This window comes from Paenibacillus sp. A14 (assembly GCF_036864815.1).
Classification (GTDB): Bacteria; Bacillota; Bacilli; order Paenibacillales; family Paenibacillaceae; genus Fontibacillus; species Fontibacillus sanfengchensis.
Genome location: NZ_JBAGJD010000009.1, coordinates 173,015 through 220,618, shown reverse-complemented (window position 1 = coordinate 220,618; position 47,604 = coordinate 173,015). Strand labels below are relative to the sequence as shown.

42 protein-coding genes and 2 pseudogenes are annotated in these 47,604 nt (G+C 54.0%); 13 read left to right on the top strand and 31 right to left on the bottom strand.

Features of this window, described 5'->3' with window-relative positions; all coding sequences use genetic code 11:
* Positions 1-128: 128 nt before the first annotated feature.
* Positions 129-1,076 (top strand): annotated as a pseudogene (locus tag V4U88_RS21535) (IS3 family transposase); the annotation flags it as partial.
* A gap of 605 nt (positions 1,077-1,681) precedes the next feature.
* Here the strand turns inward: V4U88_RS21535 and V4U88_RS21530 are convergent.
* From V4U88_RS21530 to V4U88_RS21520, 3 genes are read right to left on the bottom strand one after another with little or no spacing between them, the layout of a single operon-like run.
* On the bottom strand, positions 1,682-2,491 hold the full coding sequence (locus V4U88_RS21530; RefSeq protein ID WP_334075310.1) for an ABC transporter permease: 810 nt from the start codon (positions 2,489-2,491) through the stop codon (positions 1,682-1,684).
* 1 nt (position 2,492) lies between these two features.
* Positions 2,493-3,284: an ABC transporter permease gene (locus tag V4U88_RS21525; protein WP_334075309.1), complete on the bottom strand. Its 792-nt coding sequence runs from the start codon at positions 3,282-3,284 to the stop codon at positions 2,493-2,495.
* Positions 3,285-3,289: 5 nt separating this feature from the next.
* Positions 3,290-4,342 carry an ABC transporter ATP-binding protein gene (locus V4U88_RS21520; RefSeq protein WP_334075308.1) on the bottom strand — a complete coding sequence of 351 codons (1,053 nt, stop codon included), beginning with the start codon at positions 4,340-4,342 and terminating at the stop codon, positions 3,290-3,292.
* A gap of 203 nt (positions 4,343-4,545) precedes the next feature.
* On the opposite strand from V4U88_RS21520, the pseudogene V4U88_RS21515 reads away from it, so the two are divergent.
* The 4 genes and pseudogenes from V4U88_RS21515 to V4U88_RS21500 form a co-directional block, all read left to right on the top strand.
* Positions 4,546-5,313, top strand: a pseudogene (locus tag V4U88_RS21515) (helix-turn-helix domain-containing protein); the annotation flags it as partial.
* Positions 5,314-5,508: 195 nt separating this feature from the next.
* On the top strand, positions 5,509-6,675 hold the full coding sequence (locus V4U88_RS21510) for a Gfo/Idh/MocA family protein (protein ID WP_334075306.1): 1,167 nt from the start codon (positions 5,509-5,511) through the stop codon (positions 6,673-6,675).
* Positions 6,676-6,727: 52 nt separating this feature from the next.
* Positions 6,728-7,459 carry a ThuA domain-containing protein gene (locus V4U88_RS21505; RefSeq protein WP_334075305.1) on the top strand — a complete coding sequence of 244 codons (732 nt, stop codon included), beginning with the start codon at positions 6,728-6,730 and terminating at the stop codon, positions 7,457-7,459.
* Between the two features lie 40 nt (positions 7,460-7,499).
* On the top strand, positions 7,500-8,603 hold the full coding sequence (locus V4U88_RS21500; RefSeq protein WP_334075319.1) for a Gfo/Idh/MocA family protein: 1,104 nt from the start codon (positions 7,500-7,502) through the stop codon (positions 8,601-8,603).
* Between the two features lie 453 nt (positions 8,604-9,056).
* Here V4U88_RS21500 and V4U88_RS21495 read toward each other — a convergent pair whose 3' ends face one another.
* Positions 9,057-9,722 carry a bifunctional 2-keto-4-hydroxyglutarate aldolase/2-keto-3-deoxy-6-phosphogluconate aldolase gene (locus V4U88_RS21495; RefSeq protein WP_334075304.1) on the bottom strand — a complete coding sequence of 222 codons (666 nt, stop codon included), beginning with the start codon at positions 9,720-9,722 and terminating at the stop codon, positions 9,057-9,059.
* A gap of 473 nt (positions 9,723-10,195) precedes the next feature.
* On the opposite strand from V4U88_RS21495, the gene kduI reads away from it, so the two are divergent.
* From kduI to kduD, 3 genes are all read left to right on the top strand, one after another.
* Entirely contained in the window at positions 10,196-11,029 is an 834-nt protein-coding gene (gene kduI / locus V4U88_RS21490) for a 5-dehydro-4-deoxy-D-glucuronate isomerase (protein WP_334075303.1), read from the top strand.
* A gap of 62 nt (positions 11,030-11,091) precedes the next feature.
* Complete coding sequence (locus V4U88_RS21485) at positions 11,092-11,841, top strand: DeoR/GlpR family DNA-binding transcription regulator (protein ID WP_334075302.1); 750 nt, start codon at positions 11,092-11,094, stop codon at positions 11,839-11,841.
* Positions 11,842-11,880: 39 nt separating this feature from the next.
* Entirely contained in the window at positions 11,881-12,636 is a 756-nt protein-coding gene (gene kduD / locus V4U88_RS21480) for a 2-dehydro-3-deoxy-D-gluconate 5-dehydrogenase KduD (RefSeq protein WP_334075301.1), read from the top strand.
* Positions 12,637-12,732: 96 nt separating this feature from the next.
* Here kduD and V4U88_RS21475 read toward each other — a convergent pair whose 3' ends face one another.
* Positions 12,733-13,707: a sugar kinase gene (locus tag V4U88_RS21475; RefSeq protein ID WP_334075300.1), complete on the bottom strand. Its 975-nt coding sequence runs from the start codon at positions 13,705-13,707 to the stop codon at positions 12,733-12,735.
* A 297-nt stretch (positions 13,708-14,004) separates the two neighbouring features.
* Here V4U88_RS21475 and V4U88_RS21470 point away from each other — a divergent pair, with 297 nt between their 5' ends.
* Genes V4U88_RS21470 through V4U88_RS21460 form a run of 3 tightly spaced genes read left to right on the top strand, consistent with a single transcriptional unit; the run spans position 14,005 to position 16,650 of the window.
* Complete coding sequence (locus V4U88_RS21470; protein WP_334075299.1) at positions 14,005-14,556, top strand: sigma-70 family RNA polymerase sigma factor; 552 nt, start codon at positions 14,005-14,007, stop codon at positions 14,554-14,556.
* The gene (locus V4U88_RS21465; RefSeq protein WP_334075298.1) at positions 14,540-15,679 is read left to right on the top strand and encodes a DUF4179 domain-containing protein; all 1,140 of its coding nucleotides are present in this window, start codon (positions 14,540-14,542) and stop codon (positions 15,677-15,679) included. Before V4U88_RS21470 ends, V4U88_RS21465 begins: the two co-directional genes overlap by 17 nt.
* Before the next feature lie 20 nt (positions 15,680-15,699).
* Complete coding sequence (locus V4U88_RS21460; protein WP_334075297.1) at positions 15,700-16,650, top strand: DUF4179 domain-containing protein; 951 nt, start codon at positions 15,700-15,702, stop codon at positions 16,648-16,650.
* Between the two features lie 57 nt (positions 16,651-16,707).
* Here the strand turns inward: V4U88_RS21460 and rnjA are convergent, their stop codons facing one another.
* From rnjA to V4U88_RS21365, 19 genes are all read right to left on the bottom strand, one after another.
* A complete protein-coding gene (gene rnjA, locus V4U88_RS21455) occupies positions 16,708-18,483 on the bottom strand; it encodes a ribonuclease J1 (protein ID WP_334075296.1) in 1,776 nt (591 codons plus the stop codon).
* A gap of 213 nt (positions 18,484-18,696) precedes the next feature.
* Positions 18,697-19,380, bottom strand: coding sequence for an SGNH/GDSL hydrolase family protein (locus tag V4U88_RS21450; protein WP_334075295.1), 684 nt, complete (start codon positions 19,378-19,380; stop codon positions 18,697-18,699).
* A gap of 115 nt (positions 19,381-19,495) precedes the next feature.
* Positions 19,496-20,269, bottom strand: a complete 774-nt coding sequence (locus V4U88_RS21445; RefSeq protein WP_334075294.1) for a class I SAM-dependent DNA methyltransferase — start codon at positions 20,267-20,269, stop codon at positions 19,496-19,498.
* Positions 20,270-20,333: 64 nt separating this feature from the next.
* Entirely contained in the window at positions 20,334-21,239 is a 906-nt protein-coding gene (locus V4U88_RS21440; RefSeq protein ID WP_334075293.1) for a CvfB family protein, read from the bottom strand.
* Positions 21,236-21,583 carry a ribosome silencing factor gene (rsfS, locus tag V4U88_RS21435; protein ID WP_334075292.1) on the bottom strand — a complete coding sequence of 116 codons (348 nt, stop codon included), beginning with the start codon at positions 21,581-21,583 and terminating at the stop codon, positions 21,236-21,238. The genes V4U88_RS21440 and rsfS overlap by 4 nt, the downstream gene beginning before the upstream one ends.
* Before the next feature lie 36 nt (positions 21,584-21,619).
* Entirely contained in the window at positions 21,620-22,207 is a 588-nt protein-coding gene (gene yqeK / locus V4U88_RS21430) for a bis(5'-nucleosyl)-tetraphosphatase (symmetrical) YqeK (RefSeq protein ID WP_334075291.1), read from the bottom strand.
* On the bottom strand, positions 22,191-22,784 hold the full coding sequence (nadD, locus tag V4U88_RS21425) for a nicotinate-nucleotide adenylyltransferase (protein WP_334075290.1): 594 nt from the start codon (positions 22,782-22,784) through the stop codon (positions 22,191-22,193). Before nadD ends, yqeK begins: the two co-directional genes overlap by 17 nt.
* Before the next feature lie 21 nt (positions 22,785-22,805).
* Positions 22,806-23,096: a ribosome assembly RNA-binding protein YhbY gene (gene yhbY / locus V4U88_RS21420; RefSeq protein WP_334075289.1), complete on the bottom strand. Its 291-nt coding sequence runs from the start codon at positions 23,094-23,096 to the stop codon at positions 22,806-22,808.
* A 93-nt stretch (positions 23,097-23,189) separates the two neighbouring features.
* Complete coding sequence (locus V4U88_RS21415; RefSeq protein ID WP_334075288.1) at positions 23,190-23,564, bottom strand: hypothetical protein; 375 nt, start codon at positions 23,562-23,564, stop codon at positions 23,190-23,192.
* Between the two features lie 65 nt (positions 23,565-23,629).
* Positions 23,630-24,493, bottom strand: a complete 864-nt coding sequence (locus tag V4U88_RS21410; protein WP_334075287.1) for a shikimate dehydrogenase — start codon at positions 24,491-24,493, stop codon at positions 23,630-23,632.
* A gap of 39 nt (positions 24,494-24,532) precedes the next feature.
* Positions 24,533-25,660 (bottom strand): ribosome biogenesis GTPase YqeH, encoded by a 1,128-nt coding sequence (yqeH, locus tag V4U88_RS21405; protein ID WP_334075286.1) that lies wholly within the window; start codon positions 25,658-25,660, stop codon positions 24,533-24,535.
* Positions 25,657-26,184 (bottom strand): YqeG family HAD IIIA-type phosphatase, encoded by a 528-nt coding sequence (locus tag V4U88_RS21400; RefSeq protein WP_334075285.1) that lies wholly within the window; start codon positions 26,182-26,184, stop codon positions 25,657-25,659. The genes yqeH and V4U88_RS21400 overlap by 4 nt, the downstream gene beginning before the upstream one ends.
* Before the next feature lie 135 nt (positions 26,185-26,319).
* Complete coding sequence (locus V4U88_RS21395; RefSeq protein ID WP_334075284.1) at positions 26,320-28,587, bottom strand: DUF4129 domain-containing transglutaminase family protein; 2,268 nt, start codon at positions 28,585-28,587, stop codon at positions 26,320-26,322.
* Complete coding sequence (locus V4U88_RS21390) at positions 28,584-29,834, bottom strand: DUF58 domain-containing protein (protein WP_334075283.1); 1,251 nt, start codon at positions 29,832-29,834, stop codon at positions 28,584-28,586. The genes V4U88_RS21395 and V4U88_RS21390 overlap by 4 nt, the downstream gene beginning before the upstream one ends.
* Before the next feature lie 3 nt (positions 29,835-29,837).
* The gene (locus tag V4U88_RS21385) at positions 29,838-30,812 is read right to left on the bottom strand and encodes an AAA family ATPase (protein ID WP_442951906.1); all 975 of its coding nucleotides are present in this window, start codon (positions 30,810-30,812) and stop codon (positions 29,838-29,840) included.
* A gap of 175 nt (positions 30,813-30,987) precedes the next feature.
* A complete protein-coding gene (spoVAE, locus tag V4U88_RS21380) occupies positions 30,988-31,338 on the bottom strand; it encodes a stage V sporulation protein AE (protein ID WP_334075281.1) in 351 nt (116 codons plus the stop codon).
* Positions 31,335-32,360, bottom strand: a complete 1,026-nt coding sequence (gene spoVAD, locus V4U88_RS21375; protein ID WP_334075280.1) for a stage V sporulation protein AD — start codon at positions 32,358-32,360, stop codon at positions 31,335-31,337. The genes spoVAE and spoVAD overlap by 4 nt, the downstream gene beginning before the upstream one ends.
* Entirely contained in the window at positions 32,360-32,866 is a 507-nt protein-coding gene (gene spoVAC, locus V4U88_RS21370) for a stage V sporulation protein AC (protein ID WP_334075279.1), read from the bottom strand. The genes spoVAD and spoVAC overlap by 1 nt, the downstream gene beginning before the upstream one ends.
* A 336-nt stretch (positions 32,867-33,202) precedes the next feature.
* Complete coding sequence (locus V4U88_RS21365) at positions 33,203-33,403, bottom strand: hypothetical protein (RefSeq protein ID WP_334075278.1); 201 nt, start codon at positions 33,401-33,403, stop codon at positions 33,203-33,205.
* Positions 33,404-34,061: 658 nt separating this feature from the next.
* On the opposite strand from V4U88_RS21365, the gene V4U88_RS21360 reads away from it, so the two are divergent.
* On the top strand, positions 34,062-35,135 hold the full coding sequence (locus V4U88_RS21360; protein WP_334075277.1) for a M42 family metallopeptidase: 1,074 nt from the start codon (positions 34,062-34,064) through the stop codon (positions 35,133-35,135).
* Positions 35,136-35,211: 76 nt separating this feature from the next.
* Here V4U88_RS21360 and V4U88_RS21355 read toward each other — a convergent pair whose 3' ends face one another.
* Positions 35,212-36,168 (bottom strand): phosphotransferase family protein, encoded by a 957-nt coding sequence (locus V4U88_RS21355; RefSeq protein WP_334075276.1) that lies wholly within the window; start codon positions 36,166-36,168, stop codon positions 35,212-35,214.
* Positions 36,169-36,287: 119 nt separating this feature from the next.
* Complete coding sequence (locus tag V4U88_RS21350) at positions 36,288-38,324, bottom strand: beta-galactosidase (protein WP_334075275.1); 2,037 nt, start codon at positions 38,322-38,324, stop codon at positions 36,288-36,290.
* A 123-nt stretch (positions 38,325-38,447) separates the two neighbouring features.
* Here V4U88_RS21350 and V4U88_RS21345 point away from each other — a divergent pair, with 123 nt between their 5' ends.
* A complete protein-coding gene (locus V4U88_RS21345; protein ID WP_334075274.1) occupies positions 38,448-39,281 on the top strand; it encodes an AraC family transcriptional regulator in 834 nt (277 codons plus the stop codon).
* A gap of 103 nt (positions 39,282-39,384) precedes the next feature.
* Here the strand turns inward: V4U88_RS21345 and V4U88_RS21340 are convergent, their stop codons facing one another.
* The 5 genes from V4U88_RS21340 to V4U88_RS21320 all read right to left on the bottom strand — a co-directional run bounded on the left by V4U88_RS21340 (position 39,385) and on the right by V4U88_RS21320 (position 47,537).
* Positions 39,385-41,775 carry a glycoside hydrolase family 95 protein gene (locus V4U88_RS21340; protein WP_334075273.1) on the bottom strand — a complete coding sequence of 797 codons (2,391 nt, stop codon included), beginning with the start codon at positions 41,773-41,775 and terminating at the stop codon, positions 39,385-39,387.
* A gap of 97 nt (positions 41,776-41,872) precedes the next feature.
* Positions 41,873-43,576 (bottom strand): ABC transporter substrate-binding protein, encoded by a 1,704-nt coding sequence (locus V4U88_RS21335; RefSeq protein WP_334075272.1) that lies wholly within the window; start codon positions 43,574-43,576, stop codon positions 41,873-41,875.
* A gap of 189 nt (positions 43,577-43,765) precedes the next feature.
* Complete coding sequence (locus V4U88_RS21330) at positions 43,766-44,668, bottom strand: carbohydrate ABC transporter permease (protein WP_334075271.1); 903 nt, start codon at positions 44,666-44,668, stop codon at positions 43,766-43,768.
* Positions 44,669-44,684: 16 nt separating this feature from the next.
* Positions 44,685-45,665 carry an ABC transporter permease gene (locus tag V4U88_RS21325; RefSeq protein ID WP_334075270.1) on the bottom strand — a complete coding sequence of 327 codons (981 nt, stop codon included), beginning with the start codon at positions 45,663-45,665 and terminating at the stop codon, positions 44,685-44,687.
* 93 nt (positions 45,666-45,758) lie between these two features.
* On the bottom strand, positions 45,759-47,537 hold the full coding sequence (locus V4U88_RS21320; protein ID WP_334075269.1) for a cache domain-containing sensor histidine kinase: 1,779 nt from the start codon (positions 47,535-47,537) through the stop codon (positions 45,759-45,761).
* Positions 47,538-47,604: the final 67 nt, after the last annotated feature.

Here is a 47,604-nt window from a genome sequence, read left to right as displayed (position 1 = left end):
TTGCAACGCCTGCAGGAGGTAGAGCAACGCTACCAAAAGGCCGTTAAGGTCCTTGGTGAAAAAGAACTCGAAATCGAAATTTTGCGAGAGTTGCTAAAAAAGAAAAACCCCGCTTATCTGAAAAATTTGAAATAGCCGACCCATTCATTAAGCGGGGGGAACCGGCAGCTGTTGTGCTGCGCATTCTTGGGTTGTCAGAATCAACGTATTACGACCGTAAAAAGCGACTGGCCCAGTCAGCAGAAAAAGGCGAAGAACGTCCAACCGAAAGCCGTGCAGGTCGTCCCGTGCCTGGATACTCTTACACGGCTACAGGTGAGAAAGTTAGCGACGCACAAATCAAAGAATGGCTGCTCGAACTCCTTGAAGGAGAAGAGTTTGTCTATGGTTATAAGTTTTTGGCCCAATCCCTTCGAGATAAGTATGATCTCATCTTCAACAAAAAGAAGTCTTATCGACTTTGCCAAGAGTTAGACATATTGCAGAAACCTAGAAAGCGCGTACGTTCCCACCCTCGCCGATTACCGAGAAATCGAGTTATAACGGGGTCAAACCAACTTTGGCAAATGGACATTAAATATGGATACGCGATCGGGCAGGAACGGTTCTTTTTTGTACTCAGCATTATAGATGTGTTTGACCGAATGGTAGTAGGGCAGTATAGAGGCCCAGTATGCGAAGCTAAACAAGTCGTCCAAACCTTATGGTATGCCTTGCAAGACCGTATAGAGCCCGGCGAGCCTATGCCGGTGGTTCGTACAGACAATGGTCCGCAGTTCGTCAGCAAGCTATTTGGAGATACCTGTGAAAGCTTGGATCTTATTCATGAGCGTATACCACCTCGGTCCCCCAATATGAACGCCTACATTGAGTCATTTCACAGCGTCCTGGAGCGCCATCTGTTTAGCCAAAGGGACTTTATGACCCTCGATGAAGCTTATGAGGCGCTGGACCAATACATGGACTTTTACAACAACCGAAAAATTCACGGTAACTTAAGAAAAATGTCTCCAGCGAAGTTCTCGATATGGGTGAGGACACTGGAAGACACCTCTGCCTTTCATAGAGCGGTGTAATACGGCAGAATAAGGAGCAATCCTGTGAATTCATAAACATTGTAGGGTAGGACTCCGGATTAAGGGGGCCTAGCCGTATCTGCATGCTTTTTTCCTGTTTGGACTCAAAATTTCTAAATACCTGCAAATCTGCAGGAATTTTCGACGAAACCGGCTCGTTTCTCTAAAATCGCTGGAAATGCCTGCAGATTTGCATCTTTTTTCGCATTCCCTCGGGAATCGGCTTAAATACCTGCAGATTTGCATCTTTTTGGAGTTGGAAGCTTGGAAGCACACTAGGCGCCTCTTTGGATGTGACATATCACTTCCATTAGCCATTAAGCCACCCTTTTCCTTTCGTTATACATCGTAGCTTGAACACTCCTATGATAACGACCCCATCAGGTGGTTTTTGGCTATAAGCATCACTACACCACCCGCATAGCAGGTGGTTTTTTGTTTCGCACGCTTCGCCAGCTCAACTGGCTAGAGCCCCAAATAAAAAGCGGCCGCCATCCTTAGTTAAACTTCTCGACGGACAAATCCGCGATCGGCTGCCCAAGACAAAAATCCCGATGGCCGATTTCCCAACTTACAGAAATTGAACCTAGAAACCAAACCCAGCCTCAATTTCCGGCGCTCTCATACCGCCGCAGGCCGATGCGCAAGATCAGCAAAGCCAGGCCGACGAAATAAGCGGCCACGAGCGGACTCAGCCACCCCCACCAGCTCCAGGGCTCTCTGCCGAACAGCGCGGCGGCCGGAAAGAAGCTGACGAACGCAAACGGAACGACGATGGAAATGAACAACTGCAGCCCCATGGAAAAAATCGTAATCGGGTATTTGGCGAATTCGCCCAAATTATGAATCATGACCGGGAAGGCGTTGCCGCTGCTCCGTATCCAAAAAGCCGAGCAATTCGCGGCCAGGTTGATCGCGACCCGGATCGTCATTGCCGAGGCGAACAGCAGAAGCGCCATAAAGATGGTCTGAAGATTCCACACGATATCGATATGGGACAGCGACATCGCGATGATCGCCCCGCCGATCACGATATTTCCGAGCCCGTTCATCCCGATCCCCGTGCAGAAAATCTGCAGAACGATCGGCACCGGCCGAACCAGGTAACGGTCCAGCTCCCCCAAGTTAACCAGACGAAGCATCCGCCAGGTGCCTTCAAAAAACAGTGAGCCGAAGCCCTCCGAAACATAAATCGCCGCGTACATAAAAGCGATCTCCCAAAGCCCCCAGCCCTGAATGTCGGGAATCCGGGAAAAAACCACCCACAAAAACAGGAAGCCGGTGATTTGAGTCAAGGCGGCGGCTCCGATCATAATGTAGAAATCGGCGGAATACTCCATCATCGCCTTCAACTGCTGGCTATAAAGACGCCAGTATAAATAAAGAATCCGCCGCGGTGAATTTTTGATCGACATTTTATCCTCCATGAATCGTGATTTGCCGGACGGCCCCGGACCACATCCACTTACCGAGCAGCCACAGCAGAACGATCCAGATCCACTGGATCCCGATCAGTCGCAGCGCCTCGCTTCCCTCCGTCATTCCGAGACCGATCGTCACCGGCGTATTGACAATCCCCTGGAACGGAAGCAGCATCGCCGCCGATTGCAGCCAGGAAGGGAAGAACGCCAGCGGCGCAAGCGCCCCGGACAACAGATTGGTGATCGCCGTTCTCGCCCAGTAGATGCCGAAGCCGCTGGTGGTCCAGAAGCAGAGCAAGGCCGACAAATAGACGATGCCGAACTTGACCAGAATCGATGAAGCCATGCTAAGCAGGAACAACAGCAGTGTCACCGCATCGCTCGGGAGCGAAACCCCCAGGGTGAACACCGCCCCCAAACCGATGAGCAGGCAGCTCAGCAGCCCTTCCAGGACACAGGAGCCAAGGGATTCCGCCAGCCTGGCTTTTTGAAACTGAATCGGGCGAAGCAGGTCCATCATGACGCTGCCGTCGATAATTTTGTTGGTGATGCTCGATTCCGAATAATAGGACAGCATGGAGTTCACGAAAAAGGTAATCAGCAGGTACGATTGCATCTGTTCCCACGTAAAGCCGGAAAGCTCCGCCCTTCCGGTATAGATGGCCTGCCAGAGGCAGTACATCGCGATCAGCCCGATAAAATTGGCCAAAAAGTTCAATATAAAAGATAGCCGGTAAGCGAGCGTATTCTGCATGGAACAGAGTGCCAGGGAAAGGTATTTTTTCATGACCGTCAGGCGCTCCCCCTTCCTGCCAGCGATAAGGACTCCGAATCCAGTTGGCCCTCGTAAACTTGGCGGATGATCTCCTCGATGCTGGGCTCGTCGATGCGAAAATCTACGACTTCGCCCCGGCTCATTAGCCGCTTGACGATATCGCTGGCCGTACAGCGGAAGCGGTCGAACCGAATGGATAAGGATAGCGTACCCTGACTCTGCTCCTCTGCGGGCCGGACGAGCCGGACATCGGGAAGATCCCGAAACAGGCTCTCCGCTTCCGGAATCGGTGAACTCAGCTGCATATGTATCGTTCGCTCACGCGCAAACGCGTCCTTAACTTCCCGCAGTTTGCCGTCGTATATGATCCGGCCTTGGTCGATAATGATAAGCCGCTCGCATAAATCCTCAATATCCCCCAGATCATGCGTGGTCAATAGCATCGTTGTGCCTTTATTGCGGTTCATTTCCTTAATAAAGTCCCGAATCCGGTGCTTGACCGCCACATCAAGGCCGATCGTCGGCTCATCCAGATAGACGATTTTGGGATCATGCAGCAGAGCTGCGGCCAGATCGGCCCTCATCCGCTGACCGAGCGACAGCTTGCGGGCGGATAAATGAAGAAAATCCTCCATCCCGAGCAGTTCTGCAAACGCATCCATGTTTCTTTTGAACGTTTCCGGCGGCACCTGATAGATATCCCGGAGCAGCCCGAGCGATTCGCGAACCGGGATGTCCCACCACAGCTGGGTCCGTTGGCCAAAAACCGCCCCGATCCGCTGAGCGTTCTCCATCCGCTGCTTGTGGGGGACAAGCCCGTCCACCCGAATTTCACCACCGGACGGTACCAGCACGCCGCTAAGCATTTTGATCGTCGTCGACTTGCCCGCGCCGTTGGGCCCGACATAGGCGACGGTCTCCCCTTCCTCGATGGTCAGATCGATCCCCTCCACCGCGTATTTGTCGCGATAGCGCTGGGTAAACAAATGCTTAACCGCCCCGGCCAACCCGGGTTCTTTCACCGCCTGCCGGAATACCTTCCGCAGGCCTTTCGTTTCAATCAGACTCAAGTGGCAATCCCTTCCTTTTGGCTTCCAATTCCTTACTATTATAAAAGAAAAGCCGGCCGCCTTCCTACCCTAAAAATTAGGGAACTTATCCCCTTCTTTTTTAAACTCAATGCAGCACCGAGGCACAATTAGACAATTCTATCGCCACCCGCTATGATGTGGACAAATGAACCGTTGCATCCGGCTGCGGGAAAGGAGGAACCATGAATTCTTTTTATCAAAACTGGAAGTTGGATCAAGGGCTGCCGATGGTCATTCACCGGTCCGCGGACCTCGATTTTTATCCCCACTTCCATGCCGAGGTGGAATTCGTTTATGTCGAGTCGGGCGAGATCCGGATCGGAGTCAATAAGGAAAGCCGGCTTCTCGGTCAAGGCGATATGGCCGTCATCGGCAGCAACGATATTCACTTCTACGACAGCAGGGGCCTTAACTCTGTGATTATCATCGCTATTTTTCATCCGGAGATGGTCGGCAAAGCATTGGGCTGGCCTGCCGGCGTCCGCTTTGCCTCCCCGTTTATTTGCGGCCGGCAGCATGATCTCGCCCCGCTGATTCATCCACTGCTGGAGAGGACCCTACGCGAAAAAAGAGACGCCCTGCGCGGCCATGAATTGTTCATTCAGGCCAGCTTGGCCGAACTGTGCGGAACGCTGCTGCGCCAGCTTGACATCATCTCCGTTCCGCCGGCTCAGGATGAGGCCGATCCCGGGCGGGATCGCATTCAACAGATCCTCTCCTATATCGAGAACCATTACCGGGAGGACTTGTCCGTCGAGACGATTTCGGCTCACTTTCAAATGGGTCCCTCTTATTTTTGTCGTATGTTTAAAAAGAACGTCGGCATGAATTTCAAAACGTTTCTCCATACGATTCGGGTGCACAGCGCCAAAAGAATGTTGGAAAACAGCGCCGCCAGCATCACCGAAATCGCGCTGGAATGCGGATTCGGCAGCATCCGCACTTTTAACAGGGTGTACCGGGAATTTCAGGGGCATTCCCCGTCCGCATACCGCAAGGAGACGAAATGAACAGTGCCTGAGTGCAATTTTTGACCAGTTTGGGAGCATAAAGTGGCGAGAGATTCGCCGCTCAGTTTTTTTATAATAGGGGTAGCCTGAAGATTGATTTTGAAATAGCCAAATCATCCGTGATGGAGGAATTCTATGAATCAGTTGCGCGTAGGTATGATCGGTTACAAGTTTATGGGAAAAGCCCACAGCAATGCCTATCGTTCCCTCCCGATGTTTTTCCCCCAAGCGGTAAAACCCGAAATGGCCGTCCTGTGCGGAAGAGACGGCAAGGCCGTGGCCGAAGCGGCGGATCAAATGGGCTGGCGGGCTTATGTCACCGACTGGAAGGAGCTGGTCGTTCGGGACGATATCGATTTGATCGACATCAACGCCCCCAGCAACGCGCATAAGGAAATCGCGCTGGCTGCCGCCCGGGCCGGGAAGCATATTTTTTGCGAAAAACCGTTAGCGCTTACACTGGGGGACGCCCGCGAGATACTGGAGGCCGCCGAGGAATCCGGGGTTCTCCACATGGTCGGCTTCAACTACCGGTTCTCTCCCGCGGTCCAGCTGGCCAAGAAGCTACTCGAAAGCGGCCGGCTCGGGAAAATTTATCATTTCCGGGCCTGGTTTCTTCAGGACTGGATTCTCGATCCGGACTTCCCGCTCGTATGGCGGCTGCAGAAGGAGATCGCGGGCTCCGGCTCCCACGGCGACCTCGGGGCGCACCTGATCGACCTCGCCCACTACCTGGTCGGCGATATTCGCGAAGTGATCGGGATGAGTGAAACCTTCATCAAGGAGCGGCCGCTGGCCGAAGAAATGACCGGGCTCAGCGCCAAAGGCGCCAAAGGGAAAGATGCGCCGAAAGGCCCGGTCACCGTGGACGACGCCACGCTGTTTCTGGCCCGTTTCGAGAACGGGGCGCTGGGAAGCTTCGAGGCGACGCGGTTTGCGGCCGGACACCGCAGCACGAACGCGTTTGAAATTAACGGAAGCCTGGGCAGCGTGAGGTTTGATTTTGAACGGATGAACGAGCTGGAGGTTTATTTTACCTCCGACGAGGAGGACGTGCAGGGCTTCCGGCGCGTGCTGGCTACCGATCCAGCGCATCCATACGCCGAGGCCTGGTGGCCCCCGGGCCATACGATCGGCTTTGAACACACCTTCATCCATGAAGTGCTGGAGCTCACCCAGGCGATTTCCGAAGGGCGCAACCCGGTACCGAACTTCCGGGACGGTGTGCGGTGCCAGGCGGTGCTGGAAGCGGTGGAGCGTTCGGTTCTCGAACGCCGCTGGGTCGGCCTTGCGGAAATGTAGAAACCAATCAGAGGACCGGTTGGATCCGGTTTTAAGGAGACGAGGGATAAACATGAAAAAAGCGCTGATTGTATGGGGCGGCTGGGACGGTCATGAGCCGGAGCAAGTGGCGGCGATTTTTGCCGGCATCCTGCGGGAACACCGGTTCGAGGTGGAGGTCTCGGACACGCTGGAGGCTTATGCCGATGCCGAGAAACTGCTAGGGCTGGATTTAATCGTCCCGGTATGGACGATGGGAGACATCGCCCAGCAACTGGTGAACAACGTGTCCGCCGCCGTCCAGGCCGGGACCGGGCTCGCCGGCTGCCATGGCGGGATGTGCGATTCCTTCCGCAGCAACGTGGACTGGCAGTTTATGACCGGCGGCCAATGGGTGGCGCATCCCGGAAACGACGGGGTCGAGTACAAAGTGGAGATCAAGCAGAGCTCCAGCCCGCTGGTGGACGGCATGGACGACTTCCTCGTCCGGACGGAACAATACTATCTTCACGTAGACCCCGCCGTCGAGGTGCTGGCGACAACCCGGTTTCCCGTGGCGGACGGCCCGCACCGTTTCAACAAAGCGGTCGACATGCCCGTCGTATGGACCAAGCGTTGGGGGCACGGGCGCGTCTATTACAACTCGCTGGGCCACCATGCCGACATCGTCGAACTTCCCCCCGTAAAAGAACTGATGACCCGGGGACTGCTGTGGGCGGCCGAGGGCAAGAACCTGGCCCTTTCCCAAAGCCGAGGCACCGGCTCAAGCTACACCGGGATGGGCGACAGCCAGTATCGGGCATAGGGAGGAGAAATTGAGGATGAACATGGAGACGAACCGCAACATGGACAAGATCAAAATCGGAATTATCGGCTGCGGCAAAATCAGCGGCATTTATATGGAAAACTGCCAAAAATTCAGCGTTCTCGATCTGGTCGCCTGCGCGGATTTAAATCCGGAACGCGCCCGGGAGCAAGCCGCCGCTTACGGCATTCCCCGGGCGTGCACGCCCGAGGAACTGCTGGCCGATCCGGACATCCGGCTCGTGCTGAACCTGACGATCCCGGCCGTGCACGCCGAAGTCAGCCTGAGGGCGCTGGAAGCGGGCAAGCATGTCTATGTCGAGAAGCCGCTCGCCATTTCGCTGGAAGACGGGCGGCGGGTGCTCGAGGCCGCCAAGGCGCGGGGCCTGATGGTGGGATGCGCGCCGGAGACGTTTTTCGGCGCCGGCATTCAGACCGCGCTGGCCCTGATTGAAGAGGGCGCGATCGGGCGCACGGTATCGGCCACAGCGTTTATGATGAGCCGCGGCCATGAGCACTGGCATCCCGACCCGGAATTTTACTACGCCCCGGGCGGCGGGCCCATGTTCGACATGGGGCCCTACTACCTGACCGCGCTCGTCCAGTTGCTCGGGCCGATCCGCCGCGTCGCCGGCATTACCGGCAAGGCGCTGCCCGAGCGGATCATCACGAGCGAGAAGAAGCGCGGGGCCCGGGTCGCCGTCGAGGTGCCGACGCATGTGGCCGGCACGCTGGAATTTCATAGCGGGGCGATCGCGAGCCTGATCACGAGCTTTGATATTTTCAGCGGCAGCACGCTTCCGCCGATCGAGATTCACGGGACCGAAGGCACCCTACTGGTGCCGGACCCGAACACCTTCGGCGGGCCGGTGAAATACCGGCGCACCGGCGAGGAAGCGTGGACGGAGCAGCCGCTGCTGCCCGGCTACGAGGCCAACAGCCGCGGCATCGGCCCGGCCGATATGGCCGGCGCCCTGCTGCGGGGGCGGCCGCACCGGGCCAGCGGGGAGCTGGCCTACCATGTGCTGGAGGCGATGTGGGCGTTCCACGCCTCGTCCGACACGGGCAGCTACTACGCGATGCAGAGCCGATGCGAGCGGCCCGCGGCACTGCCGGCCGGACTCGCGCCGTATACGCTGGACTAGCGGGGAGCGCGCAACACATAAGAGAAACCCGTAGCCGCTGAACAGATCAGCGGCTTTTCCGCTTCTATGCCTTTGGCTGCATAACTAACGGGATTTTCTCCCGTTATTTTGAAGCTCTCCTCGCTATTCGCCCCATTACCTGGAATTGTTCCAGCTAATCCCCGGCCCATCGGCGCAAATCGGCCTCCTACGCTCAAAATAACTGGAGATTTTCCAGTTATTCACGTACCGCATTAGCCCCGCGACAGATTAACGGGAACTTTTCCAGCTAATCCGAATTTCCGACTCATCAACTCGCCGACTTTATCAACTCACCCGACTCCCCGACTCATCCGACTTACCGAATCCAGGCTCGTCAACACGGCCGCCTAATTTCGCATCTTCCCGTCATATTCGGCTAGAGGGAATCCATCAAAAAAAAGGCGGAGTCCCCGGACCCCGCCATCCTCCCTCTTACCGGGCCTTGGCCCGGAGAAACGCTTCCTTGTAGGCAGCCGCCTTATTGGCGATCAGCGAGAAGTCCTGCTGCTTCAAGGCCTCGCTCGTCAAATCCGAGCCGATGCCGACCGCCACGGCGCCCGCCTGAATCCATTGCCCCAGATTGTCCAGGGACACGCCGCCGGTCGGCATGATGTTCGCCTGCGGAAGCGGGCCCTTGATCGCCTTGATCATCGACGGTTCGTACAGGTTGCCAGGGAACAGCTTGACGATGTCCACGCCCAGCTCCAGCGCCTCCTGGATCTCCTTGATCGTCATCGCCCCGGGCATCACCGGAATCCGGTACCGGTTGCAGAGCATAACGGTCTCCCGGTTCAGACTCGGCCCGACTACAAACTCGGCCCCGCTCAGGATGGCGGCGCGCGCGGTTTCCGGATCCAGCACCGTGCCGACACCGATAATCGCAAACGCCGAAGGATCCTTTGCGTTCCAGGCATATTTACGGGCCAACGTTTCGATCGCCCGCAGCGCAAACGGAACGGTCATCGTCACCTCAATGACCTTAATCCCGCCGGCAATCGCCTGCTCGGCCATCTCCACCACTTGCTCCGGCGTCTCGCCGCGCAGTACGGCCACGACACCCTCCTCGGCGATTTTTTGGGTAAGCTGCAGCTTTTTCATATTCGTTTTCCCTCTTCCCTTCAGATTAGTTAAAGAGTCTACCCGTCCCAAAATGGCATGAAAGCCTTTTCTTACTCATTATCCTATCATGGTTATGCTGTCGGCTAAAGCTTGTTTTCTACTGTTCGTTGAAAATTTGTCCATGTCTGTTCAGTTCAAATTCCTTCTATATAAGTTGAAACTATTGATTTGCGTGTAAGGCAGCCGTGGTGTGAAATGTTCTTCCGAATCCGGTCAAAGAGGCTCGCTCAGCCTATGCTTCCGAAACAGCTTTCTTACAGAAAGCTACTCCCCAATCATTTCACACTCTTGCCTATTGCAAATTTATTGGTTCAACTTATGTAGTTCTCTCTTTTGAACGAGCATCACCTCATTCTATTTTGGGTTAACCGCTTGCAAAATGAACCCAAAAGATTTAATGTAAACCTATATGAACATTATAAACCTAAATAAACGAAAAGAGGAGTGTTTTTATGGAAAGACGTTACGCCTCCCACCCCAATGAAGTCAAACAGTTCGACACAGCGCGGCTGCGCCAGGAGTTTCATATCCCGACCTTGTTTACGCCGGACCGTCTGGAACTCGTGCTGACGCATGAGGATCGCCTGATTATTGGCGGAGCGGCCCCTGTGCAAAAGGATGTGAAGCTTGAAGTAGATCTCAAAGAGCTGGGGGTGGCCTATTTCCTGGAGCGCCGGGAACTCGGGGCCATTAATGTCGGCGGACCCGGCGTGATTGTCGTGGACGGCACCTCCTATGAACTGGAGCACAAGGACTGTCTCTATATCGGGATGGGGACCAAGGAGGTCATCTTTAAAAGCAAAGACGCCGCAAATTCGGCCAAGTTTTACTTGAATTCGGCACCGGCTCACAGGCCGTTTCCGGCGGCTAAAACCACCCTGGCCGAAGCGGAATCCGGAGCGCTGGGCTCCATTGAAAATTCCAACGAGCGGACGATCCACCGCTTCATCCATGAGAACGGCATTCAAAGCTCACAGCTGGTCATGGGCATGACCCAGCTCAAAACCGGCAACATGTGGAATACGATGCCTGCGCACGTTCATCCCCGCCGGATGGAAGCTTACATGTACTTCGATCTCCCCGAAGATGCGGTTGTCTTCCATCTGATGGGTGAGCCGAACGAAACGCGCCATATTGTCATGCGGAACGAGCAGGCCGTCATTTCTCCGAGCTGGTCGATTCATAGCGGTGTGGGAACGAGCAATTATACGTTTATTTGGGGCATGGCCGGAGACAACAAAGCGTACGCGGATATGGACGCCGTTCCGATGAAGGATTTACAATAAGAGGGTTAAGCCGATTCGGACTTTTTAACAAATCAATTTCTAACGGAAGAGTTGACGCCCCAATGAGCTCGATACGACGATACGAAAAAATTATGGAGGTTCTGCTGACGAACAAAGAGGTGACCGTGGCGGAGCTGAGCGACAAGCTGGGAGTAACGGGCAAAACGATCCGCGAGGATCTGACCCGTCTTGAGGAGCAGGGACTTATCGTGCGGGTCCATGGAGGAGCCGTCCTGGCCCAGGGAGACCAGTTCGGCATTCTTCCCGCCAAGGAGCCCGTGGTGAAGCATGCCGAGGAGAAAGGCGAGATCGCCCGCAAAGCCCTGCTTCACATTCAAGCAAACGACATCATCGCCCTGGACGGCGGCAGCACGACGCTGGAAATCGCCCGCCGCCTGGACAATCAGCCGCTCACCGTGGTTACCAACGATGTGTACATCATCAGCGAGCTGGCTGTAAAGGATCAGATCCGTCTCGTCGTACCGGGCGGTTACCGGGTCCGCAATATGCTTGCCGGTCCCGAGGCCACAGCCTATATCCAAAAGCTGAATATCCGCAAGGCGTTCATTTCCACGACCGGCATTCATCCCGAGCATGGATTGTCCATCTACACCGGGGACTTTATCGAGTTCAAAAGGGCCTTGATCGATACGGCCCATGAAGTGATCGCCGTCGTCAACCATCATAAATTCGGACAGACCGCGCTTCGGACGTTTGCGTCCCTGCAGGAACTTACCCGGATCATTACGGACAACGATCTGGATAAGGAGATGGCGAGGGCTTTTGCGGAGGCCGGAATTCCTATCGAGTGATTTTTATATCATCCAATTTAGTTAAGGAGTGTTCGTCCTATGCATAGTTTATTCGATCTTACAGGAAAAACCGCCCTGGTAACCGGGGCATCAGGCGGCCTTGGACAAGGCATCGCCCTAGGCTTGGCGGAAGCGGGAGCCGACATCGTCTGCGTCTCCTACGCCTCGAGTGAGGAAACCGCGGAGCGCGTTAAAGCTTTGGGCCGGAAAGCCTCCGCCATTGAAGCGGACCTTAGTCAGCATAACAGGCTTCAAGCGATTTTCGACGAATCGCTCAAGCTGACCGGTCAGATCGATATCCTTGTCAACAACGCGGGCATTATCCGCCGCACGCCGGCCAAGGACCACAGTCAGAAAGACTGGTTCGATGTCATCGACATCAACCTGAATACGGTGTTCCTGCTATCGCAAATCGTCGCCAGACCGATGCTTGAGAGAGGCAGCGGCAAAATCATCAACATTTGCTCGATGCTTTCCTTCCAGGGCGGGATCAATGTCCCCGGCTACACCGCCTCCAAGCACGGGGTCGCCGGCCTGACCAAGGCCTTCGCGAACGAGTGGGCGCAAAGCGGCGTCCAGATCAACGCCATCGCCCCGGGCTACATGGCGACGGACAATACGGCGCCGATCCGGGCCGATGAGCAGAGAACCGCCTCCATTACGGAGCGGATTCCGGCCGGACGCTGGGGGACCGCGGAGGACCTGAAGGGCCCCGCCGTCTTCCTCGCCTCCTCCGCCTCCGACTATTTAAACGGCCACATCCTCTGCGTCGACGGCGGATGGATGGCCAGATAAGCCTGCCGCCGCGATCCGGCAAACGAAGAAACCCGCCACGGAGCATATCTCCTGGCGGGTTTCTTCTCGTCTGAACTACTATCTTAGCGGAGCGGGTTACCGCTCCACATGCCCTGCTCCGCTCAACAGCCGCTCGATTTCCGCGGCGCTCGGCAGCCCTTCCCAATCACCGACGGCCTGAATCACCTGGGAGCCGATCAGGTTGCCGAGCCGGACCGCTTCTTCCAAGGTATACCCCCGCAGCAGACCGGAAAGAAAGCCTGCGCAGAAGCCGTCCCCGGCACCCACCGTATCGATCACATGATCGACTTTATAATAAGGAACCGGGGTCAGTTTGCCGTGCTCGTACAGATAGGTTTCATCCATGCCGCCCTTAATAACGCTTACACCGGGAAGCTCGCGAAGCCGGGAAAGAATGTCTTCCAGGGATTCGGTCTCGTACATTAGCTTCAATTCATCCAGCCCCGGCAAAAAATAATCCGCTTTCATAGCAAGCGGCAAAAGCACCTTTCGCGCCGCTTCAAGGTCCCATAGCTTCAGCCGCAAATTCGGATCGAAGCTGACTTTCACGCCGTGGCGCTTGGCCAGATCCATGGCGGCGGCCACCGTTTCCGCGCAGGAATCGCTCAGCGCCGGGGTAATGCCGGTGACGTGGAGGATCTGGGCGCCGGCAATATAAGCCTCGTCCAGATGTTCCGGCCGCATCCGGCTGGCGGCGGACAGCTTGCGGTAATAATGGACCGAACTCTTCCCCGCGACATTCTCCCGGATCATCAACCCGGTCGTCGCCTCAGCGGTAAGCTGCGCGCGGGAGACGTCCACCCCTTCGCCCCGAATCGCCTTGATCACGCGGTGCCCAAACGGGTCGTCGCCAAGCCGTCCGCACCAGCCGGAGGCATGGCCGAGACGAGCCAATCCGATCGCGACATTGGATTCAGCCCCTCCAAACGATGGTGTCAAGGCATTCGTGTACTCCAGTCCTTTCCCCCCTTCGGCGATTAACAGAGCCATACTTTCGCCAAAAGTAACCACCTCGGGAGATCGTTGTTCAGTTAAATGGGAAGCTTGCATTTTCTCGTTTCACCTTCTCTCAGTCGATCGAGCCGTTACGTCGGGTATGTTCCAAATCTGTCCATTGGCTGCTTCTTCTATTATCTCATGATTCTCTCTTCCGGACTATGTTTTTAGTAACACCGGGACGAAAAAATCCTTCTGAAACCGGCATGCAACAAGAAGCCGGACATCCCGAAACTTGCGCTTTCCCTAGAAATAAGGTTTTCTGAAATAACGGTAAAAAATTTGTATGTAACCTTCCCGGCCGTTGGCCGATCTAATAGTCGATTTAAAAGAGAAGAGAGGTGAAACCCTTTGGAGTTTAGTGAGGAAAACATACGGTTAGCCATAGCCGGAGATCGTAATGCCTTTGTTGAGTTGATGAAACGGACGGAACTGCAGCTCTATCAAACTGCCTGGGCCATCGTCAAAAGACCGGAAGATTGTGATGACGCCATGCAGGAGGCCATCTTAAAAGCTTTTAAATCCATCCACGCTTTGCGGGAGCCTTCTTATTTCAAGACATGGATCTTTCGAATTTTAATCAATGAATGTCTGAGAATCCTGGAAAAGAACAAAAAAACCGTAGCCATCGGCGATACGGCGCAATTCGGCGGTTTGCAGCGCAATGAATACTCCGCAGTGGACTTACGGGATGCAGTGGATCGTCTCGAAGAGAATCTGAAGATTGTAATTGTCCTTCATTACTACCAGGATATGAATATCAATCAGGTAGCCAACATTTTGCAATTGACACCGGCTGCCGTAAAAACACGGCTTTTTCGTGCCCGGCAAAAACTGATGCAGTCTTATAGCGATCAACAAGATCAGAAGGAGGGAAAAATAAACTATGGAACATTTTACTGAAGAAATGTCGAAACTGCGTTCACAGCAGCCTAATCAACTGCCCCAAAGTACGCGTCAAAGAATGGATAAAACCTATCAAATGATTATGGAACAAGAGATGAGCAACTCAAATCAGCAAAAAGGAGTCGTTATTCATATGAAAATGGTAAAAAGACTTGGGCTTACCGCCGCAGCAACGCTTGTGTTGGGAGGAGCCGTGATCGGCTCGGGTTTCGTTTCTCCGGCCATGGCGGCCACTTTGGAAAACTTGCCTGTGATCGGCAGCATATTTAAAAACGAGGACCCAAGCCTTCGGGTAGCCGCTGAAAAAGGGCTTCTGTCTTCTCCGAATGCAAGTGTGACGCACGATGGCATCACTCTGAAAGTGTCGGAAGCTTATTACGATGGAAATCGTTTAAGCGTATCGATCACCCGCGAGGGAGTGGATCTGAAAGATGTCATGATGCCTTGGCAAACCATCGATCAAAGCGAGAAAGTAAAAGGTTATATTGACTGGCGTTCCACGATGGAAGCCATCGTTGACGGCAAACCCGTGAAAGGGTTGTCCATCGATAGCGGGGAAGTTCCCGGTCAACAAGACGCCTTTATTTTCAACGTAAGAAAAGGCCTGGAAGAGGCGAATCTTCCGGATCAATTTGAATTGACGCTGGTAGCCAAAGTCACCCAGGTGAATGAACCTTTCGAACTGAAAATCCCGATCACCAAAGTTCAGCCGACTCTTTCCGTCCATCCGGAAAAAACCATGAGCAAAGGCGATTTCAGTTATACGGTGAAACAGGTTCAACTTACTCCAGGCTCCACCAAAGTGGTGATTGACAGCAAAGGCACAGTCCCTGTGACTGAGAAACAAACCGGCGAGTTTGCGGCCAGCAAAATGTATTTTGATATTGTCGATGATAACGGAAACTCGATCGAGCAGATTCTGATCCCGTCCTATCAAGAAGCGCCAAAAGCTCAATATCATGACGAAGAGCTGTACAGCCCGTTCAAAACGACACCAAAATCCATTACGATCAAACCTTATACCTATACGGTCAATAAATCGGACTGGATGGTTGCTGGAGAAAAAGAAAAAATCTATCACGAAGATTTGGAAATGACGATTCCGCTGAATAATAACTAACTTGCGAGGAGTTGAACATAATGATCAGCAAACTAATTGACAGTAAAATCGCCGTTGCCTTGCTTGCCGTTTCGGTTTTAACCGCAAGCGGAACGGCCCTATCCAGTACGGTTACGGCGAAAGCGGCGAATCAAGAAACCGCTTCTACCCAAAGTCTTTTTGAAGGGGTAAAAAATGATCCTGGTCTCCTAAAAGCGGCCAAACAGGGTACGACGAAAGTTCAAAATCAAAAAGTGACGAAGGATGGCGTCACCTTGAAATTGACCGATTATCTCTATGACGGAGCCAGAGTTTCGTTCGCTTTGCAAAGAGAAGGCGACAATCTTGAAACAACGCTGGATGACGTGACCAATGTCGAGAAAAAAGGGGTTCTGCTATATCACGAGATTTATATCAACGGCAAAAAACAGGATCTGAAGTCTTACGGAAGATCCTCGATAAATGACGGTAACAGTATGGTGATCTCCTTCAACGACCAGTCCGATAAAGGTCCGCGAACCGTGTTTTTCCCCAAACAATTCGAACTTACGGTTAAAGCTTACGTATCGGGCGTAGATGATCCTTTCACCTTTAAAGTGCAGGTTAAAAAACAAGCTGAGCAAAGTACGGTTTTGAATAAAGCTGTTGTGAAGAAAGCGGGAAATTTAAGTTATACCGTAAAGCGCGTAGAGCTAACCCCTTATTCGAGCCGGTTGGAATTGGCTGCGGAAGGCTCTCATAAGCAGATCAAGGATTTAAAGAACTTGAGATTCGATATCGCGGACAATAAGGGAAATGTACTAACCCCTTTGCTGCAAACATGGGATGGCGTCGTCAAAAATCAACGCTACTTCGATATGACGTATCCTTCCTTCGCGGCCACTCCCAACTCTATTATCGTGAAGCCGTATAGCTTGGAAAAAGACGATAACGGGGCTCCGAAAAAAGTCTATCTGCAAGATGCGGAACTTACTCTTTCCCTAAAAAAATAAAACGATGGCAACAGAAAAAGGACCCTACTCCATAGGGTCCTTAATCCTTTATTATCGTTAAACCTCAAGTACCGAAGGCATGATATGCGGCGTTCTGCCGACTTCCCTTTGAAAATATCTCCGCATCACCTGCTGGGTCGTGCGCAGCCAAAGTTTTTGGCTGTACGTCTCCTTCTCCCCCATACGGTTCAAGCTGCGCCGCAAAGCGGCTTCCGCACGCCGCAGCAGCGGCCGGGCGTCCTGCATGTATACGAATCCCCGGGTCACGATGTCCGGACCGGATAAAATCTTGCCCGTCCGGCTGTCCACGGTCATGACGACCACGACGATGCCTTCCTGGGCCAGCTCCATGCGTTCCTCAACCAACTCATCTTCATTAAGACGCATCTCGCCGTTGCTGATAAAGACCTCGCCCGCGGGGATCGTTCTGCCCCGTTTCGCGCGGTTCCGGTAGACCGACAACGTGTCGCCGATATTCATGACGAATATCCGGTCCTCCGTCAGCCCCGTTTGCAGCGCCAGGTTCTTGTGACTGAGCAGCATACGGTATTCCCCGTGAATCGGAATAAAATATTTCGGCCGGATGAAGCTCAGCATCAGTTTAAGATCCTCGCGGCAGCCGTGTCCCGACGTATGGATATCGAAAATGGATCCATAGATGACATGAGCGCCTGCGCGCATCAGCATATCGATGCTCCGGTTCACATTTTGGCCGTTGCCAGGAATCGGAGAGGAGGAGAAAATGACCGTATCCCCCGGATAGATTTGCACGGAGCGGTGCGCCCCCGAAGCGATCCGGCTGAGCGCCGCGTTCGGCTCGCCCTGGCTGCCCGTGCAGACGATAAGGATCTGCCGGTCCTCATACCGGTCGATATGCTTCACATCGATCAGCATGCCCTCCGGAACCCGGATATAGCCCAGGTCCTGGCCGATCGCAAACACCTTCTCCATGCTGCGGCCGATCACGACGATCTTCCGGTTGCAGGCCATCGCCGCATCCACCACCTGCTGCAGCCGGTGTACGTTCGACGCGAACGTCGCGAACAGAATTCTTCCGTCGCACTGCCGAAACGCTTCCAAAATAGCGCCGCCCACCCGCCGTTCCGAGGGAGTGAAGCCTTCTTTTTCACTGTTCGTACTATCCGCCAAAAGGGCCAGCACACCTTCCCCTCCGACGCTCGCCATCTTGAACAAATTCGCCGGCTTGTCCTCCGGCGTAAAGTCGAATTTAAAATCCCCCGTATGCACAACCGCCCCGTAAGGCGTATCGATCACGATGCCGAACGCATCCGGTATACTGTGAGTCGTCCGGAAAAAATGCACCGACAGCTGCTGATAGTCGAACCGGTCGTTCTCATCGAACACATGCAGCTTCACTTCGCCCAGCATCCGGTATTCCTCCAACTTGGCACGCACCAGACCGATCGTCAGCGGGCCTCCGTAAACGGGAACCGACAACTGGCGAAGGACGAACGGCAGGGCGCCGATGTGATCCTCGTGGCCGTGGGTCAGGAACAATCCTTTGATTTTATGCTGATTTTGCGTAAGGTAACTGATATCGGGGATGATGTAATCGATGCCGGACAAACGGGAATCCGGAAACTTCAATCCGGCGTCCACGATCACGATCTCATTCTTGTATTCGATCCCGTACATGTTCTTGCCGATTTCGCCTATACCGCCAAGGGAGAAAATCCGCACGGGCGGCGGGGACGACTTGGAGCGGCGGCCGGGTTTCGCATTTGCCGCATTTGCATTTGTTGTATTTGCTGTATTCGCTGGCTTCGTTTTTGCTTCCTTCATTTTTGCTTCCTTCATTTTTGCTTCATTCATTATGCGGTTAATCCTCTCTAGAATTATGCAGACTAATCTATGCTCAATTATACTGAAAACTAATCATAATAACTATTTAATTTTTATATTTGATATTTTTGTACGCCGGGACAAGAAACAAGCCGATGCCCGAAATTCCCGAACACCAGCCTGTAGGAAGCTATAAAGGAATTTACCCCCGCCGCAAAACTTTCAAACACGTTTGTTCCCGGATCAGTCCAGGATTCCGCTTGCGCCTACGACCTCCAGCCAACGCAGGGCAATGAGGTGATGGCCGGCGACCGTCGGGTGCACTCCGTCCCAAAGCCAGTAAGCCGCCTCTCTCCGCTGTTCGGCCGCGTCAAAGGCGTCCTGGAGCGGGACGTAAACCGCGCCGAATCGCTCGGCCAACTTACGCAGCGTCTTCCGGTACCCGGATATCAATTCGGTCCATTGTTCCCACAGTGCGGCGGTGGCTCCGGTCTTCAGGATAAACGGCTCGCACAGCACCAGCTTGACTTCGGGCATCACCTCGCGGGTCTCGGTCAACAAGTGAAGGTAAGCCCTTTCAAAACGGTCCGTCGCCCCGCTGGGTTCTCCCGATACAATTCTCCAGGCGTCGTTGACCCCGATCAAAATGCTGATGACATCCGGCTTCAGACTGATCGCATCTTCATTCCAGCGCGCATACAAATCGGATACACGGTTGCCGCTGATCCCGCGGTTGATAAACAACGGATTCCGCTCCGCATGAATTTGGCCGAGTTCACCGGCGAGCATATACGCGTAGCTGTGTCCCAAAATATGGTTCAGATCGCTCCCCCGGTCCCGATTTCCGTCAGTGATCGAATCGCCCTGAAACAAAATGACGCAATTCTTTTTCAACACGAATCCCTCTTTTCCAAATATGAACGGCATAGTATTTTCCATCTATTGATTATAGCAAGGAATGACGCCCGCGCGAAGAACGGAATTTCACAGTCATGCAAAAAAAGACCCCGCATAGCGGAGCCCATCTTGCTATTGTTACGCACTATTTCACAGCGACGAAAAACAACCTGGTCGCATCCTCGCCAGCTTCCACCCACTCGAAGTCGGCGTAGCAAGCAACGTCGCGGAAGCCGCAGCGAAGCAGCTCGCTCTTCATCCACGCCGGGTCGTAAGCACGCTGGACATGGTGCTCCTCAAAGCGCCGGTACAGGCCCGGGCCGTTCTCTTCTTCACGGGCAAAAATCGTCAGATGATGTTCTATTTCTTCCCGTGCCGCATCCCGTTCGCAGGTCCAGATATAGGCCACGGAAGATTCGTCCCAGATAAACGGCTGTTCTTCCTCGTACCGCCGCAAGGTGTTCGGATGGTGCACGTCAAACAGAAACGTGCCGCCCGGTTTAAGCCCCTCATAGGTCCGCCGGAAAGTACGGACGATCTCCTCCTCTTCCAGCAGATAGTTCAGGCAATCGCAAAAAGAGAGGACCGAATCGACCGGCTCGGGGAGCTCCCATTCGGTCATGTTCTGTTGGACCCAGCGGATACTGCCGTCACGAAACAAACGTACGCCTTGCGAGGTGCCCTCCATTTTTCGGCGGGCCACGGACAGCATATCGGCGGAAAGGTCGATGCCGGTCACCTCAAATCCCGCATTGACCAGGGGGATCGTAATGCTGCCCGTTCCGCAGCCGAGATCCACGACCGTTTTCGGCATGCCGAGACGCTCCCACGCCTGGCGCGCAAACCGGATCCAATCCGGGTAAGGCATGTCCTCCATCAGTTCATCGTAAACATAAGCAAATTTCCGGTAGGCTACCATTGGGTTTCCGCACTCTTCCTTTCTGTTCCCGCCACCCTCTCGCTGCGCCTAGCCAAGGGTTTGTTTATTCGGGTTTGTCCGGCTTGTTCTTCAAGACCGAGGTCAGATAGGTCCAGTTCTCGTCCTGCGTGATTTTGCCTTCTTTCATCAGCTTGCCGAGCGCCCGTTTAAACGCCGACTTGCTGATGCCGAACCTCTGCTTGATCAAGTCCGGCGCCGTCGCGTCGGAATAAGGCATACTCCCGCCGGGCCGACTCTCCAGGTAGGCCAGGATTCGCTCGGAATCCTCGTCCCGGCCGATCTCCTTGCGCGGCGCCATGGACAGGTTGACCCGTCCGTCCTCCCGGACGTGCGCTACACGCACTCTGACCCGCTCGCCCAATCGAAGCAGGCGATTGCGTTCGGAGGAATGGATCATGCCGATCGCGCCGAACCCGAGTACGCCGCCATCGACAATGACGAAAGTCCCCATTTGCAGCGGCTTGTACACGATGGCTTCCATCCACTGATTATTCCAGGAGGTGGGAGCGTGGAACGTCAGCGGTGCGAGTTCCTGCTCACCGGCCAGCTTGGCCTTGAGACGCCCCTGCTTGTCATGCTCCATGATGACATAGACCCGGTCCCCAACCTGCGGATGGAGTTCCCTGAGCTCGGGAAGCTCGCGGATCGGAAGCAGCAGTTGCCGGCCGAGACCCATTTCCAGAAAGCACCCCAACCGCGGATGCACGTCGGCCACTTCGAGCAGCGCCAGCTCACCCAGGGTCAGGAAAGGTTTTTTCATCGTGGCCGCCAAACGGTCCTCCGTGTCATAAAACAGAAAGACCTCAACGGTTTCGCCCGGCTTAATTTTCCGCGTCAGCTCCGAGTAATGAAGCAGGACGTCCTGCGTTCCGCCGGTAAGGAAATAGCCGTAAGGCGAGACCTCCCGGTCCACCGGAAGGGAGACGATCGTTCCCGCGACCAGACTCATACGTTCTCCACAACTTTAGCGTCCGACCACAAACGCTCGATATTGTAGTACTCCCGTTCATCCCGATGGAACACGTGGACGACGACATCGCCGAGGTCCATTAAAACCCAGCGGGCGGTGTTCATACCCTCGATCCCGCGTATTGTGGCTCCGGCCTCCTGGGCCCGCTTGCGCACCTCGGTGGCGATCGACTGTACTTGTGTATCCGAATTACCGTGGCAGATCACGAAATAATCCGCAATGAGCGAAATTCCTTTGAGATCCAAAGCCACCAGGTTCATCGCTTTCTTGTCTTCCGCGGCGGATACCGCGATATGAAGCAGTTCTTTTGGTGATACCGGCATTCATTCAGCCTCCTGTTATTGTTGGTAATATAATGTTCAAACGTCCGGGGTTTGCTTCTTAAGTTGAGCGATCAAATCGTTCCGGGCCAATACCGTCAACGGGAATATCGTCTTTTTCTTCTCCAGCAAAAAAGAGATCGTCGAATCGAATCCGGCCAGAAGCGCCTCTTCCAGATTGACTTCGGCCAGTTCCCGGATGCGCTCCACTCCCGGAAAATCCCGCCCCGGTTCGATATAATCGGCCAGGCAGACGATTTTATCCATCTTGGTCATGCCTACGCGGCCGGAGGTATGGTAACGGATCGCATCCAGTACCTCCGGATCGTCGACGCCGTAATCCCTTTGCGAAATAAAAGCCGCCACCTCGGCGTGAAGCAGCTGCTTGTCATGCTTCAGAAGCTCCGCGTTCAGGTTGTTCTCCCGAATGACGGCTTCCTGCCGCTCCACCGGCCAGAACTTGGCCAAATCGTGCAGCAGGGCCGCCAGATCCGCTTTGACGGGATCCGCGCCGTACCGGTTGGCCAATTCCGCCGCCGCTTGCATCACGCCTTCGACATGCTTCCAGCGCTTGGCGGGTATTTGCCCCGAGACGATCCCGATCAGTTGTTCACGGCTGTAGACCATACAATCCGCTCCTTACGATATATTCATACACCTCGTCGGGAACCATGTACCGCACCGACTGGCCGCTGGCAATCCTTTTGCGTACGAGGCTGGACGAAATGTCGACCAGCGGCATATCGGCCAGATGCACCGCCCTCTGTATATGCTCGGGCAGCACGTCCAGCTCCAGAAAGCTCCCGGGACGCTGCAAGCCGATAAACTTGAGCATTCCCGTCAACTCTTCGATCCCTTCCCACTTTGGCAGGTAGTTTACCATATCGGCTCCGATAATAAAATACAGCTCCAGATCCGGATGCTCGCGCCGAAGTTCCCGGATCGTATCCACCGTATACGATACTCCGCCGCGGCGGAGCTCGATATCGAGCGGTTTAAACGCCGGATTAGCGCGGGTCGCGGCCTCCACCATTTCCAGGCGCTGTTTCCCGCTTACCCCGGCCTGCTGTTTATGGGGAGGAATATGGGAAGGCATAAACCACACCTCCTCCAGGCCATACTGCTCCCGCGCGGCTTCCGCCGCCAGCAAATGGCCCAGATGGACCGGATCGAAAGCGCCCCCCATGATACCTGCTCTGCTCATCGCTGTTCTCCCCCCGACCGCTTAAGGAAGCTCAATCTGCTTATATTCTTGGGACTCCTTATATAAAACGATCGTTCTTCCGATCAGTTGCACCAGTTCCGCTCCGGCGCCTTCGGCCAGTTCTTCGGCAATCTCCTTCGGATCGTCCAGATTATTGTTCAATACGGAAACCTTGATCAGTTCCCGACGCTCCAAAGCCTCGGAGATATGACGGATAATCTGGTCATTGGTTCCTCCCTTGCCCACTTGAAAAATGGGCTGCAGGTGATGAGCAAGGCTCCGTAAATAGCGTTTTTGTTTTCCACTAAGCATGTAAGTTCATAACTCCTCTAAATTTATAATGGTAATCATATCCCAACACCTCTTGCGAGGAAAGGGGAACGTTTGCCAAAAATACGGCAATTCTTAACGTAAGGGCAGTTTCCCCAGCCTATAGCTCTCGTGCAACCGGTCAACAAAGGAATTTCGGACACTGTCCTGCATGAGATACGCGCCGATCAGTCCCAGATCATCGCTGACATAACCGGCCAGTTCCGGGTCACCCGTTAGGGCGAACGTCTGCTTGAACGCTTGTTCCCTACAGGACTGCAGCACTTGGTCCTCAACCGTGACGGATGTTTCCGCAAGGGCCTCAAACGCCTGCATCCACGCCTCGGAAAACCCGGGTTCATCCCGTTCCTCCAGATAAGCTTCCACATCCAGACCTTCAAAGGTCTGCCGCGTGATCAATAACTCCCGTGTCAAATCGGCCAGCAAACGCTCCACGTCTTTCCTGCTCATAGAATCCCCCTCGAAAACGGCTGCCGCAGCAGCTTATGCATTTCTGCATTTCTGTAGCTATGACGTTAAACCAGCGTTCCTAAAACTGCGTTACGCATCGCTTCGATTGGCGCCGAAAGGCCGGTCCAATATTCAAAGGCATAGCCGCCCTGATACACAAACATGCCGAGACCGTTGTGAATCCGGCAGTCCTTCTCTTCCGCCCGGATCAGCAGTTCCGTCTTGAGCGGATTGTAGATCAGGTCGCTTACAACTATACCGGAGGGCAAAAGCGCCGGGTCTATCGGCGTTTGTCCGGGATGCGGATACATGCCGACCGACGTTGTATTGATCAGAATATCGATTTCGGGCAGAATCCCGGCGATCTCATTCATTCCGCAGCCCGCCAGCGGGCCCAGCCCGCTCCATTCCGCGGCCAGGCCGCGCGCTTTGTCCGCGGTCCGATTCGCTACCGTGACCCGGCCCGGCTTCTCGCCAAGCAGCGCATGGACGATCCCGCGCGCCGCGCCGCCCGAGCCGAGCACAAGAACGTTCTTGCCGGACAAGTCCGATACCGCCTCCTCTTTCAAGGAGCGAATATAACCGATGCCGTCCGTGTTATACCCCTTCAGGCGGCCTTCGTCATTGACGATTGTATTCACCGCGCCGATTGCCAGCGCCCCCTCGTCCACCTCATCCAGGAAAGGGATACAATTGACTTTGTGGGGGACCGTGACGTTGACGCCGCAAAATCCCAGCGCCCGCACCCCCAGGATCGCTTCTTCAAGAAACTGAGCCTCCACGTGCAGCGGAACGTACGTCCCCGCAAGCCCGGAGGCGCGCAGCGCCGCCTGATGCATGACAGGCGATTTCGATTGGATGACGGGGTCCCCCATCACGCCGAGCAGCAGAGGAAGCTCGGGACTCGTGTTTTGTTCCAAGGCATTCATAGCTTACCCCCTTTGGTCCGTTCCATAAGTGCTGGCCTTTTAGATTAAAGAAGGCCGTACCAACACTTTAATGCCTTTGGGCACATGGACGGCAACGACCGCTCCCGCGTCATTATTGACCTTGATCCAGCCCAGACCGGAAATAAACAGATCGGACCGGCTCCCCTTCGGAATCCGGAATTCGTGCCTTGTCCACTCGGGCAGCTTCTCCAGATTTTCGCGGTTTGGCGGCGAGAGCATTTCGCCGGCATGATCCTTGAACAGATCGTCCGCCCGCTCCAGTTTGGTACGATGCAGCGGCACCCGGCCGCTCGCAAAGCAGGTGAAGGACTGGCGCTCCCCTTGAATGAAATCGAAACGTCCGAATCCGCCGAAGAAGAGGGTTTGCCCTTCATTCAACTGGTAGACCGCCGGTTTCAACGGCTTGTCCGGAAGGAGCACGCCCAAATCCTGCGGGCTGACCAATTCGGTATAGCGGGATGGGTACATGATTCCCGGCGTATCGATGATCGCCTTCCCGTCATCAAGCGGAATATGCACCATATCGAGCGTCGTCCCGGGATATCTGGACACGGTCAGTTCCTGCTCCAGATCGCTGTAATCCCGGATCAGCCGGTTGATCAGCGTCGATTTGCCGACGTTTGTCGCCCCTACGACGTAGACGTCGCGGTCTCCCCGGTAAGTTTGCAGTGCCTCGAGCAAGCGGTCAAACCCGCTGTTCTGTTTCGCGCTGCAGAGTACCACATCCTCGACTTTCAGCCCGAGATCCTTCGCTTCTTTCTGTACCCAGTTGCGCACCTTATTCCAGTTGGTGACTTTGGGCAGCAGGTCGGTCTTGTTGACCGCCAGCAGCACAGGATTAGTCCCGATGAAGCGCTGAAGCCCCGAAATCACGCTGCCGTGAAAATCGAAAAGGTCGACGATATGGATGACCAGCGCTTCCTTGCCGCCGATTTGTCCCAACAGTCTTAAAAACTCGTCCTGTTCCACGGTAACGGAAGAAGACTCGTTGTAATTTTTAATGCGAAAACAGCGTTGGCAGATGACCGGCTCCCTCTCCAATGCTTGTTGCGGGGTATATCCCGGTTTATTCTGCTGTTCGCTTTGCAGCCGGATCCCGCAGCCGCTGCAACGGAATTCCAGCCCTTCGTTTCGCTTGTCCGTCATTTCTGTTTTTCCTCCTCCAGCCATAATCCCGACTTCCCGAGCCGATGCTTGACGATTCGTTCCAGCCTGCGGTTGATGCGGGTTCCAAACCCTTCGTCCGCCACGGAAATCGGAAGCACCAGCACGGTAAACAAGCCCTGCCGGTTCCCGCCGAAAATGTCGGTCATCAGCTGGTCGCCGACCACGATCGTTTCTTCGGGACGCAGCCCCATCATATCTATGGCTTTGCGGAAAGCGGAGCCGGCCGGTTTTCTGGCCTTGTGTACATATTCGATATTTAATGGGGTCGCAAACACCGACACCCTGTCCAAATTATTGTTCGACACGATCACGAGTTTAAACCCGGCTTTCTTTACTTTTTCAAACCACTCCACGAGCTCCGGCGTGGCCAGGGGAGCCTTCGCTCCAACCAGCGTATTGTCCAGATCGGTGATAATCCCCCGGTAGCCTTGATCATACAAGCTCTGAAGATCGATATCAAACACGTTGTTTACGCGTAATTTCGGCAAAAATCTTTCAAACAAAATACGTTCACCTCGGTTTCATACGACAAACTATACCATATTCTTACTCGATCTTATCATTTTATTTTAAAAAATAAATTGTCCCCGGCGCAAGCACCGGGGATGGAGCTAAATGTTTAACCGCAAGTTTCCGCATCAGGATTGCGACAAAAACGGGATCCGTACTCTTTTGCGGGTCATGCGGTCTAATTTGTGGCCAAGCTCCAGCACGATTTTCCACTGGCTTACCGAAAACGCCTGGGGGCTATAGCTCGCTTGCTCGAATTCCCGCAGCAGCCTGTCGAGGACGGCAGATATCCCCGGCTCCTGTTCCTTCCAGCGGGCGAACGACTCCCGAAGCGTTTCATCGCCGCTGCGCTCAAAACCTCTGCGCTTCATTTTACCAACGATACGCAGCGTTTCCATCACCGCCTTCTCCGACATCGTCAAAGGCCGGCCTAAGCGCAACCGGAAGAACCCGTAATAAATCGCGGACCGGAGGTGGTAAACGACCCAGGCCACAACGATCGCGAGCGCGAGCAGGAACACCGTTCGGACGGTGGCCGGATCCAGCCGGTCCATCAAGCCGGGATTGGCTTGAGAGACGGTTTCCTCGGGCGGCGTCGCTTCGGCGAGAGCCGGGACATCCTCTTCTTCATCGTACAAGATAGGAGCGTCGAATCCCGGCGTCGCCTCGAACGGAATCCAGCCGTAATCCCCGAAATACAGCTCGGCCCATGAATGGGCATCCGCATTGTTGACGCGGTAAGCCATCCCGTTCTCGGGATTCCGCTGGACCAATTCGGGTTCCGGCTGGGAGCCCGGCGCATAGCCCTTGACCCATCTGGCCGGGACGCCCAAAGAACGGGCCATCATCACCATGGAGGTGGAGAAATAATCGCAATAGCCCTGCTTGATGTCGAACAAAAATCCGTCGACAAAATCCTTGCTCTTCTTGCGCGTCAGGTCCGGCTTGTTCGTATACTCATAGTTTTGCCGCAAATAAGCTTGAAGCAGTTCCATTTTCGCGTAAGGCGTCGCTCCCTCGGCCGTGACCTGCTGGGCCAATTCGCGCACCCGGTCCGGAAATTCGTTCGGAATTTGCAGATATTCCTTATCCTGTTTTCCCGGATAGAGCTCCTCATAGGTCGCCCCGCGAACCTCCTCCAGCGGAATGACCGGGATGTCCGCCACTACTTTATATTTCCGCGGGTAAAGGCGGTTTGTCTGCTCTTGGCTGCTCAGCGCCTGACTCATACCAAGCCAGAACAATTCCTTTTCCTTGGCGGTCCATTGCATGTTGGCCGAGAAGATCCCTTCATCCAGCAATTCAACGCTCGTCATCGCGTATCCGCCGAATAAAACGGGATACACCTCTTCATTTTGCATCGTGATCGTCTGCTCCACCCGCATAACTTCGGTTTTGGGCGCCCTTTCTTTAAAGGGCAGCGTACCCGTAGAGTTTTCGTGGAACAGCTCATAATCACGCTCTTCCTGGCCCAGATCGGACCATCCTTCCCCCGTATAGTTTCTCCGGGTCTCTCCCCGCCAATAAGAACGGACAGGGCTTTCCACCGACATGACCGGGGTATAGTTGAACTCAAACCCGCCGCCGAGCTCTCTGTCATCCCGGCTGTAGCCGGATTGAACATCCAAACGGTCCCTGCCTCGGTCCGCTGGCGCGTTGGCGGCCGCCGCCGCGGGCAGGGCCGCGCTGTCCCCCGTGCCGGAGGCGCTCTCCCTGTTTTTCCAGGCGGTGTACGGGTCGGTCAAAACCGGAGAGACCGTAGGCATGCTGATCCCGATCAGCAGAATACAGGCAAAAATAGCAAGGATATTGAAGGCGAGCTTAAGCGGCTGACTGCGCATTCTTCTCCAGCCCAGCGGATATTTCAGTTGGAAATTCCGGAAATGCAGGCTGGCCAGCCAGCCGAGTCCGGCGAAAACGGTCCAGGCTACATTTTGCCACAGATAATAGGAAGTAAAAGAGTCCAAAATGGTGAAGGCCAGAATATTTCCCGCCAGAAACAGCAATACGCTTCTTTTTCCGGTCAACAGTTCCAGCGCCAACTCAAATAAAACCCAGGCTCCCAAGGAGAACCAGATGTACGGCACAAAATGCAAGGCCATCCCGTGAAGTTGATCGGGGAAAAAGGGACCGCTCGGCACATAAGCTCCCGTTACAACCAACACGACGCGCCACCCCAGAACCACCGCGATCATTTTGACCGACCATTTCCATGGCGGAGTGACCGGCAGTACCTCAATAAGAGCTATCGTAATCAAAGTAACCGTAACCAACGTCGTTGTTTCCGAAAACCATAGGGGTTCCGTATAGTCCACCCACTGCATACCGATCAGCAAAAGCCACAGAACGGCAAATATCCGATACCAGGAATATTGGCGGTTGACGGCCCGTTTCATAGCTGGCCACCTCCCAAGACAACCGGGAGCTCGCCCAGAGACGATAAAGAAACCCCTCTAAACCCGTGCTTGTGGAGATTGTCTCTCCCGCCCCCCTCACGAGTCGGTGCTTGAAAGGGGCTCCCCGTATGAATATGATAAGGGATCATCCGCCGGGTCCGTGCCCAATGCATCACGCTCAGCAATCTTTCGTCAACCAACGGGCTGATAAAGATAAAAAACGCGCCCGGCGCGAAAAAATCCCGTTTGGCCTCTAAAATATCCCGGTGGTTCCCGTACCCTTCGGCGTCGATATCCACCAGGTGATGGAGCATTTGCTGGCGCTCCAGCAGACCCTCCGCGGGCGAAAACCCGCGGAACGGTCTGCCGAGCGTGCACATCCCCATGCTGATTCTTTCCCGGATTGCGTATTCAATCAGCGAAGCCGCCGTCGATACCGCCAATTCAAATTGGGCCGGATCCTGATAGCTGGACGAATGCGCGTCCACAACCAGAATCGTCTTCGGCAGCGATTCATGTTCAAATTCCTTCGACTTCCATGACCCGGTTTTTGCCGTGGCATTCCAGTGAATCCGCGAGATCCGGTCCCCGTACATATAATCCCGGACCCCGTTGATCTGTGTCGTTTCCCGGCGGGACAACGAAACCGCCGTCTCGGGTCCGGCCAATCGGGAGTTACGGCTGTAAAGCTGCCACTTTGGCACAAACACCGTTCTCGGCAAAATTCGGAATTCGCCGCCGGCTTGGAACCCGCCCTTATGTTTCATTAATCCGAAAATATCCTCGGACTGGCATTCCGTGCTGGCGAACACATACCTGCCTCTTTCCAGCGGAGGCGTCTGGTAAATCAAAAAGCCTTCGTGGTTAAAATGAGGAACGATGCTATCCTCAAAGATCCAGGAGTCTCCGTTATGCCGGCGCAAATGCTCCCTGATCACAATATAAGGAAGCGGGAGGAACCGCGGCGGCTGCACGTGAAGTTTGACCTGAACCTGTTCGCCGGCTTTCAGGATGCCGCTCCGGTCCCCCGTCTGCGATAATGTCCGAGTCCCCTTGATTCTTTTGATTCCGCCAAGCCCGCTGACCGTCCAATAAGCCACCAATAACGTAACCATAGCGAACAGCATCAGCGACGTCTTGCCGCCCTGAAACAAAACATAGAGTAAACAGATCAGCCAGAGGGAAGCCACCTTCCAGAAATTCAGCGAGGTGATCCCCGTTTTGAAATAATCCAGAACCGCGCGCATCGGTTACCGCCCCGCGGACACCGGCACCTGCACCTGCCGCAAAATTTGCTGCAGCACCTGGGTCGAATTCATGCTGTCCAGGCGTGATTCCGGCCGAAGCAGTATCCGGTGTCCAAGCACATAAGGCGCCAGTATTTTTACGTCATCCGGCAGGACATAACCGCGTCCCTGCAAGAAGGCGTACGCTTTGGTTGCGGTCATGAAGGCGAGCGAAGCCCGCGGGGAGGCTCCGAGAAGCACAGCGTCATGCTGACGGGTACGTCTGACGATCTCCAGCAAATAATCCGCCAGCGCATCGCTGATATGCACCTCGCGGATTTCCCGCTGAATCTCCGCAATGCGGTCCATCGTCGTTACGGGCCTGAGCTGGTCGACCGGTTGCCCCTGGCTATGGGTCTGCAGCATGCTTTTTTCGGTGGCCGCATCGGGGTAACCCATCGCGATCTTCAGCATAAACCGGTCGAGCTGGGCCTCTGGCAGCATGTAGGTTCCCTCAAAATCTATCGGATTTTGCGTAGCGCAAAGGATAAACGGATGGGGAAGCGGGTAGGTTACGCCGTCGGCGGTCACGCTGCGTTCCTCCATGACCTCCAGCAGGGCGGATTGCGTTTTGGTCGTCGCCCGGTTGATTTCATCCGCAAGCAGGATGTTCGTCATCACCGGACCCGGCCGGAATACAAAGCGTTCCTCATGCGGATGAAATACCGAAACGCCGGTAATATCGCTAGGCAAAATGTCCGGGTTGCATTGAATCCGCCGATATTCTCCATCCATGGATTTGGCGAGCGCTTTGATAAGCTGCGTCTTGCCGGTACCCGGTACATCCTCAATCAACACGTGGCCGCCGGCGAGCAAGGCGGTGAGCAGCAATTGGATCTCAAAGGATTTACCAAGAATGCAGGATTCCAAGTTTTCTTTTACAGCGACTATAACGGATATAGATGGCTCGTTTACGGGCACGAAGTTCCCTCCAGACATAATTTCATCATGTGCTATAGCTGGCTTGTTATTACTTCTATTGTACATGATGTTAGATATGGAAGTATACTTCACCCTATACCCGCCGAGACGCTATTCAGCATTTTCCGCCTGAAAAAAGAAGCCCCAAAGAGCCATAGCAGCCCATTGGGTCTTCCTCATTGTGCTTATTCCTTCATCCTTTCGGCCGAACAACGAGGGCTGCCAGGAACGAAAAGATAATCGCCGCGGAAATTCCGGCGCTGGTGACGTCGAATATCCCGGTGATCACCCCGATCCAGCCGTCGCGCTGCAGCTCGGTCAGGGCACCGTGAACCAGGGAGTTGCCGAAGCTCGTAATCGGCACGGACGCACCCGCACCGGCAAATTTGACGAGCGGATCGTACCAGCCCAGCGCATCCATCACCGCCCCAGCCACGACCAAAGTACTCATCGTATGCGCGGGGGTCATTTTAAACACGTCGAACATGATTTGGCCTACAACGCAAAACAGACCGCCAATAACAAAAGCCCACAGAAATATCATCCTTCAAATCCCTCCCTTTCCAGGGCGACGGCATGCGCAATACAGGGGATGGTCTCGCCCTGCTGATAAGACAGCGGGGAGAGCAGCGCTCCGGTCGCGGCGATCAGCACCCGGTTCAGTTCTCCTTGTTTCATTTTTTTCAGGATATGTCCGTAAGTCACCACCGCCGAGCAGCCGCAGCCGCTGCCGCCGGCCATCACATACGGCTGCTTCTCCCGGTCATAAATCATCAGGCCGCAATCCTTGAAATCCGTTGCCGCCATGTTGACGCCGTCTTTTTTCAGCACGTCTTTCACAATGGCATGTCCTATCGTCGCCAGATCACCGGTAACGATCAGATCATAGTCTTCCGGTTTACGACCGGTATCGCGAAAATGGGCGACCAGCGTATCCGCCGCAGCGGGAGCCATGGCTTCCCCCATATTGAAGGGATCCTTGACGCCGAGATCCTGAATGCGTCCAATCGTCGCGTGCGTTATCCGCGGCCCCGAGCCGGAGGAGGATACGACCGCGGCTCCCGAGCCGGTGATCGTATACTGCGCGGTAGGCGGTTTTTGCGAACCGTATTCGGTCGGGTACCGGAACTGCTTTTCCACCGTACAATTATGGCTTGCCGTTGCCGCCATCGCATACTTCGCTCCGCCGGCATCGACGATCAATGCCGCCATGGCCAGACTTTCCATGGAGGTGGAGCAGGCGCCGAACACGCCGATATACGGGGCCCCGATTTTGCGGGCCGAAAAAGTGGCGCTGATAATCTGATTCATCAAGTCCCCGCTGATATAGAATTGCAGTTCTTCCCGGGTAATCCCCGCGTGCGTCAAAGCCAGCGAAGAGGCGTGCTCCAGCAGCTTGCGCTCGGCTTTCTCCCAGGTCTTCTCGTCAATCTCCAGATTGTCGTACACAAAATCGAAATCCCCGCCCAGCGGCCCTTCCCCTTCCTCCGGTCCGACAACGGTTGCCGTCCCGATAATGACAGGCTTTGACTTGAACTCCCAGGTTTGCGAACCGGTCAACATCATCAGTGTACGCCCCCTAAGCCGAAGATTACATGAATAACGCCAACCACAAATGCGGCAACCACGCCGAACACAATCACGGATCCGGCCAGTTTGAACATATTGGCGCCTACCCCAAGGACGATCCCTTCCGCTTTGGATTCAATCGCCGAGGAACACATGGAATTCGCAAAACCGGTGACCGGCACCGCCGATCCCGCCCCCGCCCATTGGGCGATTTTGTCGTACACGCCCAGCGACGTAAGGATCACGGAAATAATGATCAATACCGCCACAGTCGGGCTGCTCGCTTCCCGGGACGTCATGCCGCCGTAAGTCATGAACAGCTGCTGTATGCACTGGCCGAGCAGACAGATCAACCCTCCGACCAGAAAAGCCTTAAGGCAGTTGGTAAAAACCTTGGTCTTGGGCTTATGTTTTTTGGCAATTTGTTGATAATCCTGTTCCGTCAGGGACATTGTGTTCAATTTTACCCGGGACCCGGACTTTGATTTCGTTTTTGATGGCAAGCGTGATTCCTCCTTTATTCATCACTTTCAAGACAGGGCTTGCGCTGTATCCTCATTATTTGCCATCAAGCTTCTTGTTATGATTGGTAAATCATCCATAGCTGGGCCCGTCCAAATTCACGTGATCCCGTGCTAAAAAACATCCATCGACAAAATGATTTGGAGAAGCAACAAGCTTTCTGCAAGAAATCTGCTTCGAAAGAAAGAAAGAAAGAAAGAAAGCACAAGCTGCCTTCGCCTTTTAATTAAGAAATCTGGGACAGGCAGCGATAAATCGGAAGAACATTTCACACGGCGGCCGTACAGGTACATTCAATAGTTCAATTATATAATTAGCTAATCAGCGGATTCCATGCCTGTTACACCACGCCCATACTGGAGCTGCTCCGCCGCCAAATTAACGGGATTTTCTCCAGTTAAATTGATGCTATTCACGCCGTTGGGCATATTAGCTGGAATTCCTCCAGCAAATTTCTCCCCTTCGGCACAAATCAGCCCTCCGCCCGAAAAATAACTGGAGTTATTCCCGTTATTCACGTGCTGCAGGCTTCTCCGCACCTAATTAGCGGGAGTTTTTCCAGTTAATCTGACACTCCTTTTTCGTTAAGACCACGGACATCGCATCAAACCTGACATGGTGCTGCCCATCTAAAGAGTTGTCCGCTTCCTTAGCGGCCTTTTGGGACGCTATTGCAGACCGATTCGGCTCAGGGGGAATAATAGCGGCGAAAAGGGCGTTATTTGACTGTTACGGACCCCGAAATCAGGGTTGTCCCGGCTTTTACCCAAAATAAGGCCCTAAAAATCCGCTATTCCCCACCGCCCAGCCAAATTCGACAAAATAGCGCCGCATAAGGACTTTATTTCCAGGAAATGAGGTACTCCTTGAAACGGCGGTTTTCCTGTGGAAAACCGCCGTTTCATCCCCATTCTCCTTATAAATACCCCAGAATGATGACCAGTAAGATGAACAATAGCAAGATTAACAACAAATCCTTGGTGTAGCGCTCCATCATGGCCGCTTCTGCCTCCCTGATTTTCCTGAATCAAACTTGCTGTAGTATATGAGCCCCCGGGGCTCCTTGCTACCTCCAAAGATGGAATTCGCATGACTTCCGGAGACGTCACCGGGCAGACATGGACAATCCGTGCAAGGTGGTACATACTATTTAGTAATGGAAGGAGTGTACGATCGATGAACGATAAAACGATGGAGCTGTTCAAACAGCTTACGGAATTCCCCGCGGCCCCCGGGTTTGAACGAGAACTGCGGGCGTGGTTTAAAGACCGCTTGTCCCAGTATACCGGGGAATTCGTGCAGGACCGGCTGGGAAGCCTGTTCGGTGTCCTGCGCGGCAATGACGAAGGTCCCCGGGTTATGGTGGCCGGACACCTGGACGAAGTCGGATTTATAACGACAAGCATCACCGACAATGGCATGGTGCATTTCCAGCCGCTCGGAGGCTGGTGGAGCCAGGCTGTTTTGGCGCAGCGTCTGCAGATCATAACGCCGAAGGGCCGCATCATCGGTGTTGTCGGTTCGATCCCTACGCATCTGCTGGACGAATCCCAGCGCAGCAAGCCGGTCGATCTTAAAACGATGTATCTGGATATCGGCGCGGACAGCCGGGAAGAGGCCGAAGCGGCCGGTGTCCGTCCCGGACAGCAAATCGTGCCGATTTGCGAGTTTACGCCGATGGTCAACCCGAAGAAGATCATGGCCAAAGCTTGGGATAATCGGTACGGCGTCGGCCTGGCGATTGAATTGATGGAGGCGCTGCACCAGGAGAAGCTTCCAAACACGCTGTACTGCGGTGCTACTGTCCAGGAGGAGCTCGGCTTGCGCGGAGCCCGGACGTCGGCGAATCTGATTCAGCCGGATATTTTCTTCGGTCTTGACGCCAGTGCCGCCAACGATATGACGGGAGACAAACGGGCTTTCGGACAGCTGGGCCAAGGCGCCTTGCTGCGTATCTACGATCCGACGATGCTGACCCACCGCGGAATGGTCGAATACATTCAGGACACGGCCGATACGCACAAAATCAAGTACCAGTATTTCGTTTCCCCGGGAGGAACGGATGCGGGTCAAGTCCACCTTAGCGGCATCGGGGTCCCGTCCACGGTAATCGGGATTTGCTCCCGTTACATTCACACTTCGTCCTCGATCATCCACACGGATGATTATGCGGCGGCCAAGGAACTGCTGATCCGCCTCGTCAAAGGGCTGGACCGCACCACGCTCAATACGATTTTGGAACGCAGCTAAGCATAATAAATAGCGCGGGAACAGGGAGAAGAATCCCCCTGAATCCCGCGCTTTTTGTTTGCACCAATACCAATCTTCACCCGTTGACCGAGTTCCAGGTGTCCGCCAGATGTTCTTGGGCCCAGCGGAGATGGTCCACGTCGCTAAACTGTCGGTAGTAACACTCAATATGAAAAATGAAGGCCAGATATAAATCGTACAACTTCATCCGCTCCCGCTCGGCGGACGTAAATGTCTCCTTCCCGTAGCCGCGGAAAAAAGCCTGACTTCCTCCGGCTATGGCGCGAAAATAAAATTCCATCAGCGGATCTCCCCACAGCGCCCGCTCACAGTCGATCAAAGCGGTGATCCGCCCGTCTTTTACAAAGACATTGCCGTCCCATAAATCCCAATGGACCAAACTCGGAACGGTTACCTCCGCCAGACTGGCCTCTCGTTTACCCAAGAGATTCAGAATCGCTTCCTCGTCCGCAGGGAGCTTAATTCTCTTTTCCCGGGCATCCTTCAGCAATCCCGATACCATGTCCGTGAATACCGTCGGCCAATCCTTTCCCTGATGCTCCTCCCGGGCATAGTACCCAAACCGTTCGCCGCGAATCCGGTTGATACGCTGGTTCATACGGCCCAGCTCCTCTTCAATCTGCGCGCGTTCCTCGCTAGCAAGGCTTTCTTTTACCTTGTTATAGGGATCCCCCGCTATGAATTGCATCAGGAACCATTCGCCGTCCTTGTTTCCGATTTCGTCATAATACACTTCGGGTACTGGAACACTGCCGTCCTCCTTCAACAACCGAAGCACCTCTACCTCGGCTTTCATCACATCCCGCTCGTAGGACATCATTCCTTCCCCGGATCGGGGGGCTACCTTTAAAACCGCTTTCAACCCATCATTACAGGTAAGCGCATATGCCGAGTTGAACCACCCGTCTTTTAATTCTTCATAGCCTGCCAGCGTTCTGTGACCTTGAAAAGCCCGATCTACCAGGGCTTCCAGCTCTTGGCGGGATAGCTGGCGCTTAATTGCATTTTCCATTACGGCTTGCTCCCATCGTCGAAAATAGTGGCCCGACGGATTTCGTCGGCCTTTTGAACAGAAGAACCGCCGGTTGTCCGAGGGCCGACGGTTCTTGTTGTATTCTTAATTATACAGGATTAGGACTGTGGATTGCTTTCCAATATGACGACGCCGCGGCCCGGAACCGTTACGGAACCCGATACCATGGCATTCGCAAGCAGATCTTTTCGTTCGGAGGCGCCGATTTCTACCGCGGAAGCTTCCGCATGGTGATTCAGCAGGAACAGATATTCCGTCCCGCTCTTGACGCGGCGGGCCACTTCCACGCCGGCCGGCGCGTTGAGAAGCGGCTTAATTCCCTTCTCCTCGCACAGGTTCTTCATGAACCCTTGGAGGAAATCCGCTTCAGGGCTGCTGGCTACGTAATAGGCGCGTCCCGCCCCGAATTTGTTCACCGTCACAACCGGCATACCTTTATAGAAATCGGCCCCGTACTCCGCCAGCACTTCCGCGCCTTCGGAATGAATGAGGTCGCAGAGCAATCCGCATTCAAACTGCCCTTCCAAGCTCCCCCAAGGCTGCTTCATCACGATTTGGTTCTTCTGATCCGGGAACAGCGCATCGATTTCTTCGGCCCAGATGCCCAGAACAGAGCGCAGTTCTCCCGGGTATCCGCCGGTCGTCACCAGATCGTTCTCATTGACGATGCCGCTGAAGAAGGTGGTCACAAACGTACCGCCGGCGGCTACGAACTCCTCCACTTTCTTGGCAAAGCTCGGTTTGACCATATACATGACCGGAGCAATGACGATTTCATATTTGCTGAAGTCCTCTTCGACGGACACCATATCGCTTTCCACATGCATTTGGAACAGCGCGTCATAATACTTGTGTACTTCATTCACATAGTTCAAGGCAATGGTCGGTCCGCTGGACAATTCGGTCGCCCAACGGTTCTCCCAATCGTAGACGATGCCGATTTTGGCCTCCGTTCGGGCATCCAACAGCGTATCGCCAAGCTGCTGCAGCTCGCGGCCAAGCTCGGCAACCTCCCGGAATACCCGGGTATGCTCATGGCCGACGTGCTCGATGACGGCGCCGTGATATTTCTCGCAGGCCCCGATAGAGCGGCGCAGTTGGAAGAACAGCACCGTGTCCGCGCCGCGCGCCACCGCCTGGTAGCTCCACAGCCGCATGACGCCGGGACGCTTCAGGGAATTGTAGGCCTGCCAGTTTTGCTGGCTCGGCGTCTGCTCCATGAGCATGAACGGATCGCCGCTCTTCAGGCCGCGCATCAAGTCATGCGTCATCGCCGTGAAGCTGACCGGCGTATCGAGCGAAGGATAGTTGTCCCAAGAGACGATATCCAAATACTTCGCCCACTCGAAATAGTCAAGCTCCGGATAAAAGCCCATCAGGTTGGTCGTGATCGGAATATTCGGCGTATGCTTCTTAATCTCCTCGTACTCCAGACGATAGCATTCCAACAGACTGTTAGACATAAAGCGGCGGTAATCCAGGGAAATGCCCTGGAAATTGGTGCGGTTGCCTCCCCATTCCTCACTCAGCTCGCTCGGAGGAACGATTTCTTCCCAGTCATAAAAGGTATGTCCCCAAAAACGGGTGTTCCATGCCTTGTTCAAAGCATCCAGGTTGCCGTAACGCTCCTTCAGCCATTCGCGGAAACCCGCCGCGCAGTTGTCGCAATAGCAGTAGCCCCCGTATTCATTGGAGATATGCCAGATCAGCAGGCCGGGATGGTCCTTGTATCTCTCCGCCAGTTTACCGGCCATAAGGGTGGAATGCTTCCGGTAAGTCGGCGAATTCGGACAGGAATTATGGCGTCCGCCGAATTTGCGTTTTCTCCCCTGCACGTCGACGCGCAAGACATCGGGATGTTTTCTCGCCATCCACGCGGGATGGGCTCCCGTGCTGGTCGCCAGGCAGATATAGACGCCGCTTTTATAAAGACGATCCATCGTTTCGTCCAATTGCGCGAAATCATAAGTATTCTCGTCGGGTTGGCTCAACGCCCAGGAAAATACATTAACCGTAGCCACATCGATGCCGGCGAGCTTGAACATCCGTTCGTCCTCTTTCCAGATTTCCGGCTCCCATTGCTCAGGGTTGTAGTCCCCGCCATACCATATTTTCGGCAGCTTTTGATTGATCACTGCGAAACACATCCTTTATCCAACATGATATAATTATATTCTCATTGTAAAATGTATTGAAATGGCTTTACATATAATATTATTGTCACGATATATAATAATATGGCACTTGAGGTGACTCGAATGAACCCCCCTGTCGTTCGCAGGTTTGTCTTTTCGCCAGCAGGAAACCCCCATCTTCCCCTGGTGGTCGAAAGCATCGGCTATAATCCTCACCAGGAACCCATCGTTCGTCCCGAGGGATACCCCTGTTATCATTGGATTCAGACCGAGTCCGGCCAGGGGACGTTGTTTTACGGAACGGAGACGGTCGTGCTAGAACCATACAGCGGTATTCTGCTGCCTCCCGGACTCCCCCATCGGTACGAGGCCGGCGGCAGCGGTATATGGAGAACGCTGTATCTCACTTTTGGCGGTCATGCAGCCCCCTCGATCCTGTCCTCCTATATGATTCGGGAGCCGGCCTTTTTTCGTTGGGAATCCGATGCTCCCCTGACGGCACTACTCGGCTCCATGCTGGAGATGCTTGAAGCCGGAACCGACCGGTTCGGTCTGGAAGCTTCGGCCGGAATTTACCGGTTTCTCGGACTGCTCAGCAAATATGGCCAAACCAGCGCCATCTCGGTCACACGCAATATGGAAAAGCTTGAGCCTCTGCTTGCCTGGATGGAAGAGCATTACGGCAACCCGGATATCGGACTCGATACGCTAGCCGGTGTGCTCGGCATTTCAAGCCGGCATCTGAGCAAACTCTTTCAGTTGACTTTCGAGCTGTCCCCTTACGCCTACCTGGTGCAGAAGCGGATTCACAAAGCCAAAGAACAGCTGGCCGGCTTTCCGGACCATACGGTGGCCAGCATCGCGGCGGAAACCGGATTTCGCGACACCAGCCATTTCGTCGCTACCTTTCGCAAGCATATCGGCATGACGCCGCAGCAATTCCGCAAACTTCATTAATACGGGAACCGGTGATAACCGACCGAGCCTCTCCGTTGAAAAAAAGGCTGTGCCAAGTCAAAACCCTTGGCTTTAACGGACAGCCGCTTATCTGCCTTAAAATTCATTCAAAACCGCTTAACCCGCCCAGGGTCACGCAATATGTTTCACCGCTCTCCAGCCAAACGGCTGCCCCTTCGCGCTTGGCCGCTGCACCATCCGAATGGGAAACGCGGAGCGCATGGTCCAGATAACCGATCCTGCACCAGCCGGAGCGTGAAGCCACAATGCGGGCTTCCGTAAGCCGGCCCTCCCGCCAATCGAGGCTGACGGTATAACCGCCTCTGGCTCTCAGCCCGCTGACACGGCCCTCCGGCCAGGCTTCCGGTAAGGAAGGCAGCAGGTCGACTCCGTCCCGATGGCTCTGCAGCAGCATTTCGGCAATGCCCGCCGCGCCCCCGAAGTTCCCGTCGATCTGGAATGGAGGATGATCGTCGAACAAATTCGGATACGTCGAACGGGCCAAAAGCGTATGCACAAACCGGTACGCCGATTCGCCGTCCCCGAGTCTGGCGTATAAACTGATCAGCCAGGCGCAGCTCCAGCCCGTATGGCCTCCCCCTTGGCTGATCCGGCTTTCCAGCGACAAGCGGGCCGCTTCCGCCAGTTCCGGAGTCTCTTTCGGGGTAATGGCGCTCCCGGGATAAAGACCGTACAAATGAGAAACGTGCCGGTGCCCGGGCTCCGCCTCCGCGAAATTCCCGCTCCATTCCATCAGGCGGCCATCCGGACCGATCTGCGGTTTCGCCATCCGATCCATCGTTGCGCTCAACTGCCGGGTCCAATCGCTATCTATCCCAAGCAGTTCGGCCGCCTGAACGCAGTGCTCGAAAAGCTCGCGAATCAAAGTCATGTCCATGGCGGAACCCGCCGACACACTGCACCGCTCTCCGTCCTCGGTTAAAAACTTGTTCTCCGGAGACGTGGACGGAGCCGTGACTAGCCGTCCGTCGGGAGCCGGGACCAGCCAATCGATACAGAACTCCGCCGCTCCTTTCATTAACGGATATGCCGTTTCCCGCAGGAAAGCTTCATCTCCGGTATAAGCGAAATGCTCCCAGAGATGCTGGCATAACCAAACGCCTCCCATCGGCCAGAACGCCCAGCTAGCCTCCCCGTCGCTCGGGGTGGACATCCGCCAGAGATCGACGTTATGATGGGCGACCCATCCCCTGGCCCCGTAATGGATCCGGGCGGTTCTGGAACCCGTTTCGCTCAAATCCCGAATCAGGTTGAACAAAGGCTCGTGACACTCGCTCAGATTGCAGACTTCGGCCGGCCAATAGTTCATCTGCGTATTAATATTGGTCGTATAATTGCTGTTCCATGGCGGCTGGATCCGCGGGTTCCAGATCCCCTGCAAATGAGCGGGCTGGGTTCCGGGTCTGGAACTGCTCATCAGCAAGTATCTTCCATATTGAAAATAAAGCGCCTCCAGCACAGGATCTGCACAGCCTGAACGGTAAAGAACCAACCGCTCATCCGTAGGCAGCTGGCTGTTGTCGTTGCGGCCCAATTCGAGCTTCACCCGGCCAAACAGCGCTTGGTGATCCTCCACATGCCTGCGGCGAAGCTCCCGGTATCCAAGCTTTCGGGCGGCATCCAGAACACTCGCGCATCTGTCGGCGGCTTCCTTGGCTCCTTCTTCCGTCGGCATCACATTGTAGCCTTGGAAGTTCGTCGCCGCCGCAAGCAGAAGAGTGACCGAGGAGGCGCCTTCTATGCGAATTTCATTTTGACCGGCGACAGCAGTCCCTCCCTCTTGAACGACCCGGACATGGGTTTCAAATGTGACCCCCCGCCCCGCTTCAAAGAGAACCGATTGGGGATGGTCTCCCCGGTAATTGTCGGCGACATGACTGGGGGCGGTTCCCGTCATATGCAGACCTGTTCCTTCGTGAGTAACCTTCCCTTGATGCGGAAGCAGCGAATTCAGCGAAATCGCCAATTCCAGATCAGCCCCTTGGGCAGCAATATAATGAACAACCATCACCTGATCCGCCGCGCTAACGAAGACTTCACGTAAGAACTGCCAGTCTTCACGGGTATACGAAACGCTGGCGATCCCCGTTTCCAGATCCAGGTCCCGGTAATAGTCCTTCGTGGGCACATCCCCGGGATGTCCGATCTCCAAGTTCCCCAAAGGCTGATAAGACTCTGTTCGTCTGGCGAGCATTTTCGCATCGATCAACTGCTCCGCCTCTTTATATTTCCCGGAAAATATCAATTCCCTGACCCGCTCCAAATAACGGAGCGCGTCATAGTTTTGCGTATCCCGGGGATATCCGGACCATAGCGTGTCTTCATTCAGGGCGATTACTTCCTTGCGGTCGTCTCCGTAAATCATCCCGCCGATTCGCCCGTTTCCGACCGGCAGCGCTTCTTCCCAGCGGGAAGCGGGCTGCTTGTACCACAGCTTCCATAGCCGATCCGCTCGCTTGTTACCATCCTTCATTCTCAAGCCTCCACTCCCTGAAACTTGTAGAAAAGGCCCGAACGAAACGACGGGCCTTTTCCATAAATATACTATAAAATTGATATTTGAAAGCGTTTTATTTGACTTTTTTCCCAGTGAACAACTCGACTCTTGCTTTTACCAACTCGGTGTATTCGGCTTCCATCTTTTGAGCGCCAGCTTTGTCCAGCTCGGCAAGGAACCCGTCGTAGACTTTGTCAAAGTCGCCCGTTTTCGCAAGAATCGCTTCCGGAATCCGTTTGCGGACAATGTCTTGCGTCTTTTTAAAGATAACTTGGTAGTCGCCATCCGTTGGGACAGGCATGTTGTAGAGCGCGCCCCATTCTTTGGCAGGGAAGGCGTCTTCAGCCGGGAAGAGGTCTTTCCAAGTTGTCGCGTTGTAAGCTTTCAAAGTTTCTTTTTCCGCTTCGGTATAGCCGGCAATGATCTGCTCTGGGAAGCTTGTCGTGAAATAATTGCCTGTCGAATCCTTAACGCCGTCACCGTAACGAGCGCCCAGGGTCAGGTACATCCCGATTCCCGATTCTTTCTGGAAGTTCGTCGCGTCATTTACTTTACGCTCTTGAATCTCTGCAGGGATTACGCGTTTGCCGTCTTCTACCTTGTAGTGCTTGCCTTCAATCCCCCAGTTACGCAGAATTTGACCTTCTTCGGAGGACATCCAATCCAGGAATTTAATCGCGCGGACCGGATCCTTACAAGTCGTCGTAATCGATATGCCGTATCCGTCAACCCCTGCGGATTGGAAAGAATGATCTTCATACTCTTCCGTCAAGGTTACAGGGAAATGAGCATACGTGTACTCGTCCTTGCCCGAGGTTTTCAAAGCGTTTTCCGCGTCCTGGTAACCCCATTCCTGGTCGATCAGACCGAGAACGCGTCCGCTGGCGATTTTAGCTTTGTACTGGTCGTCTTTTTGTACGAAGCTGTCCTTGTCAAGAAGCCCCTCATTGTACATATGGTTCAACCAGCGGAAGTATTCTTTTTCTTCCGGGCGCTTGTAGTGCAGCTTCGCTTCATATGTTTCCGGATTTACATAGTATTCGCCGTCATCCGGAGCGCCCGTCGCACTGAAAGCAGGATTTGTTACCGTAATCATAATTCTCCAGTCATCCGCGTTCAAAGTGAGCGGAATCGTAGGCTGCCCGTCGGTTGTAGGATGCTTCTCCACGTACTGTTTGAGCACGTTTTCGAAATCTTTAACCGTCCGAACTTTCGGGTAACCCAGTTCCTTCAGGACGCGTTGCTGGATCTCAAAACCGCCGGTAGCGTCAAAAGATTGCTGATCCACGCCGCCATTGGTCATGAGCGAATAGATGGCCTGGTCCTCATTGCTGTATTTCAAACGGTTCATGTCTTCGGCAAATATCTTTTTAATGTTGGGAGCATGCTCCTCGATCAATGGAGCGAGATCGATGAGAAGGCCGGCGTCGATTAGTTTGCCCAGGTTGCCTTTAGCAAAAATGATGTCCGGCACCTCGCCGCTCGCCGCCATCAGCGAAAGCTTTTGTTCCCCGCCGCCGCTGCCTACGTCATATTCGGCATCAATTGTAACGCCCGTTTTCTCCGTAATGGCTTTCCCGACATCATCCTGCATGTTGTTCCAGTTCGGGCTGGCGTCAGCGCCAAAGAAAGTAAATGTAATAGGACTGTTATCGTCCTGACCCGCATTCCCCTTGGTTCCTGCAGCGCTATCGTTACCGTTGTTGCCGCAGCCGCCGACAAGCAGAGCGCTTGCCAATAAAAGCGCAGCAAAGGTCTTAGGCGTTTTCCACTTCATTTCCAGTTCCCCCTCGTATAAATGTTAAAGCTGTATTGTATAACAGGAACTCCTGCATATACCTTAATTTAAGTAAGGGCTTACATTGTTGTTCTTTTAAAAGGCCCTCTGCCTTGTAAGAAGAACATTCCGCCGCGCCGAACCCTGAACAGCGGCGGAACTATAAATTTCACCTTGTCGCCCCGTTTTTTACGCTTTTACCGCCCCGAGCGTCATGCCTGAAACGAAATAGCGCTGCAGGAACGGATAGACTAATAGAATCGGAAGCGTAACGACGATCGTGATCGCCATCTTGATCGACTCCGGCGAAACCTGTGCCATCTGGTTCGCCATGTCATTGGCATTGACCATGTTGGAGCCCTGGTTCGTACTTTGCAAAATCTTCATCAGCTCAAACTGCAGCGTTGTCAAATGCGGCTTATTTCCGTTGTACAGATACGTATCAAACCAGGAATTCCACTGGCCTACCGCCAGGAACAACGCAATCGTAGCCAAAACCGGTTTACAGAGCGGAAGAATAACTCTCCAGTAAATCGTGAAGTCATTAGCTCCGTCGAGCTTTGCCGATTCCTGCAAGGCATAAGGCAATCCATCGATAAAGGACCGGATGATGAAGACATTAAACGCACTTACAATCCCCGGAAGGATATAAATCCAGAATGTGCCGATCAGATCCAAATGTCTCATCAGCATATAAGTCGGCACCAAACCGCCGGAGAAATACATCGTGAGCGCCAAGAACACGGACACGAACTTTCGCGATCTGAAATCCGGCCGGCTCAGGGTGTATGCCAGCATCGACGCGCTGACCAAACCGAGCAGCGTGCCGGCAACCGTACGGAAAATCGTAATTTTAAACCCCTGGATCAGGCTGCTGTAACTAAAAATCGTTTTATAGTTCTCCCAAGTGAACTCGCGCGGCCAGATATGGATGCCGCCCCGGACCGTATCCGTTGAATCGTTCAATGAAATCGCCAACACGTTCAGGAACGGATACAACGTGATGACCAGAATGATCGCCATAAAGATGACGTTTAAAACATCAAAGATCCGGTCGGATTTGGTAGCGTTAAACGATGCTTGTGTCGCCATTTCTCGTCCCCTCCTCCTACATGATGCTTTCTTTCGTTGTTTTCTTCATGATGCCGTTGGCCAACAGCAGCAGAATGATACTTACTACGGAAGTAAACATACTGATCGCCGTACCGTAGGAGAAGCGGCTTATATTGATGCCGTAGTTCAAAGCGTACAAGTCAAGCACTTCGGAGTAATCGGTTACAAGCGGGTTGCTAAGGTTGAATTGTTTCTCGAATCCGATTCCGATCAGATGACCGATCGACATGATCAGAAGCACAGAGATCGTAGTTCGGATCCCCGGAAGTGTGATGTTCCAAATTTGTCTGAAGCGGCCGGCCCCATCGACGCGGGCTGCTTCGTAAAGCTCTCTATCGATCCCGGTGATCGCCGCCAAATAGATGATGGCGTTCCAGCCGGTTTCCTTCCACACATCGGAAGCGGTTACAATCCCCCAAAACCATTTGCCTTCAGCCATAAACTGAATGGGCGTGTCAATAATGTTCAGCGACAGCAAAATATCGTTAACGACCCCGCCGTCTCTGGACAGCATCTTCGTAACAATCCCTCCCACGACGACCCAGGACACAAAGTGAGGCAGGTAAGATATGGTTTGCACGGTGCGTTTGAAGTACTTGCCCCGAAGCTCGTTCAGGAATACCGCAAAAGCGATCGGAATGATAAATCCTACAACCAGGCCCATGATACTCATGGCCAGCGTATTTCTCAGAACCAGATAAAATCTTTCATCCTGGAACAATTCCACGAAGTTTTTGAAGCCTACCCACTTTTGGTCGGAAAAAGACTTCGCCGGTTTATAGTTCTGAAAGGCCATCGTCCAGCCCCAGATCGGCAGATAATTAAATACGAATAACCAAATTACGAATGGTAAGGACATCAGGTAAAGATATTTCTGCTGTATCACACTCTTCCAAAACCCTTGCTTCCGCTGCTTGGGCGGTTTTGGGATGGCGCTTTCATTTCTGGCCCCGGGTTTTGCTGACAGCGTTTCCATGTGTCCAATCCCCCCTTCTCTGCTATACCTTTATGATAAAGTAGGGGGGGAATCGGAAATACCCGACAGATTTTAGAGAAAACCATATAAAAATTAGACATTACATGGGATAGTAAATGAAATCTCAGTCCCTTTGCCGTATTCACTGTAGATCTTTAAGCCGTACTCCTCACCGTAAGACAAAACCAGCCTTTGATGGACATTGCGAAGACCGATCCGGTTCCCTTCCGATTCCTCGCTGCCGGAGATCGAGTTTTGAACCTCCGCGAGCCGTTCCGGGGTCATGCCGAGCCCGTTGTCCATCACCTTGACCATGATATGCCCCGCCAGCCGCCGGATTTCAATAACCACTTCGACTCCGTCTTCTTTATCCTCAACCCCATGGACGACCGAGTTTTCGACAAGCGGCTGGATAATGAGCGGCGGCAGCCGGACCTCATTCGCCTCGGGATCGACGTTCAACTCAAACTGCAGCCTCGACTCATAGCGGAACTTCTGAATCTCCAGATAGGAACGCACCATCTCCACTTCTTCCTTGAGCGGGGTTCTCTCCCTGCCGACTTCAAGGTTTTTCCGCATTAACCGGCCCAACAGCCTCACGACATTCGCGATCTCTTTCTCGCCTTTCATATGGGCATTCATCCGGATAGACTCCAGCGCGTTGAACAAAAAATGGGGGTTGATCTGGCTGGCCATCATCTTTAACTTGATTTCACGCTGCGCCAGTTCGAGCGCGGTATTCTGCTCCGTTTTCTCCACAACCTGTTCCATCAGCATTCGGATGCTCTCCACCATATAGTTAAACTGGCGGTAAAGCTGACCGATCTCATCATTTCCGTCAATCCGGGAAACGACGTTCAAGTCCCCCAGCGCCAACCGGTTAAAGTGCCTGCTGAGGCGAAGAAGACGGTTGCTCGTCAGAAAAGAGACGATATAAACAAACGCCAGCGCGAACAGAAGCACGAGCAAAATGATGAGAAGGCCGATTAAACTGACTCTGTTGGCATCTTTGACAATGGACTCCGTACTGAAAAAGGAAATGATCTTTAAGCCGTTGGCGCTAGACTCCGGGAGTACATCGTCCACAACGACATAGGATCGCTCGCCTTTGATGTCCAAATGGTGAGTCCCTGTCCCCTTCGTACTCAGGTTTCTGCCGTAACCCATCTGATCGAGCACTTTCCCGATAAGCTCCGGCTTTTGGGCCGCGACGATCACTCCCTGATGGTCGACGATCAAAGTCTCGAACGGCTCCTGCCGGAGAATCCGATTCAATTCATCCTGGTCGAGCGAAACCATCAGAACGCCGCTTGTCCGCCGTTCCGGGAACGGGAGTTGGCGAATCAGACTCAACTTGCCGACGGGAAGGACATCGTCATCGGCAATATACGCCCACCGGATGCTTTTGGTTTTCATTGCTTCCTGGTACCACCCCGTCTTCCTGATACTTTCGTTCACCGGAATCAGCTGGGTGTTGTTAATCAAAGTCGGATTATCATAATAAAAACGAACGGAGGCCACTTCCCGGTAAGTTCTCGTAAACTGCTGGAAGCCGGTATAGTTCAAATAAGACTTCGTCAATTCCAAAACATCGTCGTATCGCGTTGATACGACGCGCTCCAATTCTTTGTCCAGCATTAGCGTATTGGAGACGTCCACAGGGACCCTAAGCATGTTCCCCAATTGGGACTTCGTTTTCTCCACGTTATTCGTCGCCTGATTAATGGCCCGTTCCATGGCCTCTTGCCGAAAATAGCCCACAACGACGCCACCTACGATCAAGACGGGAATCATCACGACAAGAATGTAAGAGATCATGAGCTTGTGTTTCAACTTCAGATTGTTCGTAAACTGGATTACTTTCCTTAACATGGCCACGCCTCCCGCATTTCGGGCAAATGGTGAAATCTCTATACAGCCCGATAAAAACCGAAAATCC

Bases quoted from the DNA above. Each gene is read 5' to 3' on its own strand.
- yqeK (WP_334075291.1), bottom strand. From the start codon at position 22,207: ATGGTCTACAGCCGTGAACAACTGATCGGGATCGTCTCGGGGCAAATA.
- V4U88_RS21475 (WP_334075300.1), bottom strand. From the start codon at position 13,707: ATGCAAGCTTCCCATTTAACTGAACAACGATCTCCCGAGGTGGTTACT.
- kduI (WP_334075303.1), top strand. From the start codon at position 10,196: ATGGAAAGACGTTACGCCTCCCACCCCAATGAAGTCAAACAGTTCGAC.
- V4U88_RS21325 (WP_334075270.1), bottom strand. From the start codon at position 45,665: ATGGAAACGCTGTCAGCAAAACCCGGGGCCAGAAATGAAAGCGCCATC.
- V4U88_RS21415 (WP_334075288.1), bottom strand. From the start codon at position 23,564: ATGAGCAGGAAAGACGTGGAGCGTTTGCTGGCCGATTTGACACGGGAG.
- V4U88_RS21385 (WP_442951906.1), bottom strand. From the start codon at position 30,812: ATGTCTGGAGGGAACTTCGTGCCCGTAAACGAGCCATCTATATCCGTT.
- V4U88_RS21445 (WP_334075294.1), bottom strand. From the start codon at position 20,269: ATGGTAGCCTACCGGAAATTTGCTTATGTTTACGATGAACTGATGGAG.
- V4U88_RS21505 (WP_334075305.1), top strand. From the start codon at position 6,728: ATGAAAAAAGCGCTGATTGTATGGGGCGGCTGGGACGGTCATGAGCCG.
- V4U88_RS21510 (WP_334075306.1), top strand. From the start codon at position 5,509: ATGAATCAGTTGCGCGTAGGTATGATCGGTTACAAGTTTATGGGAAAA.
- V4U88_RS21340 (WP_334075273.1), bottom strand. From the start codon at position 41,775: ATGAAGGATGGTAACAAGCGAGCGGATCGGCTATGGAAGCTGTGGTAC.
- V4U88_RS21390 (WP_334075283.1), bottom strand. From the start codon at position 29,834: ATGCGCGCGGTTCTGGATTATTTCAAAACGGGGATCACCTCGCTGAAT.
- V4U88_RS21360 (WP_334075277.1), top strand. From the start codon at position 34,062: ATGAACGATAAAACGATGGAGCTGTTCAAACAGCTTACGGAATTCCCC.
- yqeH (WP_334075286.1), bottom strand. From the start codon at position 25,660: ATGACGGACAAGCGAAACGAAGGGCTGGAATTCCGTTGCAGCGGCTGC.
- V4U88_RS21330 (WP_334075271.1), bottom strand. From the start codon at position 44,668: ATGGCGACACAAGCATCGTTTAACGCTACCAAATCCGACCGGATCTTT.
- V4U88_RS21440 (WP_334075293.1), bottom strand. From the start codon at position 21,239: ATGAGTCTGGTCGCGGGAACGATCGTCTCCCTTCCGGTGGACCGGGAG.
- V4U88_RS21335 (WP_334075272.1), bottom strand. From the start codon at position 43,576: ATGAAGTGGAAAACGCCTAAGACCTTTGCTGCGCTTTTATTGGCAAGC.
- V4U88_RS21525 (WP_334075309.1), bottom strand. From the start codon at position 3,284: ATGAAAAAATACCTTTCCCTGGCACTCTGTTCCATGCAGAATACGCTC.
- kduD (WP_334075301.1), top strand. From the start codon at position 11,881: ATGCATAGTTTATTCGATCTTACAGGAAAAACCGCCCTGGTAACCGGG.
- V4U88_RS21485 (WP_334075302.1), top strand. From the start codon at position 11,092: ATGAGCTCGATACGACGATACGAAAAAATTATGGAGGTTCTGCTGACG.
- rnjA (WP_334075296.1), bottom strand. From the start codon at position 18,483: ATGAATGAAGCAAAAATGAAGGAAGCAAAAATGAAGGAAGCAAAAACG.
- yhbY (WP_334075289.1), bottom strand. From the start codon at position 23,096: ATGCTTAGTGGAAAACAAAAACGCTATTTACGGAGCCTTGCTCATCAC.
- rsfS (WP_334075292.1), bottom strand. From the start codon at position 21,583: ATGCCGGTATCACCAAAAGAACTGCTTCATATCGCGGTATCCGCCGCG.
- V4U88_RS21460 (WP_334075297.1), top strand. From the start codon at position 15,700: ATGATCAGCAAACTAATTGACAGTAAAATCGCCGTTGCCTTGCTTGCC.
- V4U88_RS21500 (WP_334075319.1), top strand. From the start codon at position 7,500: ATGGACAAGATCAAAATCGGAATTATCGGCTGCGGCAAAATCAGCGGC.
- spoVAE (WP_334075281.1), bottom strand. From the start codon at position 31,338: ATGATATTTCTGTGGGCTTTTGTTATTGGCGGTCTGTTTTGCGTTGTA.
- V4U88_RS21320 (WP_334075269.1), bottom strand. From the start codon at position 47,537: ATGTTAAGGAAAGTAATCCAGTTTACGAACAATCTGAAGTTGAAACAC.
- V4U88_RS21345 (WP_334075274.1), top strand. From the start codon at position 38,448: ATGAACCCCCCTGTCGTTCGCAGGTTTGTCTTTTCGCCAGCAGGAAAC.
- spoVAD (WP_334075280.1), bottom strand. From the start codon at position 32,360: ATGATGTTGACCGGTTCGCAAACCTGGGAGTTCAAGTCAAAGCCTGTC.
- V4U88_RS21465 (WP_334075298.1), top strand. From the start codon at position 14,540: ATGGAACATTTTACTGAAGAAATGTCGAAACTGCGTTCACAGCAGCCT.
- V4U88_RS21410 (WP_334075287.1), bottom strand. From the start codon at position 24,493: ATGAATGCCTTGGAACAAAACACGAGTCCCGAGCTTCCTCTGCTGCTC.
- V4U88_RS21355 (WP_334075276.1), bottom strand. From the start codon at position 36,168: ATGGAAAATGCAATTAAGCGCCAGCTATCCCGCCAAGAGCTGGAAGCC.
- V4U88_RS21495 (WP_334075304.1), bottom strand. From the start codon at position 9,722: ATGAAAAAGCTGCAGCTTACCCAAAAAATCGCCGAGGAGGGTGTCGTG.
- V4U88_RS21530 (WP_334075310.1), bottom strand. From the start codon at position 2,491: ATGTCGATCAAAAATTCACCGCGGCGGATTCTTTATTTATACTGGCGT.
- V4U88_RS21450 (WP_334075295.1), bottom strand. From the start codon at position 19,380: ATGCCGTTCATATTTGGAAAAGAGGGATTCGTGTTGAAAAAGAATTGC.
- nadD (WP_334075290.1), bottom strand. From the start codon at position 22,784: ATGAGCAGAGCAGGTATCATGGGGGGCGCTTTCGATCCGGTCCATCTG.
- V4U88_RS21395 (WP_334075284.1), bottom strand. From the start codon at position 28,587: ATGAAACGGGCCGTCAACCGCCAATATTCCTGGTATCGGATATTTGCC.